Source organism: Chryseobacterium sp. FR048, from assembly GCF_056844665.1.
The window spans coordinates 1-57671 of record NZ_JBXDSE010000002.1 but is presented as its reverse complement, the minus strand read 5'-3'; the positions used below and the strand labels follow the sequence as shown (position 1 = coordinate 57671).

Annotated in this window: 52 protein-coding genes (1 of these 52 running past the window's edge); 28 read left to right on the top strand and 24 right to left on the bottom strand. The window is 37.8% G+C overall.

Going from position 1 to position 57671, the window contains the following annotated elements:
- From atpA to atpB, 5 genes are all read right to left on the bottom strand, one after another.
- On the bottom strand, positions 1 to 1113 hold the 5' portion of the coding sequence (gene atpA, locus AC106K_RS05175; protein WP_482443580.1) for a F0F1 ATP synthase subunit alpha. Its footprint begins 465 nt before the window's first position; the window shows 1113 of its 1578 coding nt (coding positions 1-1113); it begins with the start codon at positions 1111 to 1113; its stop codon lies beyond the left edge, outside the window.
- A gap of 16 nt (positions 1114 to 1129) precedes the next feature.
- Entirely contained in the window at positions 1130 to 1669 is a 540-nt protein-coding gene (atpH, locus tag AC106K_RS05170; protein ID WP_482443579.1) for an ATP synthase F1 subunit delta, read from the bottom strand.
- A 2-nt stretch (positions 1670 to 1671) separates the two neighbouring features.
- Positions 1672 to 2166: a F0F1 ATP synthase subunit B gene (locus AC106K_RS05165; protein ID WP_045497327.1), complete on the bottom strand. Its 495-nt coding sequence runs from the start codon at positions 2164 to 2166 to the stop codon at positions 1672 to 1674.
- A gap of 104 nt (positions 2167 to 2270) precedes the next feature.
- Positions 2271 to 2489 carry an ATP synthase F0 subunit C gene (locus AC106K_RS05160; protein ID WP_034681712.1) on the bottom strand — a complete coding sequence of 73 codons (219 nt, stop codon included), beginning with the start codon at positions 2487 to 2489 and terminating at the stop codon, positions 2271 to 2273.
- 47 nt (positions 2490 to 2536) lie between these two features.
- A complete protein-coding gene (gene atpB / locus AC106K_RS05155) occupies positions 2537 to 3664 on the bottom strand; it encodes a F0F1 ATP synthase subunit A (RefSeq protein WP_052769152.1) in 1128 nt (375 codons plus the stop codon).
- A gap of 898 nt (positions 3665 to 4562) precedes the next feature.
- On the opposite strand from atpB, the gene ffh reads away from it, so the two are divergent.
- On the top strand, positions 4563 to 5924 hold the full coding sequence (gene ffh / locus AC106K_RS05150) for a signal recognition particle protein (protein WP_482443578.1): 1362 nt from the start codon (positions 4563 to 4565) through the stop codon (positions 5922 to 5924).
- Positions 5925 to 6006: 82 nt separating this feature from the next.
- Here the strand turns inward: ffh and AC106K_RS05145 are convergent, their stop codons facing one another.
- The 6 genes from AC106K_RS05145 to AC106K_RS05120 form a co-directional block, all read right to left on the bottom strand.
- Positions 6007 to 6669, bottom strand: coding sequence for an outer membrane protein (locus AC106K_RS05145; RefSeq protein WP_482443577.1), 663 nt, complete (start codon positions 6667 to 6669; stop codon positions 6007 to 6009).
- An 87-nt stretch (positions 6670 to 6756) separates the two neighbouring features.
- Positions 6757 to 7440, bottom strand: coding sequence for an outer membrane beta-barrel protein (locus tag AC106K_RS05140; protein WP_482443576.1), 684 nt, complete (start codon positions 7438 to 7440; stop codon positions 6757 to 6759).
- A gap of 76 nt (positions 7441 to 7516) precedes the next feature.
- Positions 7517 to 8173 carry an outer membrane protein gene (locus tag AC106K_RS05135; RefSeq protein ID WP_185288617.1) on the bottom strand — a complete coding sequence of 219 codons (657 nt, stop codon included), beginning with the start codon at positions 8171 to 8173 and terminating at the stop codon, positions 7517 to 7519.
- 616 nt (positions 8174 to 8789) lie between these two features.
- Positions 8790 to 9287, bottom strand: coding sequence for a hypothetical protein (locus AC106K_RS05130; RefSeq protein ID WP_185288616.1), 498 nt, complete (start codon positions 9285 to 9287; stop codon positions 8790 to 8792).
- A 145-nt stretch (positions 9288 to 9432) separates the two neighbouring features.
- Positions 9433 to 10098, bottom strand: coding sequence for a porin family protein (locus tag AC106K_RS05125; protein ID WP_482443575.1), 666 nt, complete (start codon positions 10096 to 10098; stop codon positions 9433 to 9435).
- A 117-nt stretch (positions 10099 to 10215) separates the two neighbouring features.
- On the bottom strand, positions 10216 to 11175 hold the full coding sequence (locus tag AC106K_RS05120) for a PhoH family protein (RefSeq protein ID WP_047095714.1): 960 nt from the start codon (positions 11173 to 11175) through the stop codon (positions 10216 to 10218).
- A gap of 133 nt (positions 11176 to 11308) precedes the next feature.
- Here AC106K_RS05120 and AC106K_RS05115 point away from each other — a divergent pair, with 133 nt between their 5' ends.
- From AC106K_RS05115 to AC106K_RS05085, 7 genes are all read left to right on the top strand, one after another.
- On the top strand, positions 11309 to 12136 hold the full coding sequence (locus tag AC106K_RS05115; RefSeq protein WP_047095715.1) for an SAM-dependent chlorinase/fluorinase: 828 nt from the start codon (positions 11309 to 11311) through the stop codon (positions 12134 to 12136).
- A 63-nt stretch (positions 12137 to 12199) separates the two neighbouring features.
- The gene (locus AC106K_RS05110; protein ID WP_482443574.1) at positions 12200 to 13507 is read left to right on the top strand and encodes a dihydrolipoamide acetyltransferase family protein; all 1308 of its coding nucleotides are present in this window, start codon (positions 12200 to 12202) and stop codon (positions 13505 to 13507) included.
- Between the two features lie 51 nt (positions 13508 to 13558).
- On the top strand, positions 13559 to 13750 hold the full coding sequence (locus AC106K_RS05105) for a hypothetical protein (protein ID WP_047095717.1): 192 nt from the start codon (positions 13559 to 13561) through the stop codon (positions 13748 to 13750).
- Positions 13747 to 14082: a hypothetical protein gene (locus tag AC106K_RS05100; protein WP_482443573.1), complete on the top strand. Its 336-nt coding sequence runs from the start codon at positions 13747 to 13749 to the stop codon at positions 14080 to 14082. The genes AC106K_RS05105 and AC106K_RS05100 overlap by 4 nt, the downstream gene beginning before the upstream one ends.
- A 189-nt stretch (positions 14083 to 14271) precedes the next feature.
- Positions 14272 to 14904, top strand: a complete 633-nt coding sequence (locus AC106K_RS05095; RefSeq protein ID WP_482443572.1) for a hypothetical protein — start codon at positions 14272 to 14274, stop codon at positions 14902 to 14904.
- Between the two features lie 42 nt (positions 14905 to 14946).
- Complete coding sequence (locus AC106K_RS05090) at positions 14947 to 16296, top strand: chloride channel protein (protein ID WP_482443571.1); 1350 nt, start codon at positions 14947 to 14949, stop codon at positions 16294 to 16296.
- A gap of 111 nt (positions 16297 to 16407) precedes the next feature.
- Positions 16408 to 17751, top strand: a complete 1344-nt coding sequence (locus tag AC106K_RS05085) for a choice-of-anchor J domain-containing protein (RefSeq protein ID WP_482443570.1) — start codon at positions 16408 to 16410, stop codon at positions 17749 to 17751.
- Between the two features lie 37 nt (positions 17752 to 17788).
- Here the strand turns inward: AC106K_RS05085 and AC106K_RS05080 are convergent, their stop codons facing one another.
- On the bottom strand, positions 17789 to 18391 hold the full coding sequence (locus AC106K_RS05080; RefSeq protein ID WP_482443569.1) for a hypothetical protein: 603 nt from the start codon (positions 18389 to 18391) through the stop codon (positions 17789 to 17791).
- A 169-nt stretch (positions 18392 to 18560) separates the two neighbouring features.
- Between AC106K_RS05080 and rpsF the strand changes: the two genes are divergently transcribed.
- The 3 genes from rpsF to rplI all read left to right on the top strand — a co-directional run bounded on the left by rpsF (position 18561) and on the right by rplI (position 19922).
- Positions 18561 to 18902 carry a 30S ribosomal protein S6 gene (gene rpsF, locus AC106K_RS05075; RefSeq protein WP_047095723.1) on the top strand — a complete coding sequence of 114 codons (342 nt, stop codon included), beginning with the start codon at positions 18561 to 18563 and terminating at the stop codon, positions 18900 to 18902.
- A 33-nt stretch (positions 18903 to 18935) separates the two neighbouring features.
- Complete coding sequence (gene rpsR / locus AC106K_RS05070) at positions 18936 to 19238, top strand: 30S ribosomal protein S18 (RefSeq protein WP_002979091.1); 303 nt, start codon at positions 18936 to 18938, stop codon at positions 19236 to 19238.
- Positions 19239 to 19418: 180 nt separating this feature from the next.
- Positions 19419 to 19922, top strand: coding sequence for a 50S ribosomal protein L9 (gene rplI, locus AC106K_RS05065; protein ID WP_482443568.1), 504 nt, complete (start codon positions 19419 to 19421; stop codon positions 19920 to 19922).
- A 475-nt stretch (positions 19923 to 20397) separates the two neighbouring features.
- Here the strand turns inward: rplI and AC106K_RS05060 are convergent, their stop codons facing one another.
- Positions 20398 to 21201 (bottom strand): helix-turn-helix domain-containing protein, encoded by an 804-nt coding sequence (locus tag AC106K_RS05060; RefSeq protein WP_482443567.1) that lies wholly within the window; start codon positions 21199 to 21201, stop codon positions 20398 to 20400.
- Between the two features lie 214 nt (positions 21202 to 21415).
- On the opposite strand from AC106K_RS05060, the gene AC106K_RS05055 reads away from it, so the two are divergent.
- The 3 genes from AC106K_RS05055 to AC106K_RS05045 all read left to right on the top strand — a co-directional run bounded on the left by AC106K_RS05055 (position 21416) and on the right by AC106K_RS05045 (position 25609).
- A complete protein-coding gene (locus tag AC106K_RS05055; RefSeq protein ID WP_482443566.1) occupies positions 21416 to 22672 on the top strand; it encodes a TolC family protein in 1257 nt (418 codons plus the stop codon).
- Between the two features lie 5 nt (positions 22673 to 22677).
- A complete protein-coding gene (locus AC106K_RS05050) occupies positions 22678 to 23724 on the top strand; it encodes an HlyD family secretion protein (protein WP_482443565.1) in 1047 nt (348 codons plus the stop codon).
- A gap of 322 nt (positions 23725 to 24046) precedes the next feature.
- Positions 24047 to 25609 carry an MFS transporter gene (locus AC106K_RS05045; RefSeq protein WP_482443564.1) on the top strand — a complete coding sequence of 521 codons (1563 nt, stop codon included), beginning with the start codon at positions 24047 to 24049 and terminating at the stop codon, positions 25607 to 25609.
- A 3-nt stretch (positions 25610 to 25612) separates the two neighbouring features.
- Here the strand turns inward: AC106K_RS05045 and AC106K_RS05040 are convergent, their stop codons facing one another.
- Positions 25613 to 26122 (bottom strand): hypothetical protein, encoded by a 510-nt coding sequence (locus AC106K_RS05040; protein WP_482443563.1) that lies wholly within the window; start codon positions 26120 to 26122, stop codon positions 25613 to 25615.
- A 14-nt stretch (positions 26123 to 26136) separates the two neighbouring features.
- Entirely contained in the window at positions 26137 to 27816 is a 1680-nt protein-coding gene (locus AC106K_RS05035; RefSeq protein ID WP_482443562.1) for an Ig-like domain-containing protein, read from the bottom strand.
- A gap of 188 nt (positions 27817 to 28004) precedes the next feature.
- On the opposite strand from AC106K_RS05035, the gene AC106K_RS05030 reads away from it, so the two are divergent.
- A complete protein-coding gene (locus AC106K_RS05030) occupies positions 28005 to 29366 on the top strand; it encodes an aldehyde dehydrogenase (RefSeq protein ID WP_482443561.1) in 1362 nt (453 codons plus the stop codon).
- Between the two features lie 71 nt (positions 29367 to 29437).
- A complete protein-coding gene (locus tag AC106K_RS05025; RefSeq protein ID WP_156172813.1) occupies positions 29438 to 29632 on the top strand; it encodes a bacteriocin-like protein in 195 nt (64 codons plus the stop codon).
- A 43-nt stretch (positions 29633 to 29675) separates the two neighbouring features.
- Here AC106K_RS05025 and AC106K_RS05020 read toward each other — a convergent pair whose 3' ends face one another.
- Positions 29676 to 30242: a thioredoxin family protein gene (locus AC106K_RS05020; protein ID WP_482443560.1), complete on the bottom strand. Its 567-nt coding sequence runs from the start codon at positions 30240 to 30242 to the stop codon at positions 29676 to 29678.
- Between the two features lie 80 nt (positions 30243 to 30322).
- On the opposite strand from AC106K_RS05020, the gene AC106K_RS05015 reads away from it, so the two are divergent.
- The 3 genes from AC106K_RS05015 to AC106K_RS05005 all read left to right on the top strand — a co-directional run bounded on the left by AC106K_RS05015 (position 30323) and on the right by AC106K_RS05005 (position 32856).
- Entirely contained in the window at positions 30323 to 31207 is an 885-nt protein-coding gene (locus tag AC106K_RS05015; RefSeq protein WP_185288604.1) for a lysophospholipid acyltransferase family protein, read from the top strand.
- A gap of 6 nt (positions 31208 to 31213) precedes the next feature.
- Positions 31214 to 32191 carry a glycosyltransferase family 2 protein gene (locus AC106K_RS05010; RefSeq protein ID WP_482443559.1) on the top strand — a complete coding sequence of 326 codons (978 nt, stop codon included), beginning with the start codon at positions 31214 to 31216 and terminating at the stop codon, positions 32189 to 32191.
- Positions 32192 to 32301: 110 nt separating this feature from the next.
- Complete coding sequence (locus tag AC106K_RS05005; protein WP_482443558.1) at positions 32302 to 32856, top strand: 3'-5' exonuclease; 555 nt, start codon at positions 32302 to 32304, stop codon at positions 32854 to 32856.
- 117 nt (positions 32857 to 32973) lie between these two features.
- Here the strand turns inward: AC106K_RS05005 and apaG are convergent, their stop codons facing one another.
- The 7 genes from apaG to glgB form a co-directional block, all read right to left on the bottom strand.
- Positions 32974 to 33363, bottom strand: coding sequence for a Co2+/Mg2+ efflux protein ApaG (gene apaG / locus AC106K_RS05000; protein ID WP_167025560.1), 390 nt, complete (start codon positions 33361 to 33363; stop codon positions 32974 to 32976).
- Positions 33364 to 33441: 78 nt separating this feature from the next.
- Complete coding sequence (gene odhB, locus AC106K_RS04995; protein ID WP_185288600.1) at positions 33442 to 34695, bottom strand: 2-oxoglutarate dehydrogenase complex dihydrolipoyllysine-residue succinyltransferase; 1254 nt, start codon at positions 34693 to 34695, stop codon at positions 33442 to 33444.
- A 40-nt stretch (positions 34696 to 34735) separates the two neighbouring features.
- Positions 34736 to 37549, bottom strand: a complete 2814-nt coding sequence (locus AC106K_RS04990) for a 2-oxoglutarate dehydrogenase E1 component (RefSeq protein WP_482443557.1) — start codon at positions 37547 to 37549, stop codon at positions 34736 to 34738.
- 125 nt (positions 37550 to 37674) lie between these two features.
- Positions 37675 to 38715, bottom strand: coding sequence for an SRPBCC domain-containing protein (locus AC106K_RS04985; RefSeq protein WP_482443556.1), 1041 nt, complete (start codon positions 38713 to 38715; stop codon positions 37675 to 37677).
- Between the two features lie 371 nt (positions 38716 to 39086).
- Positions 39087 to 40355, bottom strand: a complete 1269-nt coding sequence (locus AC106K_RS04980) for a glucose-1-phosphate adenylyltransferase (RefSeq protein WP_482443555.1) — start codon at positions 40353 to 40355, stop codon at positions 39087 to 39089.
- 104 nt (positions 40356 to 40459) lie between these two features.
- Positions 40460 to 41866, bottom strand: coding sequence for a glycogen synthase (locus AC106K_RS04975; protein WP_482443554.1), 1407 nt, complete (start codon positions 41864 to 41866; stop codon positions 40460 to 40462).
- Between the two features lie 61 nt (positions 41867 to 41927).
- Positions 41928 to 43874: a 1,4-alpha-glucan branching protein GlgB gene (gene glgB / locus AC106K_RS04970; protein ID WP_482443553.1), complete on the bottom strand. Its 1947-nt coding sequence runs from the start codon at positions 43872 to 43874 to the stop codon at positions 41928 to 41930.
- A 199-nt stretch (positions 43875 to 44073) separates the two neighbouring features.
- Between glgB and AC106K_RS04965 the strand changes: the two genes are divergently transcribed.
- From AC106K_RS04965 to AC106K_RS04930, 8 genes are all read left to right on the top strand, one after another.
- Positions 44074 to 45195: an alpha/beta hydrolase-fold protein gene (locus AC106K_RS04965; protein WP_482444740.1), complete on the top strand. Its 1122-nt coding sequence runs from the start codon at positions 44074 to 44076 to the stop codon at positions 45193 to 45195.
- 5 nt (positions 45196 to 45200) lie between these two features.
- Positions 45201 to 46616, top strand: coding sequence for a leucyl aminopeptidase family protein (locus tag AC106K_RS04960; RefSeq protein ID WP_482443552.1), 1416 nt, complete (start codon positions 45201 to 45203; stop codon positions 46614 to 46616).
- Positions 46617 to 46757: 141 nt separating this feature from the next.
- Positions 46758 to 47972: an ATP-grasp domain-containing protein gene (locus AC106K_RS04955; protein WP_482443551.1), complete on the top strand. Its 1215-nt coding sequence runs from the start codon at positions 46758 to 46760 to the stop codon at positions 47970 to 47972.
- Between the two features lie 38 nt (positions 47973 to 48010).
- Positions 48011 to 48724 carry an alpha/beta hydrolase-fold protein gene (locus AC106K_RS04950; protein WP_047095741.1) on the top strand — a complete coding sequence of 238 codons (714 nt, stop codon included), beginning with the start codon at positions 48011 to 48013 and terminating at the stop codon, positions 48722 to 48724.
- 296 nt (positions 48725 to 49020) lie between these two features.
- The gene (locus AC106K_RS04945) at positions 49021 to 49974 is read left to right on the top strand and encodes an ATP-grasp domain-containing protein (RefSeq protein ID WP_482443550.1); all 954 of its coding nucleotides are present in this window, start codon (positions 49021 to 49023) and stop codon (positions 49972 to 49974) included.
- Positions 49975 to 50004: 30 nt separating this feature from the next.
- Positions 50005 to 51123 carry a carboxylate-amine ligase gene (locus AC106K_RS04940; RefSeq protein WP_482443549.1) on the top strand — a complete coding sequence of 373 codons (1119 nt, stop codon included), beginning with the start codon at positions 50005 to 50007 and terminating at the stop codon, positions 51121 to 51123.
- Between the two features lie 33 nt (positions 51124 to 51156).
- Positions 51157 to 51990 (top strand): type 1 glutamine amidotransferase, encoded by an 834-nt coding sequence (locus AC106K_RS04935; RefSeq protein ID WP_482443548.1) that lies wholly within the window; start codon positions 51157 to 51159, stop codon positions 51988 to 51990.
- Between the two features lie 202 nt (positions 51991 to 52192).
- Positions 52193 to 53377, top strand: coding sequence for a hypothetical protein (locus AC106K_RS04930; RefSeq protein ID WP_482443547.1), 1185 nt, complete (start codon positions 52193 to 52195; stop codon positions 53375 to 53377).
- Positions 53378 to 53488: 111 nt separating this feature from the next.
- On the opposite strand, the gene cphA is transcribed toward AC106K_RS04930, so the two are convergent.
- Positions 53489 to 56119 carry a cyanophycin synthetase gene (cphA, locus tag AC106K_RS04925; protein WP_482443546.1) on the bottom strand — a complete coding sequence of 877 codons (2631 nt, stop codon included), beginning with the start codon at positions 56117 to 56119 and terminating at the stop codon, positions 53489 to 53491.
- Between the two features lie 197 nt (positions 56120 to 56316).
- Here cphA and AC106K_RS04920 point away from each other — a divergent pair, with 197 nt between their 5' ends.
- Positions 56317 to 57207 (top strand): cyanophycinase, encoded by an 891-nt coding sequence (locus AC106K_RS04920; protein WP_047095746.1) that lies wholly within the window; start codon positions 56317 to 56319, stop codon positions 57205 to 57207.
- Positions 57208 to 57671: the final 464 nt, after the last annotated feature.

The window sequence follows — 57671 nt, the reverse complement described above, 5'->3', positions numbered from 1 at the left end:
AGACTCCAAGAAGATCTGTCCGTCTGTAATAGAGATTACGTTTGTAGGGATATATGCAGAAACGTCACCCGCCTGAGTTTCGATGATTGGAAGAGCAGTTAATGAACCACCACCTTTCACGATTGGTCTAAGAGACTCTGGCAAATCGTTCATTTGCTTAGCAATTTCGTCATCAGCGATTACTTTTGCAGCTCTTTCCAATAGTCTTGAGTGAAGATAGAAAACGTCTCCAGGGTAAGCTTCACGGCCCGGTGGTCTTCTCAATAGTAGAGAAAGCTCACGGTAAGCAACAGCTTGTTTAGATAAATCATCATAAACGATAAGCGCTGGTCTACCAGTGTCTCTGAAGAACTCACCGATAGAAGCTCCTGCCATTGCAGAATATACCTGCATTGGAACCGGATCTGATGCGTTAGCTGCAACGATTACCGTGTAAGCTAAAGCTCCTTTATCAGAAAGCGTTTTAACGATTTGTGCTACAGTAGAAGCTTTCTGACCGATAGCAACATATATACAATATACTGGTTTACCAGCATCATAGAATTCTTTTTGGTTGATGATCGTATCGATCGCAACAGTAGTTTTACCTGTTTGTCTGTCACCGATGATAAGCTCTCTCTGACCTCTTCCTACAGGAATCATCGCATCAATTGCAACGATACCAGACTGTAAAGGCTCAGTTACCGGTTGTCTGAAGATAACTCCAGGAGCTTTTCTTTCTAATGGCATTTCGTATAAATCTCCTGTGATAGGACCTTTACCATCGATAGGGTTACCAAGAGTATCTACTACTCTACCTAACATACCTTCTCCTACTTTGATAGAAGAGATTCTGTTTGTTCTTCTTACTGTATCCCCTTCTTTTACTAATTTACTTTCTCCAAGTAGAGCAACACCTACGTTGTCTTCTTCAAGGTTAAGTACAATACCTTCTACATCACTAGAAAATTTCACCAACTCTCCGTATTGTACGTTTTCTAACCCGTATACACGAGCAATACCATCACCGATGGTTAAAACTGTACCTACTTCCTCAACGTTTGATTGAGTATCGAAGTTGGCCAATTGCTGTTTTAAGATCGCAGATACTTCTGCCGGATTTATTTCTGCCATTGTATGGTTGTTTTTCTTAATTTAATTGGAAATCTTTTTTAACTTGGTTCAATTTGGTCTTCACAGACGCGTCTACCTGCTGGTCTCCTACTCTTAGGATGTATCCACCTAAAATATCCTGGTTGATGATCAGTTTCAAATCGAAGTTTGAATTGGCATTCACCAAGTTGGTAGATCTTAGGATCTGATCAATATTCTCTTTGGAAAGCTGAGTTGCTGTCGTCAGCGTTACTCTTTGTACTCCGTTGATGTCTTCAACTTTGTTGATGAATTCCTGAGCGATATTTTTCAATTGGTTCTCACGACCGTGCTTAATAACCAATCTGATCAAATTCTGGGAAGATGCTGATAAACCTTTGAAAATTTCGTTTGCTACCTCTATTTTCTTTTTTGCATCAATGTAAGGGGTAAGGAAGAATTTGTTCAAATCCTTAGATTCAATCATAATCTTCACTACATCTTTCATTTCAGAAAATACAGTAGCCGTTTGACCTGCTTCATTTGTGAAGTCAAGCAAACCTTGTGCGTATCTCTTAGCTACTTTAGATGTAAGCATTCTTAGTTAAGGTTAGATTTGTTGATATAATTTTGTACTAATTCGTTTTGAGCCTCCGTGTTATCTAACTTTTGTTTCAAGATAGATTCTGCAATGTTTACAGATAAAGCACCGATTTGAGTTTTGATGTCTGCCATTGCAGCATTTTTCTCAGCGTTGATTGTTTGCTTAGCAGCTTCGATAAGTTTGTCTCCTTCCGCTTTAGCAACATCTTTAGCTTCACCTACGATTCTGTCTTTAATTTCTCTAGCTTCTTTAAGGATAGCATCTCTTTCAATTTTAGCTTCACGAATGATTCTTTCGTTGTCAGCTTTAAGATCTTCCATCTCTTTTTTAGCCAATTTAGCTTGGTTCAATGCATCAACGATAGAAGTTTCTCTTTCGTTCACAGCATTTACGATTGGTTTCCAAGCGAATTTAGCGAGAAGAAACAATAGGATAACAAAAGTAAGGGTCATCCAAAACAAAAGTCCAATTCCAGGTTCAATAATTCCCATATCTGTAAATTCTTTTTTTAAATGTTATTTTATGGATCGTTTTTTTAAAAAACTCTTAGCAGCAGCCAACCGCTTTACTGCTAAGAATGTTTTTTGAGGATAGATTACTTGATGAAAGCACCAAAGATGATCGCGATAAGACCAGCACCTTCGATAAGACCAGCAGCGATAAGCATTGCTCCTTGAATCTTACCAGCTTGCTCTGGCTGTCTAGCGATAGCGTCCATTGCATGACCACCGATTTTACCGATACCTAGACCTACACCTAGTACTGCTAAACCGATACCTACGTAAACTAAACCTGTTCCTGTTGATAAATCCATAATAAATTATATTAGTTAAAAAATTATTTTTAAATTCTTTCTATTAATTAGTGAGCGTGCTCTTCGTGACCGTGCTCATGTTCGTGTTCTGCAACTGCGATACCAATAAATAAGGCAGATAATACAGTAAAGATGTAAGCCTGTAGCGCTGCAACCAATAGTTCCAATACTGAAACGAATAATGCTAATGGTACAGATGCAAATCCTAACAATGGAGACTTGAAGATGAAGATCAATGAGATGATCGCCAGGATCATAATGTGTCCCGCAGTGATGTTAGCAAAAAGTCGCATCATTAAAGCGAAAGGCTTTGTAAAGATTCCGATGATCTCAATTGGAACCATAATTGGGTACAATAAGATTGGAACCGGCGGCATAAAGATGTGTTTCCAGTAATCTTTATTCGCACTGAATAATGTAATTAATAAAGTAATGATAGCCAAAACTGCTGTAATTGCAATATTACCTGTAAGGTTCGCCCCGAAAGGAAAGAAAGGAATCAATCCAAAAAGGTTGTTAACCCAGATAAAGAAAAATGCTGTTAATAAATAAGGCATATATCTTTTATACTTTACAGATCCGATATTCGGGATAGCCACTTCGTCTCTGATAAATACAATTACCGGCTCCAACACTTTCCCAAGTCCTTTTGGAAGTTGTGATGTTTTATAGTTTCTTGCCATTCCTATGAACACTACTGCCATAAAAATTACTGACAAGAACATTGAAGCTGCGTTTTTTGTAATTGAAAGATCAAAAAACACTTCGTTTGATTTTTGTTTTCCACTGATGATTGAGAACAATGTAGCTTTTTCAACACCTTTAGTAGAAACTACCTGCCCCTCTTCCAAAGTATATCCATCGTGTTCATGTCCGTGAGCAATACTGCTTGAAAGGAAAGTGTGCCACCCTTGGTTATCCTTAATAATAACAGGCAAAGGGATAGAAACGTGATGCTCTTCACCACTGTCATCTTTTGAAGTCCATAAATGCCATTCATTAGAATCACCGATGTGCTCCATGATCACTTTAGTCGCATTGAAGCCTTTTTCTGCTTCTTTATGCTCTACTTTTTCAGCTACTTTTTCCCCTTCAGTTTCGTGCTGTGCAGCAGCTAAACTGCTAATAAACACAAACAAAAACGCGAAAAATAACGAAGAAATTTTTCTGTTCATATCTCTTTTTTAATCGTGTGCAAATATATCGATTTTATTAAACTTTACCAATATTAAAAATTGATTTTTATCATCAAAAAAATCAAGATTTATTAATGAGTTTTATTATGAGTAAATAGATAAGGAATGACGCTATCACAAAGCATGCGAGCAAAAACAGAAAATTTTCTTTTGTTTTTTCAATAATCAATAATGAAATCAACATCCAGATAATGTCTTTGGGGATATTCACCGTGAGAAACTTAAGAGCCGCATCCTCTCTTTTATACAAAAACTTTTTAAATATTATATAAACTGCCGTATTGAGAACCACGGCCAGCATTATAATAATAAAAACATCAAAAAAATTCATGCTGCAAAAATAGGATTATAATTTTTGAAACAAAAGAATTCTTGTATATGTATATTATATAAGGAAGGAAGTGGGAAGCTGGGGGATGGAAGTTACTATTCTATAAAACCACAATTCAACTTATTTTATTTAAATGGACTGAAATTTTTTAGATTAAAAATAATGTGATTGAAGGAAGTTGGGAGCTTGAGGATGGAAGTTGCTATTCTATGAAACCGCAATTCAACTCATTTTATTTAAATGGATCGAAATTTTTTAGGTTAAAAATAATGTGATTGAAGGAAGTTGGGAGCTTGAGGATGGAGGTTGCTATTCTATGAAACCGCAATTCAACTCATTTTATTTAAATGGACTGAAATTTCTTAGATAAAAAAAATGTTATTCAAGAATCTCATTTTTGTTTTATTGACTCCAAAAACATCCTTCCCCCCTCTTCCTGCTTCCCGCTTTAGCCAAATATCAACCTAATCCTTATAATATTAATACGATAATTCCCATGTTTCTCAAAAATTCCTTATTTTTGCAAACCTATAATTTACAATAAATATGTTTAATAGTTTACAGGATAAATTAGACAAGGCATTACATAATATTTCCGGACGTGGAAAAATTACCGAAATCAATGTAGCGGAAACCATAAAGGAAATCCGTAGAGCATTGGTGGATGCCGACGTTAACTATAAAGTTGCAAAAGATCTTACCAAAAGAGTTCAGGATAAAGCATTAGGCGAAAACGTTCTTACCTCCCTTACTCCAGGGCAGTTGATGACGAAAATCGTTCATGATGAATTGGTGGATCTGATGGGAGGTTCTCAGGAGGGAATCAATCTTTCAGGAAAGCCTTCTGTAATTCTTATCGCTGGTCTTCAGGGTTCGGGTAAAACCACTTTCTCAGGAAAGCTTGCTAATTATTTACAGACAAAAAGAAATAAAAAACCTTTATTGGTAGCATGTGACGTTTATCGTCCGGCTGCAATCGACCAGCTGAAAGTATTGGGAGGACAGATCAAAGTTCCTGTTTATACTGAAGAAGGTTCTACCAACCCATCTACCATTGCTGAAAATGCTATCAATTTTGCAAAAGCGAACGGTCATGATGTTGTCATCGTGGATACCGCAGGTCGTTTGGCGATTGACGAACAGATGATGAACGAGATCAAATCCGTACATTATTTCATCAAGCCGCAGGAAACTCTTTTCGTTGTAGACTCCATGACAGGTCAGGATGCCGTGAATACTGCTAAAGCATTCAACGACGCGCTGAACTTTGACGGGGTTGTTTTAACGAAATTAGACGGTGATACGAGAGGGGGTGCTGCATTAACGATTCGTTCTGTAGTTGAAAAACCAATCAAATTCATCTCTACAGGAGAGAAAATGGAAGCTTTGGATCTTTTCTACCCGGAAAGGATGGCCGACAGAATCCTGGGAATGGGAGACGTTGTTTCCTTAGTAGAAAGAGCTCAGGAGCAGTTTGACGAAGAGGAAGCTAAAAAACTTCACAAGAAAATTGCTAAAAATGAGTTTGGTTTTGATGATTTCCTGAAGCAGATCAACCAGATCAAAAAGATGGGTAATATGAAAGACCTTATGGGAATGATCCCTGGGGTTGGTAAAGCCATCAAAGACGTAGAGATCAGTGATGACGCTTTCAAACACATCGAAGCGATTATCTACTCTATGACCCCGGAAGAAAGAAGAAAACCTTCTATCATCAATACTCAGAGAAAGAACAGAATTGCCAGAGGGGCAGGAAGAAAGATTGAAGATGTGAACCAATTGATGAAGCAATTCGATCAGATGGGTAAAATGATGAAGATGATGCAGGGACCTCAAGGAAAGCAAATGATGCAGATGATGAGCAAAATGCCAAACATGCCAGGAATGGGCGGAATGTTTGGAAAATAATTCTGATACAATCTAATCAAAATATAAAATCCGATTCAGTTTTGAATCGGATTTTTTGTTCATTCAGCTTTAAATCAACTGATTATTTATCAGATTTCTGAGATTTACATTTAATAAAGTAAGAGAAACCTACATTAACTCCGAAAGTTTTAACATTCGTTTTAACCTCAGTATTCATAATAGTTTCTTTGTTTGAAAACTGATCATAAGAAATCCCCAAATTGATCCCTAAAGACTGAGTGGCCATATAAGTTACCCCTCCTTTTACTTTCCATGCCAAACCATCTGTAGTATTCTCTGTATCCTGCATTAATAAAGGATCAACCCCTTCAGTATTGATGTTACTATTATAAAAAGAATATTTTGTTTTATTGGATGCATATCCAATCCCCGCCCCTAAAAATGGCACAAGCTTGCTGGAATTAGTAAAATAATACGTAGCTGTAGGCATTACAGAAAACGTAGAACTTGTGTTTTTAGTACCTTGAAATTTAGTGGTAGTATTAACGTATCCTAAGTCGATACCAACTGCCAGTTTATCAATAACAAAGTAACCTACAGAAGGTACAATTGAGAAAGAGTTTTCCTTAGGTCCGTCAACAGAGTTCCCTCCTACTTTTACAGTAGCTGTAGTGTTGTTAAAACCCATTCCGGTATTTCCACTGATCACCCAGTCCCCTTTAGTCATTTGGGCATTAGAAAGCCCACAAAGTGCCACAGCACCTATTAATAGTAATTTTTTCATGGTTATTATTTTAAAAAATGTTTCCAAAAATACGAAAAAGCCCCGAGAAAATCTCAGGGCTCTATTATTTGTTGTATGTTTTGTTTATTATTTTGCGAATACATATTTAACTCCGAAAGTTACAGAAGATAAATTGACCCCAAATTTATAATTATTCAGCCTCTTCGCTCCATCAAGATCTCTTTTGGAAGTATTGTATCCTAACTCCCCTATCGTAGCTTCTATCGACCAGTTTTTATTCAGAAAATAATCTAATCCCGGCTTAATATTAACTCCAATTTTTGTATAGTTATTTTTTGTAGAAAAAGAAGGTGTCATTATAGGATCTCCTCCCACAGCATCATTATTCCAATCCAATTTTTCCTGTCCAAATTCCAAAGGGACCTGCAATTGACCAAAGAAGTATAGTTTTTCAGACAGCGTCCAGTATTTTCTCACGAATGGAGCCACAACAAATGCATTATCAGTCTCCTTCATATCCAACAGATTGCTGAAACCAGGATTCTCTACTTTATATTTGTTAACAGTACTTTTATATCCCAATCCCAGTCCTATTGCAAGGTTGGTATCAACAAAATAACCAGCTGCAGGAATCACTTTTACAACATCTTCTTTGATGTTGTTATTCAATTTATTAAATGTACCATTTACTTCGTTTTTCTCCGTATGGCTATAGTCTATCTGCCCTGAAACATACATCGTTCCTTTAGCAATCTGCGCCTGTGATAGGCCAAAAAGTGCAATTGCACCTGTCAATAAGAGTTTTTTCATGATTTTATATAGTTCTATTTTAGGCAAAAAAAGCCCTGAGAAATTCTCAAGGCTTCGTTGCTATATGCTTTGTTTATTATTTTGCAAATACATATTTAACTCCGAAAGTTACAGAAGATAACTTTAATCCGAAGTTATAGTTGTTTGTAGCATCACCATCTTTTGGCTTGTAGTTGCTGTAACCAAACTCACCGATAGTAGCTTCGATAGTCCAGTTTTTGTTTAAGAAATAATCTAAACCTGGCTTCACAGTTACACCGATTTGAGTGTATTTAGCTTCAGTAGAAGTAGAGTTTGTAACTACTGAGTTACCTGTTGTAGCTACAGAGCTAACTTCAGTTTCAGTTTTACCAAATCTCATTGGAACTGCTAATTGTCCGAAGAAATATAATTTGTCAGATAGAGTCCAGTATTTTCTTACGAAAGGCTCAACAACGAATGCAGGAGTTTTAGTTACATTCTCGTTTACAATTGTTGTGTTACCTAAAGTTGCAGTAGTTGTAGAAGTCTTTTTTCCAGTCTCGTATCCGATACCTAAACCAACTGCTAAGTTAGTGTTAACAAAATATCCAACTGTAGGTAATACGTTGAAGTTTTCTGTTTTAAGATTACCATTGTTAGTTTCTTCTTGAGAATAACCAACAGATCCTGATAAATATGTAGTTCCTTTAGCAATCTGAGCGTTTGATAAACCGAAAAGTGCAACAGCACCCGCTAATAATATTTTTTTCATTTTAAAAAATTTTAATACTTTCTGGAGGCAAATTTACAGTCGTCCCCACTAATATTAAAATTTGTTAATGTGATTAATATCATTGTTAAAATTGTAGGCTTTACAAGAATAATTCATATTAAAGAGAAGTCTTTGAGTTTTTCACAATATTATGAATAAAAAAATTACAAATCAGTAACCAGAGCGCGATATACTTAAGTTTTTAAATTTTTAATTTTTTGCTAAAATCATTCAAATCCGACAACTTTCCTAAAATTGATTAACTTAAAATGTTAATTTTTAAGTTATTAAGTCTTAAAATTTAAACAACCGTTTATAATTCAAGCCTTATTTTATATCGTTTAAAGCCTGTAACTGAAGTAAAACAGGCTTTCTCGCAGTAAAAGATCAATGAAGTATAAGGATTGAAAAGAACATCATAAAACATAGAATCACCTTTTGCTAGTGAAAAAACCGGCCTGTTTTATTCAATAAAAGAGAGTTCAGATTTGAGATTGATCTCAATTTATTACGTTTGATACTAAAAACAGAAGCATCCTTACTTAATATATGGTTAACATATACTCAACAAAAAACTCCGGCCTTCGGCCGGAGTTTAGCATATTTGATAAATTTCTTATTTCAGGAAGAAATTATAACCAATGTTAACAGCTCCTACAGTCCAGTCATGTTTGTACCAACCATAGTCACGTCTGTTGCTGATAGACTGGTATCCTAAATACAACTCTCCTTTAGCCATCTGGTATCCGAATTTAGGCTGTGCATAGAAACCTCCATCAACACCATCTTTAGTAGAAATACCATATCCAAGGTCTAATCCTACGAAGATAGGCGCTCCTTTAAACTTATATTTACCGGAAACTGCTACAGGAATAAATCCGAAATCATCAAAGTGATCTTTTCCGAAGAAGTGAGAATATCCAGTTGTTACCCCAAGGTCAAGACCTTTAGCAATATTCCACATATAAGCAGCATCCACTCCTAATGTAAATGAAGATACATCACTTGCATCAGATACCGGAACCCCGATATGTCCACCAATTTTAAAACCTTCCTGCGCCTGAGCAACACCTCCTAAAAGTGCAAAAGCACCTAGCAATAATAGTTTTTTCATTTTTTTAGTAGCTTTAAATTAAGCGGCAAAGGTACTAATTATTTTTCATCACAAAAGCAAGTATATAGGAGCCTGGTTCTAAACAAAGAAAAACCAGAACAAATAAGTTCTGGTTTTTAAGTATTTACGATAAAATTTTTCAGAATTAGTTTCCTCCGAATTTGAAACCTACTCCAACTTGAGCAAAGCTGTTTTTCACAGTTCCACCACTGTTATCGTTAGACAGGTTTGATACCCCTAAGCTGTATCTTGCATCAAAGAAAAGTCCGTTTTCCAGAGCGTATTCAACACCTAAGAAAGGGGCAAGGTTCAAAGTCTTTATATCTTTTTTAATATCCCCATCTTTGGTATCTTCTCCTTCAACTTCCATTTCAAAAAGATCAGATCCCATCACAGTTTTCTGTTTAGCGGTAAGAATGATTCCTACATTCACACCTCCTGCAACAGAAAGTCCTTCTGTAATAAAATATTTTGCAGAAACCGGAACCAAAAGAGTTCCAAAAGTAATCTTAGTCTGCTCTCCTACAAATAATCCACCGGCGTTGATTCCATCGATTTTTTCCTTTGCTCCAAGTGGTGAATACAAAACCTCTCCCTGAAGAGCAAATTTATCACTCAATTTGTATTCTGCCATACCTCCGATATAGAAAGTATATTTAGGATCCATCTTTCTTGCTCCAAGATCGTCTTGCTTCTCGTCTAATTTAATTGTTGACATCGCGAAACCTACTTTAGGTCCGAATCTAAATTCTTGAGCGTTTGCAGAAATTCCCAACACAGCGACCGCTGCAGTAAGTAAAAGTTTTTTCATTGTTATTAGTTCTAAGTTTAAGGACTGCAAAACTAATTATTTTTTTTAAAACACCAAATTTTGTCTTAAAAATTCAAGGTTAACAAAAGGTTAACGGAAACTTTTACTTGTTATAGCTTAATCATTTCTAAGTCTTTTCTCTTCATCGTTATAAGCAAGGATAATCTTTCTTACCACCGGGTGTCTTACTACATCTTCTTCTGTAAGATGCACAAATCCAATCTCTTTCACGCCACTTAAAATTCTCATTGCTTCTTTCAGCCCCGACTGTTGGTTTTTCGGAAGGTCAATCTGGCTTGGGTCTCCTGTAATAATAAACTTGGCATTCATCCCCATTCTCGTCAGGAACATTTTCATCTGAGCATGGGTGGTATTCTGCGCTTCATCAAGAATTACGAAAGCATCATCCAGGGTACGCCCTCTCATAAAAGCCAAAGGAGCTACCTCAATCACCTTCTTTTCCATGAAGCCTTCCAGCTTTTCATGAGGGATCATATCTCTAAGTGCGTCATATAAAGGCTGCAAATAAGGATCCAGCTTTTCTTTAAGGTCTCCCGGCAAAAATCCAAGACTCTCCCCTGCTTCCACAGCAGGTCTCGTCAGAACGATTCTTTTCACCTCTTTATCTCTTAAAGCTCTTGCCGCCAATGCTACACTCGTATAGGTTTTTCCGGTTCCAGCAGGACCTATGGCAAAAACCATGTCCTTTTTTTCCGTTTCTTTTACCAGTTTTTTAAGATTGGTAGTTTTCGCCTTAATGACTTTTCCGTTTACTCCTTTTACGATAATATCCTGGTCAAAGATCAGTTGTTTCTCGTTTTCATCTTTAATATTCAATATATTTTCAACATCTTTCAGCCCTATTGAATTGTTTTTGGAGATGAATTTTAGAATATCATCCAGTTTTTGCTTCAGTATATCCAGGGCTTCCTGATTTCCCATCGCAAAGATGAAATGATCTCTTCCTGTAATTTTAAGGGTTGGAAAGGTTGATTTTATTAAGTTGAAATATTGGTTATTAACTCCATAGAAGATTTTTGCGTCAATATCTTCCAAATCATATGTTAATTCAAACATGCAGTATTTTTATTTTTAGATTTTAAAATTAAAGCTTTTTTTCAAATTTATATCAAATTCTTTTCAACAATCTTTCGGGCTTTCTTTTTATTTTAAATAACTTTGCAATACTACACTATTCGATACATTGCTCATGTCAATTATTACCCTTACTTCGGATTTCGGAAATTTAGATTACAGAGTTGCCGCTGTGAAAGGCAATATTCTGTCTCTAAATCCTGAGGTTAATATTATTGATATAACCCACGATATCCAGGCATTCAACCTTATACAGACATCGTATATTGTAAGAAATGCTTATAAATATTTCCCGAAAGGGACCATTCACATTCTGTCTGTAGACAGTTTTTATCACAAATCAAGAAAAAATATTCTCTATAAAGCGGACGGATCTTATTTTCTGGCAGCAGATAATGGCCTTTTAAGTCTTATCTTTTTTGATATTAAGCCGGAAGCCATCTATGAGCTTACCCTCAACAACCGTTTTGATGACGTCATTGATTTTACTTCTACTGATATTTTTGTGCCCGCTGCGGTACATTTGGCCAATGGCGGACTTCCTGAAGTAATCGGACGGAAGATAGATACCGCTAAGCAGCTTATGTTCCCAAGAGCGGTTTATAATGAGTCTGAAGGAATGATCATTGGAGAAGTTACCTATATTGATAATTTCGGAAATATAATCTCAAATATCAACAAAGATTTTTTCGAAAATATCAGCAAAGGATACAATGGTTTTACGATAAAATTCAGAAACCTGAGTCTTTCAAGAGTATTTTCGAGCCATACGGAAGTCGTTTCGGACTGGGAAAGGGAGACCGAATTCCATGGTCAGTCTGCAGCCATCTTCAATGACAGTCAGCTATTGGAGCTTACCATCTACAAAGGGAGCAAGAAAAACGGTGCTAAAAGCCTGTTTGGCTTGAATGTAGGCGAGAATATCTATATTGAGTTCAGCTAAAATTATATATTTCATAAAAAAACCGATTTTTTTTATATATTTGTCAAAATCTAAAAATCAAAAATGGCAGAATACAAACTATTGCTTCCTTCCATGGGAGAAGGTGTTATGGAAGCGACTATTATCACTTGGTTATTCAATGAAGGTGATAACGTAAAAGAGGATGACTCCGTAGTAGAAATTGCAACAGATAAAGTAGATTCAGATGTACCGACACCAGTTTCGGGGAAGATCGTAAAAATTTTAAAGCAAAAAGATGAAGTTGCAAAAGTAGGCGAAGCCATTGCGATTTTAGAAATTGAAGGCGAAGGTAGCGCTTCTGAGGAGGTACAGGCTGAAACACCGGCTGCCGCTCCGGATGCTGAAACATTGAAAGCTATTGAGCAGCCTTTACAAACTGTTGCTGCTTCAAACGTAGAATTTTCAGGAGACCTTTATTTATCTCCACTTGTAAAATCGATCGCACAACAGGAAAATATTTCTGAAGCTGAACTGAAATCTATCAAAGGAAGCGGTTTAGAAGGAAGAATCACCAAAGAAGATATACTAGGATATGTGGCTAACAGAGGAAATCAGCCAGCTCAGCAGGCTGCTCCTGTACAGGTAGCTTCTACTCCAAAACCTGCAGTATCTGCTCCGGCAGCTACCGTTCCGGTAAGTGCGGGTGATGAGATCATTCCAATGGACAGAATGAGAAAGATCATCGCTGAAAACATGGTGAAAGCAAAACAAATTGCGCCACACGTAACTTCATTTATTGAAACAGACGTTACCAACGTTGTAAAATGGAGAGCCAAAAATAAAGCAGCCTTCGAAAAACGTGAAGGTGAAAAACTTACTTTCATGCCAATCTTCGTGAAAGCGGTTGTAAAAGCGATCCAGGATTTCCCAATGATCAACGTTTCTGTAAGTGGTGAAAACATCATCAAAAAGAAAAACATCAATATCGGTATGGCTACTGCCCTTCCGGATGGAAACCTTATCGTTCCGGTTATCAAAAATGCGGATCAGCTATCCCTTTCAGGTCTTGCAAAAGCGATCAACGATTTAGCATACAGAGCAAGAAACAAGAAACTGAGACCGGAAGACACTCAGGGAGCAACCTATACGATCTCTAATGTAGGAAGCTTTGGAAACCTTATGGGAACTCCAATCATTCCTCAGCCTCAGGTGGCGATTCTTGCCATCGGAGCCATCGTTAAAAAGCCTGCAGTTCTTGAAACAGCAGACGGAGATGTAATTGCTATCAGAAACTTAATGTTCATGTCTCACTCTTATGATCACAGAGTAGTAGACGGTTCTTTAGGAGGAATGATGCTGAAGCACGTTCATGATTATCTTGAAAACTGGAATCTGAATACCGAAATATAACTGGAAAATCCCTTTAAAAGCAGAAATCCACCATCTTAAACAAACAGAAATATGAAAGGCGCAACATTATTGGCAATAATATCACTAAGTGTTATCATTCTTCTTGATCTTATCCAGTTTATTCTCGGCTTTACTGAAATGTATTCTATCGAGCTGTATCGTGCCTTTGGTATTATCCATCTTCTTTGTTTTGCCGGTATTCTGCAGTTTTTTGTTAAATTGTACAATAAACAAAAGGAATGAGTCCTGAGCTTAGAGAACTTTTTGAGATCAAACAGGATGACAAGAAAAGCAATCGCCCTGTAAACCAGAATGTATTGCTTCATGTCTTCATCCGTCTTGGTATTGTAATTTTGGGAACCATTGGTTTCGCCATTGCAATGAGCCAGGCAAGCGGTTGGGGCGCATATGGTTATTTATTCTACATGTTGATCTTTCATGGTCTGTGGCTTCTTTTCCTCATTATTGAGACGATAGTTCTTCAAAATAACGAAAAGCATAAGCTCAGAAATGTGAATTTTATTCTCATTGGAATTCTTCTCTTAATTTATGGAATAGGATTCTCGCTTATATAGGATACTCACCAGATAAATGATAAAGCTTCCCTTTTGGGAGGCTTTTTTTGTTATCTCATACATTATTTAGCCTCTCATAACGGGTGAGATTTTTATTTTACGGTATAAGGCAATAGATTGAGTCAAAATTTATTTATTTTGGATTTTTCCCTGAATAATTTTATCTTTAAAACAAACTATTGTAAACAAATGGAATTAGATTTCAGAAAATTACTCGTCACCAAATTATTTGGTTTTTCCAAAGAAGATGAAAAATTGATCTTCGAGGTGTATGATCATTTATTTGAGCTTTACAATATTTCGGTAATAGATATTCAGGACTCCCCTTATAAGGAATTCAGTTCTGGCTCTGATCAGGTCAATCTTTTAAAAACACCAAAAATCTGTTACTACATTACCAACAAGGACAAAACCAATACATTCTATCTTTTTATCATAAATATCATCGGAACCTCAATCAGAGGCGCCCGTATGACGGATAAGGAAGACACATTAGAAATCTGGGGATTAAAAAAACTGGATAACGATTATGGGTACATTTCGATCAATAAGAAAAATCTGGCCGATAAAATTGCAGGTATCTTCAGCAGTTTCAACATTAACTATAAAGAAAATAAGGATTTTAAAGACTTTTATGTGCTTGGAAGTGATCCTTACAAAACGATGACATTTTTAAATCCTCATAGAAAAGAGGTCGTCAAAACGATTCCTGATGCAGATTTTAAAATTGAAGTAAAAAATGATCTGTTAAGTTTCGGTTTACCGAAAAAACTAAGCGTAGACAATGCATTGATCATTGCCAATTTTCTGGAGAACATATAAGTCCGGAAATTTTGCCGTAAATTCATCCCACAAAACCTACAAATGCTGAAAATCTTTACTTTCATACGCGAAGCCGTAAAAAAATCTTTTGACAACATCCGAAATGAGCAATTGAAGTACAATCTTCTTCAGGCGATTCCCTTTTGGATCGGATCTGTCATCACAGGATTCTTTGCCGTCATGTATGCCCAGATCTTCGCATGGGGTGAAAATCTTATGAATTTTATTTTTGACTGGCATGCCTGGATGATCTTCATTATTGCTCCTATAGGCTTTGTCCTTTCCTGGTGGCTGGTAAAAGAATTTGCACCCAACGCCAAAGGAAGTGGTATTCCACAGGTCATGGCAGCAGTAGAACTGGCCAATCCGAAAGAACATAAAAAGATCAGAAGTCTTTTAAGCCTTAAAATTATTTTTTTTAAGATTCTTTCTTCGGTAATTTTAGTGATTGGTGGAGGCGCTGTGGGCCGTGAAGGACCTACCATTCAGATCGCAGGTTCTGTATTCAGAAAAGTCAACGAATATCTTCCGGAATGGTGGCCGAAAATCTCCAAGAAGAATATGATCATGACGGGAGCAGCGGCCGGACTTGCTGCAGCTTTCAATACTCCGCTCGGAGGAATTGTGTTTGCTGTAGAAGAACTTTCAAAAACCCATATCAATTACTTTAAAACAGCATTATTTACCGCCGTTATCATTGCAGGACTTACTGCCCAGACCCTGGCGGGCTCTTATTTGTATTTAGGGTATCCCAAAACGAATGATGTTTCCTTGATGGTTATGTTTCCTATTATTCTGGTGGCTGCTACTGCAGGAATTCTCGCAAGCCAGCTTTCCGTGATCATGCTTAAAATCAATGGCTGGAAAAAGAAAACCCTGAAAACAGACAGAGCCAATGTGGTATTTCTGGTTATTTGTGCTCTGATTATTGCCTCAATAGCCTATTTTATCAACAGAGAAATTCTGGGATCCGGAAAAGAAATCATGGAGCGGGTTCTTTTTACTAAAAATAAACATGAAGACTGGTACGTTCCCGTCTTAAGAATGCTCAGCCCTGCCCTTTCTTTTACTTCCGGAGGAGCGGGAGGTATTTTCGCCCCTGCATTGACTGCCGGAGCCAGTATTGGCTCTGTAATATCAGGAGCCATTCATCTTACGGCCAATGAAACCAATGTGGTTATTCTTGCCGGAATGGTCGCTTTTCTGACAGGGATTACCAGAGCTCCATTTACTTCAGCCATTATTGTTCTGGAAATGACAGACAGGCATTCTCTGATTTTCCATCTGATGCTCGCCGGAATGGTATCCTCTATTGCTTCTATTCTTGTAAGCAGGCATTCTTTGTATGATGTTTTGAAAGTAAATTTTTTAACAGAAATCAGAAAAGATTAAAAAAATATAAACAACAAATACTCAATTTTGTTAAATTTAATTCAATAACAGTTTGGTTTTCAGCATAATTTTAATTATATTTGGAATACAACCAAATAAAATATTACTGTTATGCGAAAAATTTTACTACTGGCAACATTAGTTGCCCTTCCCGTATTGGGCTACAGTCAGATATTCCAGGAAGATTTTGATGGCAACGGACCCGGTATTGCAGCCTGGACAGTTATTGATGCCGACGGATTTACTCCGGCTTCCGGCGTTGATTTTATTACCAACGGATGGAACCGTATCGACCGAGAAGGTGCTGATGGAAGCTTTGGTGGCCCGGCAGGCAATTATGCCGCCATGAGTACTTCATGGTATGATCCGGAAGGAACTTCCAACGACTGGCTGATTTCCCCACAAATAGCAGTCTCAGGTGCTTCTCCTACCTTATACTGGGATGTAAAAGCTCAGGACCCGGATTATCCGGATGGCTACAAAATAATGCTCTCTCCTACCGGCGGAAATACTATTGCAGATTTTACCGTGGAGCTTTATAACACAGCAGGTGAAAATTTCTGGTGGACAAGCCGCGCTCTAAGCCTGACTCCTTATATCGGCCAGAATGTAAGAATTGCTTTTGTAAACAACAGCAATAATATGTTCATGCTGATCGTTGACAATATCAAAGTAGATTATACTTATACACAACCTCCTATCAGCCATTGCGGACCTCTGAGTTTTGTCGGCTTCTTCGGAGATCCTGCCGATGAACCAATTACTTTGGTCAACTTTGCAGGAATCAACAACGTAACCAGTAATGAAGTAGGTATAGGGGTATCTCATGAATATTTCCTCAATCAAATCGCTACTGTTACTCAGGGGCAATCCTACGACATTACACTGAAAGGCAATACAGGCGGAGACTGGGAAGACAGTTTTGTTGTATTTATAGACTGGAACCAGAATGGTACTTTGAATGATCCTGGTGAAGTATATGAAGTGGCACAAACCATACAGAATTCTGATGGTATGGATGCTATTCAGGCAGTACAGTCCATAGCGGTTCCTGCAGATGCGCTCCCTGGAAATGCAAGAATGAGGGTAAAAAAATTATATGGAACAGTTGATGACGATCCTAGTCTGATACAGCCTTGTATAGGAGGCGCTTTTGGCCAGGCTGAAGACTATACTGTCAATGTCATTGCTTCTTCTATGAGTACAAGTGAAGTCGCTAGGAAAAATACTTCTTTCAAAGTATATCCGAATCCTGTAACGAATACTCTTAGTATTGACTCACAATCAAAAGTAAAATCAGTAAGTGTATTTGATGGTACCGGCAGAAATGTATTAACTTCTGAAATTAATCAAGCTAAATTCAATCTGGATTTGTCTAAATTGAGCTCAGGAACCTATATTGTAACCGCACAGACAGAAAATGGACCACAGTCTACAAAAGTGATTAAGAAATAATAGTCAAAAAAATAGCCATTAAAAAAGACCTGTTTGTTTACAGGTCTTTTTTTAGCATAATCTTCAGATCTTTCATTGCTTCCAGTACATTGGCAGCTGCTTCGTAATCTGTCATTTTAATAACAAGTTTGCTTAGTTCTCTTTTGGAACTTGTTATTTTATAGGTTACAATATTCAGATATGCGATATTATCTTTTCGTTTTGAAATATTGTGAAATGTCACTATTTTACTCATATCCCATGAATCACCTTCATGAACAACACGTCCTTTTTTATTCAATGAATTGATCTTGATGTTGTCACCTTCAAATTCAGCATGCAGAGACAAATCATTTCTGTCACGGTCAATTCCGTACTCATTAATATTGGAAGTGATAAAATGCATAGCTTCTTCCAGTGTCTTATATTTCCCTAATACTTCAGTTTTTCCGTTATTGTAAGTAATCTGATATACTTCGGATTTATCTAAAGAATGCATAGGACCTTCAAGATTGTCCAGTTCTTTATACGTAATATTGGAAGGACCTATTTCTATAAGTTTAACTTCCAGATCCGTTCCGTTTTTCCTGGAAATTTTATCCTGTGCATAAGTAAGTGTTCCCATTACTAATAATGGTACCATGTAGATTCGCGCTTTCATGAGTTAAAATTATGTTCTGTGAAAATTTCATTACGAAAATACAAAAATCAACCAATATTGAACAAGTGAACCTTCACAAACTTCAAATATTTCGTATCATACTCTTGCAGAATACAAATATATTTTCTACTTTTGCACCTCGAAATAATTAACAAATTTATTTAACATTATGAACAATTACGAAACTGTTTTCATTTTAACTCCCGTTCTATCTGAGTCACAGGTAGAGGAAGCAGTGAACAAGTATGTAGATCTTATCAAAGAAAAGAACTGCGAAATCGTTGCTAAAGAAAACTGGGGATTGAAAAAATTAGCTTACCCTATCCAATTGAAAAAGAACGGGTTCTATACTCTAATCGAATTCAAAGGAGAAGGGAGTGTAGTAGCTGATTTAGAATTAGCATTTAAGCGTGACGAGAGAGTAATCCGTTACCTTACTACAAAACTTGACAAGCACGCTGTTGAGTATGCTGTAACTAGAAGAGCTAAAGTAAAAGCAGCTAAAGCTTAATTAATTAACCCTATTTTTTAAAAAAGACAAGACATGGCAATAGATGAAATGGCTAAACAAGCCTCAGCTGGAGGAGAATCAGAAGTAAAATTCCTTACTCCGCTTGATATCAATACAAAATCTGAAAAGAAATATTGTAGATTCAAAAAATACGGAATTAAGCACGTTGATTACAAAGACGCTGATTTCTTATTACAATTCGTTAACGAACAAGGTAAAATCTTACCAAGAAGATACACTGGAACTTCTTTAAAATACCAAAGAAAAGTTTCTGCTGCTATCAAAAGAGCAAGACACCTTGCATTACTACCATACGTAGCTGACTTATTAAAGTAAGATATAAAGAAACAAGAAGAAAGAGAAAAGACTTCGGTCATTTTCTCTTTTTTTAAGTTGCTGAATAAATAATTAATTCTAACGATTTTTAGATTAAAGAAAAGAAATAATTTCTAAGACATCAGTCTTTTTTCTTTTTTCTTTGTTCTTTTCTCTAAAACTAAAAAACGGACAACAACAATGGAAATTATCCTAAAAAAAGACGTAGAAAACTTAGGACTTGAGTTTGATACAGTAAACGTAAAGCCAGGTTATGCTAGAAACTTCTTAATTCCTCAAGGAATTGCTCTTTTAGCTACTCCTAAAAACAAAGCTGCTTTAGAAGCTACATTAGAAGCTAGAAAAGAAGAAGAAGCTAAATTAATCGCTGCTGCTAACGCTGTAGTTGAGCAATTGAAGAAAACTTCTATCACTATTCCTGCAAAAGTAGGTGCTGGTGATAAATTATTCGGATCTATCAACAATGCTGATCTATCTGCTGCTTTAGAAAAAGCTGGTGTTTCTGTAGAGAAAAAATATATCAAAATTCCTGGTAACACAATCAAGAGAACTGGTAAATTTACTGCTCTTATCAGACTTCACAGAAATGTTGAGTACAACTACGAATTCGACATCGTTTCTGACGCTCCAGTTGTAGCGGCTCCTGCTGCTAAGAAGGAAGAGGCTAAATCTGAAGAAGCTTAATAAGCGACTGAGAATTTCTCACCATACAAGACCACTTCATTTATTTGAGGTGGTTTTTTTGTGTAGTAAGATTGGGAGAATAAAGAATAAAGAACAAAGAACAAAGAGCCAAGAATCAAGATATATTTGGTTCAACCTAATCAGTTCGGTTCAAAAATTGGGGAAACAGTACAAAACAACACTATTTTGTTGAATGAAACAATGCATTTTAAAAAACGCAAAGAAAGTTCATTTGAAGCTTTTATTTTAGGGAGCAAAGAAGAGCGACTTTGTCGCTGAAGAAGCTTCATGGATATACATTCGCTTAGAAAGAATCAATTTCATTGATTCCATTCTTTGCCTCCTTAAGAATGTGGAATAAGATGCTAAAAATCTTTGCGTCAATTAAATACCATAAACACAAACAATATTATTCCCAGCTTTTACGCTTGATCCCTCATTCTCTCACTCTAAAACCCTCAAACACTCCCACTCACTACCTATCCCCTCTCAGTTTCTGCTGATATTCCGTAGGAGCTACTCCGATGACTTTTTTGAAAATATTGCTGAAAGAAGACAGGCTATTGTACCCCACCATCATAGCAATTTCGTACATATTGTATTTTCCTTCCAGCATCAGCTCAAGAGAACGGGTAATCCTCAAGGCACGCAGGAAGCGGACGTAATTCATGCCCAGAATCTCTTTAAATTTCCTGGAAAGGGTTCTTGTACTCATTCCAAACTCTTTAGCCGTAGATTCAATCGTAAGAGGCTTCTCCAGGTTGGCGTGAATATACCTTGCAATCTTCAGCAGGGTTTCATCCTTTGGAAAAGGATGCTGAACGGGAAACGCCAGTTTTTTGTCTCTTTTCTCCGGTAAAATCCCTTTTAAAGCTTTGAGGAAATCATATTTTGGACCATCCTTTTTTGTGATTTTCCCATCCCAGTCTTTAGTATATAAAATCATTTCCCTGAGCAGCTCATTGACTGAATAAATATTAATTTCATCAAAAAAGCCACTTTCATTTTCTTCTTTTTTAAAATAAAAATTGTACAGATCCACTTTGGGACTGGTGGAAAAAAGATAATGAGGCGTTCCTGCCGGAATCCACATAAAACATCTTGCAGGAAGATACCAGTGTTTGAGATCTGTAAAAACATGTACTATACCGCCTTCTGCATACACCAATTGTGCAGAACTGTGGTAATGAATATCGGTTGTAATATTTCCTGTGAGAACATGATATACATAAAATTCTGCATCTTCATCTTCTACTGCTGTAAAATGGCTGTCATTCATCCTATAAAGGTAAGAAGATTTTTTAAAATGGCGTAAATGAGCAAATCTTTTTCTCTTTTCACAAATAGAGTCCCATAGTCCCCGTCGTAACTTTGCTGCATCAAAATCATTTTAGCAAAAATCCTTTAATTAATTTATGAATATGACATCTAACGCATGCAGTTATCTGTGCATTGCGTTGTGCTTATTATTGAGCAGTTTTTTACATTCACAGATGATAGATTACCAACATCTCGGCTTACAACAGGCTGTAGAGATTGGTTTAAAAAACAACAAAAATATACAGATAAGTCATCTGAAACATACAATGTCCGTGACCAAAGAGAAAGATCTCAAAATGGAAAAACTCCCGGATATTGAATTTCATACCAGCTACAATCAGGTTACCAACCTGTTTCAGCATCAGAACGGTGTATTCAATAAAGCCACGAAATATGATGTGATCAATGGAATGTATGATTTTACATTATCAGCTTCCATTCCGGTTTATATGGGTGGAAAAATCAAAAATACCGAGAAAAAAGCGGCCATTGACACTGAAATTTCAACTTTGAGAACACATTTGGACGAGAGACAGCTTAAAATGGAGATCATTACAGCATTCCTGCAAATCCATCATTTAAAAGAACAGCAGAATCTTATCCATGATAAAATGAAGGAAGATTCTGTGAATATCAAACAGGTAAAAACCCTTAAAGCGAATGGTGTAGTCACGGTGAATGAAGTACTGAGAACTTCTTTACAGCTTTCTAATCATACCATGAGCTGGACGGAACTGGATAATGATATTCAGATCGCAGAGCATCAGCTGAAAACCATCCTTTCTCTTCCTGAAAACCAGGAAATGCACGTGGATACGGAAAATCTGATCTCTGACAGCACTTCAGTTCCTTATATTGATCAGCTTATGGAAACTGCTTTAAATAAGAATGAATCTGTAGAAATGACCCATAAGAATCTTTCTTTAAAAGAACTGGATCAGAAGATCACAAAAGCGAATTATTTACCTAAAATTACCGCCGGTGGGGAATATTTTTTAAAGTATCCGAATATGATGTTCTTTCCGCCGGAGCCTTATGCTTACCGTTTAGGAATGATTGGTGTAAACCTTACCTATCCCATCGAAAATCTGTACAAAAACAAATACAGAATGCAGGAAGCCAGAGAAAATATTGATCTTGCCAAACTGCAGATTGAGGAAAACGAGGAAAAGATCAGGCATAGTGTGTATGAAGCTTATAAAAAGTTCGAAGAAACCGATCAGAAAGTAAAAATTGCTGAGGAAGCCATTCACCAGGCACAGGAAAACTATCGTATTGTAAAAACAAAATACGCGAATAAATTAAGCCTGATCACAGAACTTATCGATGCAGACAATACTTATCTGGAAGCTGAGTCTAATCTTATTTCCGTAAAAATTAACCGACAACTTAAATATTATCAACTCCAATATACGATTGGAAACTTATAAAAACTATGGCACAGAAACAACTGACACGAAAGGAAAAAAGAATCAACAGGAGCATTACCGTACTGGCCTGGATCCTGATCATCAGCGGTATTACGGGGATGGTAAGTTTTTATCTTTTTTCCAGAAGAAATGTCACCACTAATGACGCGCAGATTGAGCAATATATTACCCCGGTATCCAGTAAGGTTTCAGGGTTTATCAAGGTCATAAAGTTTAATGAAAATCAACTGGTACATAAAGGAGATACTCTGATCATCATAGACAACAGAGAATTTGTCAATCAGGTACAAATGGCTGAAGCCAATCTTCATACGAATACAGCTACAGTTGCCACCATTGAAAGCGGTGTGAATACCAAAGAAAGTGATACAAAGATCATCGATGCCAAAATCGCATCTGCCCGTATCGACATCTGGCGTACTGAGCAGGATTTTAAAAGATATAAAAACCTTCTGGCAGAGGATGCCGCCACAGAACAGGAATTTGAAAATATAAAAGCTTCTTACGAACAGTCAAAAGCCAACCTTCTGGCTCTGGAGCAACAGAAAAATGCTGTGAGAGCCGGAGCCAGCGAACAACAAACAAAAGTAGCCCCCGTCAAAAGCCAGATCCAGCAAAGTTCCGCCAACCTCAATAATGCCAAGCTTTTCCTTTCTTATACCATCATTACGGCACCTTATGATGGCTGGGTTGGGAAAAAGACCATCCAGGAAGGACAACTGATCAAGGAAGGTCAGGCCTTGGTACAAATCGTAAGCAAAGAAAAATGGATCATCGCCAATTATAAGGAAACACAGCTAGGACAGATCGATCAGAAGCAGGAAGTAACAATCACCGCTGATGCATATCCGGGTATTGAATTTAAAGGAAAAATCCTTTCTGTTTCTCCTGCCTCAGGTTCTCAGTTTTCGTTGGTAAAACCGGACAATGCCACTGGAAATTTTGTCAAGATCGAACAGCGTTTTCCTGTAAAGATCATTCTTGACAATAATAAAGATAATGAAAAACTGCTTTCCGGGATGAATGTTTTGGTGAGCGCGAAGAAGGTTTGAGGGGTTGGAGTATTAGAGTATTAGAGTACAAAATTATTCGGGTTTAATATTATTTTCAAATTCACTCATTATCAAATTTTCAAATTAAAATTATTTTCTGCGAAAAGGCAAAACCGCAAAACAGCGAATCTGCAAATTTTTTCTTTAGCATATTTGTCATGTTACCTTTTTACTCTTTTTTTACATTTTTTGCCCTTTTGTCTTTTCGCAATTTTTAAAATATGCTAAATAGCTAAATCGAGGAATAGCAAAATTGCCAACACCCTTTCAATTTGGCGATTCCTCGATTTTGCCTTTTCGCCTTTTTACCTTAAAAAAAATTATGCAACACAATACAGTTTATCATCAATGGGTACCACAATGGCTGAAACTGCCGCTTCTTATTCTGGCACTGTTTCCCCACCTGATGCTGTTGTCGCTTTTACATTCGAATAGCGCCTTCACCTCTTCTTTTATGGATGTTGATTCAGATGACATCCAGTATTTAATGATTTTGATGTATGGGACATTTGTGGTTACCCTTTTAGTTTTACAAAGGTTTATGGCGTATTTCAGTGTGAAATATTATGTTTTGCTGATGTCTTCTGTTTCCGTCATTATTCTTTATGTTTTATCTGTGACGAATGACTATCATGTCATCCTGGTTATCCGGTTTCTGGAAGGGATTTTCGGATTACTGGAAGGGGCTATTTTTCTGCCTCTGATCATTGCCGAACTGAAAACAAGACATGCCAAAGTACTCGCTTACCTCTTTATGTATGCCATCATGCTTACAGGAGGAACAGTAACCACTTCCTTATTGAAATCAAGTATTGAAGATTATGACTTTCAGCATATGGTTTTGATGATGGTTTACTTCCACGTATTTGTTCTTATTATTGGAATTGCCATTTTTAACAGAAACAGATTTTTCCCTAAAAAACCACTATATCAGCTAGATATTTCAAGCTGGTTTTTGCTTTGGGTATGTCTTCAGGCTGGTGGTTATGCTATCATTTATGGTAAAAGACTGATGTGGTTTGAATCCGATACCATTATCATATGTCTGTTTATATTCCTGCTTTCCGGAGGTTTATTTATGCTTAAACAGAGAAACTCCAAAAGACCTTTGTTCCATTTTGAAGTATTCAGCTCAAAAAATGTCATTGCAGGGATGATTCTTTTCTTTATTTTCTATCTGATCAGATCCGGGCTGAATAATGTGTACAGCATCATGGCAACGGTATGGAAATGGCCGTGGGATTACATCGTCAATATTCAATACTGGAATGTTGCTGGGACACTTCTCGGAGTTTTCTTATCAGGAATCTGTCTGGTAAAAGGGGTTTCTTCAAGAATTGTTTTCTTCACAGGGTTTCTGCTGCTTGCGGTAGATTGTGCATGGTTTACCTATACTTTTTATCCTGACACTACCCTTTCTACCATATGCCCACCCTTATTTCTGCAGGGAGTGGCACAGGGATTATTGTTTACTCCACTTGTTTTCTTTTTAATTTCAGGAATGCCGGAGGAATATGTCTCCAATGCTACTGCTTTAGGAACCACTACCCGTTTCTGGACCACTGCGATCGGCTATGCCTTAATGCAGAATCTGATGTTGTTTTTAACTTTAAAACATTCGGATACACTCAGTTCTAACTTTACAGATACCAATCCGGTTTTCTACAGTCAATGGAGCCAGCTTTTTGGAGCTAATCTTTCAAAACTACCGGTGAATGAATCATTGTCAATGACTGCCGGAGCTTTTAAAGCTAAAATAGCATCACAGTCGATCCTGCTTTCCAATATGGAGATTTTCACAGGACTATTCTGGCTTGCTTTTATAACGGCGCTTCTGTTGTTACTTTATCATCCGGTAAAAATAGCTGTGAGGAATATTATGTAAAGATTATTTACTCCAAAACGTCCAGACTGATCCGTTAAAAATGGCAAGCTGTTTTTTATCGGTATCATAAACAATCATTCCCGCTGCCGGAGAGATGATGTTAAGGTGCGGAGAAGCTACCTTGGGAAGAATCATGGCCTTGTTATTATCTTCCAGAACCAGTATTCCTGTAACGGACGATGGGGTTCCTATAGAAACTTTTGCATTGGGATTATCGCTCAGAGCATCCTGAAGACTGGTATCTGCAGTTCCATTTAGGTCAACGGACAGGTCTTTCCACGCATTGTTTTGGTATATTTTCACTTTTTTATCTGAAGTATCAAAGATCAAAGTTCCGTTCACCACATTCTGAACAGCTGCTGTATCTGTAACCCAGGGAAGTACTAGACCTCTGTTCTCACTTCCGAACTCAAGGGATGATGACGCTGACTCCAAAGTAGTTTTTCCCAGACTAACCTGAGCAAAATGACTTACGGAAATGATATTTGCGATTATTAAAAATACCTTTTTCATATCTTATTTATAAATTAATCCGGACAGGTTTGGGTGTTAAAACATTTCCAGCCAGTTACCGTACCGTCAATATTAACCTGAAGACAATGCTGAGTTGTATTATAGACCATCATTCCTTCTTTAAGATCTGCAGCAGGTATTGCTGCCACCTGAGCATCAGTAAGCCTGTTGAGAACAAAACCCTTATTCTTCGATTCCAGAACACTCCAGGCTCCCTTCCTTACTCCCGGCCAAATGTTTGTTCCTGTATCAGCTCTTCCTAATGAAGTAATCCCAAAATTTGAGGAAAGTGCTGTTCCGGAAGTTACAGCAGGTTTATAGCAAGGAACTGATCCCTGGACAATAACTGTAACCGTAGCAGTGTCACAATTAGAAGGAGAAGCAGTCTGACAGATCTGATACACTAATGTATACGTTCCCGGCAATGTTCCCGGAGCAACCTGTAAATGACCATCTGAGGCATTCAGTGTAATATTGGGGTTTGAAGTAGAAACCTGAGATAAAATAACATTGGTAAGGGTTGCCTGTGGGCCGCCAAAAGTTTCAAAGTCATTATCCAAAACAATTCCTACGGAAGATCCTCCGGCCGTTATTGTATAAGTATCATCAACAGCCATAGGAGGTAAATCACCGTTAATTGCAGGGCAGAATCCCGGATTGATAATTAATGGGGCACTGCAACTGTTTGTCTCCGCACAGTCATAAGTGACATTTACCAGGAAACTTGGATTGCTATTTACGAAAACCGTTCCAGGATCCGATACTCCTGTAGTCTTTTTAAAATCAAGATTGGGTCCGATAGTTACGTTGCCTACCTGAATTGGGTTCTGCAATACTACATATCCTTTCTTTGTAGCCACAGCAGGTCCCTGAATTGCAGCATTCCCTCCCTGAAACTGATTAATAGACAATTGTCCTTCATTATAAATAACCGCATCAGCCGGTGCGTTATTCATATTTCCTGTAGAGGTAAAAAGTCCGTAATTGTAGATTTCACTACTGTTTCCGGAAAGGTTAATATCTCCACCTGCTGTAAAGAAGCCTGTATTAATAATTTTACCTCCATTGATGTTAAATCCACTCCCTGATATGATTGTACCACAGTTTATATATACACTCTGCTCGCTATTGGTATAATTTCCGGTAATGGAAATAAGCCCTCCACCTTCATTTTTAAATAAGGTAACTGCGGAATTGCTCATATTCACGTTTCCGTTAATATTTAGATTTCCATAGTTGTCAATCGTATTATTTGTGTTATCTCCTAACTGCAAAACGCCCACTTCGATCAAACCTTCATTAAGAATTTTGTTCACCTGCCCATCAATGGTCATATTACCCGTTCCTCCTCCTACCGTGATATTTCCCGTGCTGTAAACGTGAACATCGAGATCAGCGATACTTGTGGTACTCTGATTAAAACTAAGCGTTCCGTGAACCTCAAAGAAAACAGGAGCATTCGTAATACCTCCTATATTATTCTGAAATTGCAGAGTCGCTCCCTGTGCAACACAGATTCTGCTGTTAGCACCGAAAGTCGGATTGTTTAATACTGTATCTACGGAAAAACAAACGGTGGTGTTATCAGGGAAATGATAATTGGGATCTGTGGGATTAGTGACGCTGCACCCCGTACATTGGGCATTATTGAAATAATAAAAGAATAAGGGAAATAGATAAAGAATTTTTTTCATCCTCAAATTTTATATTATTAAAATTACAATATTTTTTATCACCATACAATGAATTTTATATTATTTTTTATGTGATCAATGATATTTTAAGAATAGATTGAAAGAAGTGAATAAATTGCACAATTATTGTTAATAAAATTTCAGTCCCTCGCATTTCAGAATTTTAATATCAAATACAAAATCTATTTATGGAAGTTGAGAAAATTATACAGAACCAGAGAGATTTTTTTAAAACCCAGCAGACCAAAAGTCTTGCATTCCGGAAGATGTATCTCGAAAAACTCCGAAGTCTGATCATTTCCAACGAAAGCATGTTGTATGAAGCCATCAGTAAAGATTTTGGAAAGTCAAAATTCGACACCTTCACTACTGAGCTTTCTTTTGTTTTGAAGGATATTGATTATTATTTAAAAAACCTAAAATCTCTTGCAAAGCCTAAAAAAGTAAGTACCAACCTTGCCAATCAGCTGGGAAGCAGTAAAATCTATGCTGATCCATTGGGCTGTATTCTGGTGATTGGAGCATGGAATTATCCCTATCAATTATCCCTATCTCCTATCGTTGCTGCGATGGCTGCCGGAAACTGCTGTATTCTGAAACCCAGTGAAATTGCAGAACATACGATGAAAGCAATGTCTGCAATCATCAATGAAAATTTTCCCTCCGACTATCTGTACGTTTATGAAGGAGGTATTGAGGAAACAACAGCGCTTTTACAATTCAAATTTGATAAAATCTTCTTTACCGGAAGTACAAAGGTTGGAAAGATCGTCTATAAAGCAGCTGCAGAACACCTCACTCCTGTCGTTCTGGAGCTTGGCGGTAAATCTCCGGCCATCGTAACCAAAGATGCCCATATCGATACTGCAGCCAAAAGAATTGTATGGGGAAAATTTCTCAATGCTGGACAAACTTGTGTTGCTCCCGATTATCTATTGGTGGAGGAAAGCATTCAGGAACAGTTTCTGGAAGCGGTGAGAAAGTATATCAAAGCATTTAAATATGATCCGGATTCGGAACAATACACCAGAATTATCAATCTTAGAAATTTTCAGCGGCTTATAAAGCTTATCGACACTGAAAAAATTTATTATGGGGGAAATTACAACGAAGAAAAGCTTTACATAGAACCTACAATCCTGCATCCTATTGATTGGAAAGATGACATTATGCAGGAGGAAATTTTCGGTCCTCTTCTACCTGTCATCAGTTTTAAAAATTACAATATAGCTTTAAACACCATTTCAGAGCAGGAAAAACCACTCGCCGCTTATCTGTTCACCAATAATTCGGAAGAAAAAGAAGCATTTACGCGAAAGCTTTCATTTGGCGGTGGATGCATCAATGATACGGTGATGCATCTCAGTAATGATCATTTGCCGTTCGGAGGAGTTGGAAATTCGGGGATAGGAAATTACCATGGGAAATTTGGTTTTGAAGCATTTTCGCATCAGAAAGCTGTTCTGCAAAGAGCAACATGGGGTGAGCCTGATATTAAATATCCACCCTATTCTGAGAAAAAATTAACCTGGATCAAAAAACTATTATAATTTATCCCCAATAAGTGATTTTATTGAAAAATAATAATATATTTATGACTTAAAATAAAATTTGATAACCTATGAAAAATTTAAAAAAATTATCCAGAGCAAAATTAAGTAATTTAAAAGGAGGGCTATCGTGTGCTTCATCCTGTTCAGACGGAAGCATGGTCTATATAAGCTCTTGTTCATCATGCATTCAATATTCAGGGGGTGCCGCTTGTTATGATGCCAATGGAAGAGGTGCCATACGTGTAGAAAACTGTGCCAGCTAAATACCATAAAAAAACCTTTCTAAAAACTAGAAAGGTTTTTCTTTTAAAGAACTTTCCCTTTTTCTAAAAATTCTTTCACTTTTGTTTTGCTATACCCTTTTCCTTCTTCTAAAACCTCACTTTGCTGAACATGTATTTTTTTACCATTCTTATCCAAAATGATGAAGAAAGGATAAAACTGCTGTTCTTTCACATTGATGTACTGGGAAAAAACCTTTTCATTCTTATTATCCGGAGAATAGTTCAGGTGATAGTAAAGATATTTTTTATCAACAATTTCTTTAAGCTCAGGAGTACCCTGCACAAAATTATTGAAACGCAGACACCAGATACACCAGTTTCCACCAGCCTGGATCATAATATTCTTGCCTTCTTTCTTCGCTTTGGCAATAAGTTTATTAATATCAGCCTGTGCATCTGCCTTTGGATCATAAGGTTTTGGAAGTTTTGCCTTTTCTTCCGCAGCCTTCTTCTTAGCATCCAGTTCTGCATGATCAGTTTTTACCAGAAGCGTATTATCCCGCATTTTTTCTTCTTGCGGTATATTGGTAGTCTGTGAGAATCCAAATATACCTAATCCAAGAAAAGCTATAGTTGCTAATTTTTTCATAACATAAAAGTAAAAAAATATTATTTATCCCCCTGCAAAAATAGAACCATAATTTTATTATCACTAAATTTGCGTGTTTTATGAATTTTCTAATCAAAATATTATATCTGATCTCCAAGCTTCCGCTGAAAATATTATACATTTTTTCGGACGTTATCTTTTTCTTAAACTATTATCTGGTAGGATACAGAAAAGAGGTCATCACTCAAAACCTGAGAAATTCTTTCCCTGATAAATCTGAGGAAGACATTAAAAAGATCCGCAAAAAATTCTACCTCAATTTTTCCGATTATCTGGTAGAAACGATCAAATCTTTCAGTATTTCCGAAACGGAATCCAGAGTGAGAATGCAGCACATCAATCAGCATCTCTTCCACGAAGCGAAAGAGGAAGGGAAAAATATAATATTACTGGCCGGACATGTTTTCAACTGGGAATGGATCAATGCCTTGGCAAGGATCATTCCACAGGCTCACTGTCATCCTGTTTATAGAAAAGTGAATAATGACTTCTGGGAAAATCAGATGAAAAAAGTCCGTAATAAATTCGGAAATGAAGCTCTGGAGGCTAACGAAGTTATTCTGAATATTTTCCGTTCTAAGAACAATGGCGATTCTGCTTATATGTTTGTCGCCGATCAAACGCCTCACCATGCCCATGTTACCTATGGATTAGAGTTCCTGAACCAAAGAACTCCGGCTTTCATAGGATATGATAAACTGGCAACACGAATGGACCTTGTTTTTATTTATTGTGAAATGAAGAAGGTAAAGCGAGGTTATTATCAGGTCAATTATCACAGAATATACCCGGATGGTGAAAAGTTTGTAGAAAATGAAGTAGTAAGAAAGTTCCATAAACTATTAGAGAACACCTTGCACAAGCACCCTGACAATTATCTTTGGTCACACAGAAAATGGAAATACCAGGATTCGATCAAAAATTTTGATTCCGAAAAAAAATAGACTTACATGCAGAAAAAACTGGCCATTGCCATCTTAAACTGGAACGGAAGAAACTGGCTTGAAAAATTTTTACCGGGTGTCGTTCAATTTTCTCAGAATGCAGACATCTATGTTATCGACAACCTTTCTACTGATGATTCAATAGCATTTCTGACTACTCATTTCCCTACCGTAAACGTGATTAAGAATAAGAAAAATCATGGGTTTGCAGGAGGTTATAATGAAGGGTTGAAAGAAATTACCCATGAATATTACTGCCTTCTCAATTCTGATGTGGAAGTGACGGAAAACTGGATTCAACCTGTATTGGAACTGTTTGAAAAAGATCCTGCTATTGCTGCGATTCAGCCCAAAATATTATCTTATAACAATAAAGGTTATTTTGAGTTTGCCGGAGCAGCCGGAGGTCTGATTGACAATCTGGGCTACCCGTATTGCAGAGGAAGAATCTTTGATGACCTGGAAGAAGATAAAGGGCAGTATGATGATGAAACCGAAATATTCTGGGCATCGGGATGTAGTTTCTTTATCCGTTCAAAAGATTTCTGGGAGCAGAAAGGTTTTGATGAAAGATTTTTTGCCCATCAGGAAGAAATTGACCTATGCTGGAGGCTGATCAATACAGGGAAAAAGATTTTTTACACCGGAAAGTCGAAGGTATACCATGTTGGTGGTGGAACTTTGAACAAACAAAGTGCACAAAAAACATTTTTAAATATCAGAAATAACCTTTCGATGATGCTTAAAAACTTACCTTTTCCACAATTGATCTGGCTTATTTTTTTCAGATTATGTCTGGATGGGGTGGCCGGAATATATTTTGGATTAAAGCATGGTTTCCCTCACCTCTGGGCTGTCGTAAGAGCTCACTTCGGTTTCTACGGGCAGCTTCCCGGAACATGGAAACTGAGACAAAGTCATCAGAAAAAGGAATTCTATCAATCGAAATGGTTGATTTTTAAGCACTTTTTGGGAGGAAAATAGGAATTAGAGAAAACTATTACTTATTCATTTACAACATAAACAGTAAACTAAGCAACCAGAAACCAGTAACAAGTAACCAGAGGACAAGCAACAATTTATAATTTAAAACAATGGATTTCTGCGCAATAGATTTTGAAACGGCTACTCACGAGAAAAGTTCAGCTTGTGAAATGGGGATTTGTGTAGTACAGGACTCTAAAATTGTAGAGACTAAAACCTGGCTGATCAAACCTCCAAGTTTTCCCTATTTCAGCAAATTCAATGTGGCAGTACACGGAATTCATCCGGAAGATGTAAAGGATGCCCCTACTTTTGATGAAATATGGCATGAAGCCCAGGATATGATGTATGGAAGCTTAATGATTGCTCACAATGCAGGTTTTGATGCCTCCGTTTTAAGAGGCTGCCTTGAATATTACGGGATGTTTACCCCTAATATCAACTATCTGTGCAGTATTCAGCTGGCCAAAAAGTCATGGAATTACCTTCCCAAATATGGACTGAAACCTCTGGCCGAATACCATCAAATAGATTTCACCCATCACAGGGCCGGTGCAGACGCTGAAGTATGTGCTAAAATTTCTTTGCTGGCTTTTGAGAAACTCTTCCTCACCAGTAATGATGAAGTAAATGAATATATGAAAGCAAAAATCAAAAAGCTTTAATCATACAGTTCAAAGAGCCCGGGCTCATATAAATCTGTATTTTTTATTTTGTCCTGAATTTTCGTTCACCACAAAATACATCATTCATACTTTGTGTTTTTTGCACTGTACAAGGCGTCAATTACTCAAAACTTCAGACAGCAGGTTGAATTTTGGAATATCAATTTCAAAAGTTTCCTGGGTATCCATGTTTTTAACCAGGTATTTTCCACTCATATTTCCTACTCCGGAACGAAGCATTACATTGGAAAAGTAAGCGAAATTTTCGCCTGTTCCTATCTCAGGGGTTAGGCCTATTACGCCGTCACCGATGATCTCTGTGTATCCGAATCCGACGTCAAAGATCAACCATTTTCTTTTTAATACTTTGATAGGAAAGCTTCCGTCATTTTCTATCGTGATATTGTATTTGAAAACATAACGGTTTTCGGAGGGATAACTGTTTTTACTATCATATTCAGGTATTACTGAAACTTTGATATTGGAAGTCATTTTTGAAAACATCATTGTAGTATTTTCTTAATAGATACAAAAATCTCGCCTTTTTTAGGCGAGATTGTATATTATATTATAATTTTAATAAAATTATAATCCTAGGCCTTTTCTTTCGTCACCTCCCATTAAAATTCCAACAGGATTGTCGATAGCTTCTTTTACCGCAACAAGGAATCCTACAGATTCTTTACCGTCGATAATTCTGTGGTCATAAGACATTGCTACGTACATCATTGGTCTGATTACTACCTGCCCGTCAACCGCAACCGGTCTCTGGATGATGTTGTGCATTCCTAAGATTGCAGATTGTGGCGGGTTGATGATTGGGGTAGACATCATAGATCCGAAAGTACCACCGTTGGTAATTGTGAAAGTACCACCAGTCATTTCGTCAACTGTAATTTTACCGTCTCTTACTTTTGTAGCAAGATCTTTGATGTTAGCTTCTACAGCGCTGAAAGACATGTTTTCTGCATTTCTCAATACAGGAACCATTAATCCTTTAGGACCTGAAACCGCAATTGAAATATCGCAGAAGTCATAGTTTACTTTGAAGTCTCCGTCAATAGATGCATTTACATCCGGATACATTTGTAATGCTCTTGTAACCGCTTTTGTAAAGAAAGACATGAAACCAAGTCCTACTCCGTGTTTTTGAGCAAATTCTTCTTTATATTGCTTTCTTAATCTGAAGATTTCAGACATGTCAACTTCGTTGAACGTTGTTAACATCGCTGTTTCGTTCTTCACAGAAACTAATCTCTGAGCGATTTTTCTTCTTAAAACTGAAAGTTTAGTTGTTGTAGTAGATCTTGAACCTGTAGCGGTAAGAGGGCTTCCTCCTAATGCAGGAACAGCAGCTAATTCAGCATCAGTCTTAGTGATTCTACCGTCTCTTCCTGTTCCTGAAACCTGTGCAGCATCCATTCCTTTTTCGTCAAGAATTTTCTTAGCAGCCGGAGATGGAGCTCCTGTAGCGTAAGTTTGTGGAGCAGCAACCGGAGCAGCTGGCTTTGGAGCCTCTTGTTTAGCAGGTTCTGCAGCTTTTGGAGCTTCTTCCTGTTTTGGAGCTTCAGCAGCAGGTGCACCACCTTCTGGTCTTGCAGCATCCATATCAATTAAACAAACTACCTGACCTACTTGTACCACATCACCTTCTTCTGCTTTTAAAGTGATTACACCACTTTGTTCTGCAGGCAATTCCAATGTTGCTTTGTCTGAATCTACTTCAGCGATAGGTTGATCTTTTTCTACATAATCACCATCTTTTACAAGCCAAGTTGCAATTTCAACTTCTGTAATTGATTCGCCCGGTGAAGGAACTTTCATTTCTAAAACTGACATATCGAGTATTTTTTATTTTTTAATTGATTATTATTTTAAATTAAGCTGTAACGGGTCTTTTTGCAGGAGCATCATCTCTGTCGAACACTCTGTTGATCACTGCATTTTGGTTTTTCTCAAACATTTTGTGGCTACCTGGAGCCGGAGCACCACTTGGTACCGGAGCTACTACCTGGATTCCTGTATCTCTGAAGTTTCTCAGGATATAAGACCAAGCGCCCATGTTTTCAGGTTCTTCCTGAGCCCACACCAATTGTTTTCTGTTTTCGTATTTGTTGAAGATCTCCTCAATAGCATCTGTCTGAAGCGGATATAACTGCTCGAATCTTACTAATGCAATGTTTTCACAGTTTAATTCTTCTTTCTTAGCTAATAGTTCGAAGTATAGTTTACCTGAACAAAGAACTAATTTTTCTACTTTTTTAGAATCAGCAGTTGGATCGTCTAAGATTGGCTGGAATCCTTTGTTTGAGAAGTCTTCAAGTGGAGAAACTACTTTAGGATGTCTCAGTAGAGATTTAGGGCTCATTACGATCAATGGCTTTCTGAACGACCATTTCAACTGTCTTCTCAATAAGTGGAAGTAGTTGGCTGGGGAAGTAATATTGGCTACTACCATGTTCTCATTAGCACAAAGTGTAAGGAATCTCTCCAATCTTGCTGAAGAGTGTTCTGCACCCTGACCTTCTGAACCGTGGGGCAATAACATCACCAATCCGTCCTGAATTTTCCATTTTTCTTCTGCAGCTGCCAAGTACTGGTCCACGATGATCTGAGCACCGTTTACGAAGTCTCCGAACTGAGCTTCCCAGATCGTTAATGTATTAGGTGAAGCCATTGCATATCCGTAGTCGAAACCTAGCACCCCATATTCTGAAAGGTGAGAGTTGAATACATCAAATCTGCTTTCTGAAACATGTCTTAACGGGATATATTCTTCTTCTGTATCTTCTGTTTTTACAACAGCGTGTCTGTGAGAGAATGTTCCTCTTTCCACATCTTCTCCTGAAATTCTTACATTGTGACCTTCTACAAGAAGTGTAGCATAGGCTAACCACTCTCCTAACGCCCAATCTAATGAATTGGCTTCAATAGCTTTGATACGGTTATCGAAAAGTCTTGTAATTTTATTGATGAACTTTTTATCAGCCGGAAGTGTTGACATTTTAAGCGCCAATTCCTTCAATTTAGCCAGGTCATATTTTGTATCAACAGGTAACTGAACTGCTCCTCTTTTTCCGATTGGATAGTTCGTCCAATCTTCAGCCATGAACACGTCCATTACGTTTTTCTCAATCTCTTTTGAAGCATCAAAATCTTTATCTAAAAGAGCTTTGAATTCCGTTTCCATTTTAGCAATTACATCATTGGAAGTAACGCTGTCTTTAAGCAATTTATCTTTATAAATTTCTCTTGGATTCGGGTGTTTTGAAATGGTTTTATAAAGGTTAGGCTGAGTAAATCTTGGCTCATCCCCTTCGTTGTGACCATATTTTCTATATCCTAAAAGGTCGATATAAACGTCTTTTCCGAATTTTGCTCTGAAATCAGCAGCAAAGTGGATTGCATGAACAACTGCTTCAGCATCGTCAGCATTTACGTGCATTACAGGAGATTCTGTAACTTTTGCAATGTCTGTACAGTATGTTGAAGATCTCGCATCCATATAGTTGGTTGTAAACGAAACCTGGTTGTTGACAACGATATGAACAGTACCTCCGGTTCTGTATCCTTCAAGAGTCATCATCTGAGCCACTTCGTAAGCAATCCCCTGTCCTGCAATAGCACCGTCACCGTGGATGATGATAGGCAACACTTTAGAATAGTCTTTGTATTTATCGTCTACTTTTGCACGGCAGATTCCTTCTACCAAAGCAGCCACCGTCTCAAGGTGAGATGGGTTTGGAGTAAGGTTGATGCAAACTTCTTCTCCTGAAGCTGTTTTGATTTTTTTGGATGACCCTAAGTGATATTTAACGTCACCAGAGAATACATCTTCTTCAAATTCTTTTCCTTCAAATTCCGAGAAAATCTGCTTATAAGATTTTCCGAAAATATTGGTTAAAACATTTAATCTTCCTCTGTGAGCCATTCCCAGAACAACTTCATCTACTCCTAATTGAGAAGATCTTGAAATCAACTGATCTAAAGCCGGGATTAATGTCTCCCCTCCTTCTAATGAGAATCTTTTCTGCCCTACAAATTTGGTATGAAGATAATTTTCAAAAGCAACTGCCTGGTTTAATTTTAATAAGATTTCTGTTTTCTCATTCGCAGAAAGGCTTGGGTGGTTTTCGTTTACCTGAAGCCATCTTTTGATGAAATCTTTTTCTTCAACGTTATTGATGTGCATATACTCTACCCCGATAGAATCACAGTAGATATTTTCAAGGTGTTTGATAAGGTCTGCCAAAGTAGCAGGCTCCTTCATTCCTGTTTCAACTGCACAGTTGAATTTTGTATTTAAATCCTCTTTAGAAAGACCGAAGTTTTCGATGTCTAAAGTAGGGGTATAATGTCTTCTTTCTCTAACCGGGTTTGTTTTGGTAAACAGGTGCCCTCTCGTTCTGTAAGCCTCAATAAGGTTTACTACCTTAAATTCTTTCTTGATGTGCTCAGGAACCTCTCCGCTTGATACTGCCTGAGAAATCTGCTGTACTGCCGGAGCAGCGCTGGCCGAAGCCTGAATAAATTGAATGTTATCGTCATCTCCATAGTTCTCTAAAGCAAAATCGAAGCCTTGAAAGAAAGCTTTCCATGATGGTTCTAGGGAATCTGGGAATTTTAAGTACTGTTGGTATAAATCCTCAATTAACTGAGAATGAGCTGCGTTTAGGAATGAAAATCTGTCCATTATTACAGTTTATCTATTTATTAAAATTTATTTGTAGAATTAATCTTCAAATTTAATAAAAAAAACCGAGTTAGAACAGTCTGAAACCGTTAAAAAAAATTAAGAAAAATTTTATTAAAAAAAAATTACTTATACACTGATAATGAGAGCTTCATGTTCACAGACTCTCCTTCCATTGGACGTTCAATGAAGGTCTGGCGAATATCTCCGAAGCGCATCTCGTCTTTTTTGGCTTTCTGAATCAGTTGCTGAATCGCCTTAATTCGTCCTTCGTAGCTTCCTTTGTAGTACATCACGTAATTTTGAGACGGATTTACGGACCTAAAATTGAAATTATTGTCGGACACTCCAATTTTCTTGGAAAGCGGAATTCCGAGGAAGTAAGAAACCTCCTTGTCTTTGTAATTATCCGCATCGGTCATCAGGATCGGATACCCGAATTCATCATCTCTTTTTCCAAGATCCATGGTCACGAAATTATAGACTTTGTTATAATTCATCACAATGTTTTTGTAAAGAGCGTCTTTCTTGTTGGAGGTACTTACATTGATCCCCAACAACAACTTGTCTTCTTCATTTTCCACCATCAGACTGTCGTACTTGATAGAGGCCATCTGATGGTCTTTTTCAACCTTATTTCCTAAAGAATTTTTAAGATTGACCATACTTTTGTTGATATTTTCAGCAAAACGGTCTTCTGTCCAGAAATTCTCAACCCTTCTCCAAACCGAAAGTTTAGGAGTATGTACGTACCAGGTTATTTTTGTTTTTTCTGCAGAAATAGGTTTAAATTTAACATCAACCAACGTTGGATTTTCATTTTCGTCCTCAAAAAGCTGATATTTCAAAGTCTTGTTAGGGTTCTCATACCTGATAAACATTTCCCCGTCGGTATCGTTTTTAGGATCAACATAGCTGATGGAGCTTCCCTGCCCTTCATACGGCGTATAATAATCTATATCGATAGACTGTGAACTGGTAAAAAAGTTATTCCATCTTGTAAAATTCTGAAGGTTATTAAACTGGGCAAACACCTTATCCACCGGATAATCGATCTCTTTTTCAATGGTAAAATTTTTGCTTTCGTCTACAAAATAATACATGGAAGCAGCATATGCTCCCCCCAGAAGAATAATAATTACCGTTAATATTTTAAAAATACGCATCGCACAAAAGTAATACAAATAAAAAAAGTGACCAATATGCTGATCACTCTAGTTGTATGTTTAACAATAATTAACCTTGTTAATGGATGGAAGATGGATGCAGGAAGATGGAAGTTACTATTAGTCCGATGATTACTGATCATTTTTTGATTGAATCATTATATACATCAAGTCATCCTTCAATGAAGGAGGAGCAAAATGATTCTCCCAACCTCAATAACTTCCAGCCTCCAGCCTCTAGCTTCCCGCTCTTAGTCCGTTTTTTTGATTGAATCATTATATAAACCAAGTCATTTTTCAATGAAGGAAGAGCAAAATTATTCTCCCAACCTCAATAACTTCCAGCATCCAGCCTCCAGCTTCCTTACTTATTACCCTATATGTGTTCCCGGTGCCAGTACAGCTCCCTTCTTCACAACTACAATTCCATCCTGTACAGAATAGGTTCCGTAGTCACCATCCGGAATATGTTTCCCTCCGATGATTTTTACATTATCTCCAATGTAACAGTTTTTATCAAGAATTGCTTTTTCGATATAGCAGTATTTCCCGATCCCCATATTAGGACGGCCTGCTCTGTCATTTATAACAATTTCTGTCGTATTCTGATAGAAATCCGCCCCCATTACGTAGGAATTGACAATGGTACTTCCTTTATCGATTCTCGTCCTGTTTCCGATCACGGAATTTTCGATTTTATCGGCCATGATGATACATCCGTCTCCGAAAACAGCCTTGCTTACGTAAGAACCGTTGATCTTAGACGGCGGAAGCATCCTTGCTCTTGTATAGATAGGTGACGAAGAAAACAGATTGAATTGCGGAAGATCCAGACAAAGGTCGAGATTCGCTTCGTAGAAAGATTCTATCGTTCCAATATCTGTCCAGTAGCCTTCATACTGATAGCTCAATGTCTTGTATTTTCCAATCGAATTAGGAATAATGTCTTTTCCGAAATCATCACCAGCTCCTTCGTCGAACATCTTCTTAAGAATCGTCTTGGTGAAGATATAGATCCCCATAGAAGCCAGATATTCTTTTCCTTTATGCTTATTTTCATCCGAAACTTCAGACTGTAAGCCTTCCAACAGGTCATAATCCGGTTTTTCATAGAAAGAAGTAATATTTCCTTCATCGTCAGACTTCAAAATTCCAAAACCTGTTGCATCTTTAGCATTAACAGGAATGGTTGCAATGGTAAGATCGCCCCCATTTTCAATGTGAAAATCGAGCATTTCTCTGAAATCCATCTGATAAAGCTGATCTCCTGAAAGAATTAAGATATAGTCATAATCATATTTTTCAAGATGCTTCATCGATTGGCGTACGGCATCTGCTGTCCCCTGATACCAGCTGTCATTCTCCACATTCTGCTCAGCAGCCAGAATATCTACAAATCCTTTGCTGAAAATATCAAAGTGATAAGAATTCTTGATATGTGAATTCAGGGATGCGGAGTTAAACTGAGTCAAAACCAAAATTTTATTCAATCCTGAATTCAGACAATTGGAAATAGGAATATCCACCAGCCTGTATTTCCCTGCGATAGGTACAGCCGGTTTTGATCTTGAATACGTTAACGGGAATAATCTTGTTCCTCTGCCACCTCCCAGTACAATAGAGATTACATTTCTGTTCATAAATATCTTGCGTTTTTTATTAAGTTTACTGTTTTATTCTTTAGTGTTCGCTATTAGTCTGAAACATTTTTACGTTAAAAAGGGATCCACAGTTTTCATCTGGATCAGCTGTTATATAAAGCTATGTATTTTTCTGCAGATTTCTCCCATGCAAAATCAAAATTCATGTTCGCATGGATAAGATCTTCCATCACTCCTTTCTGATTATAGATTTCCAATGCTCTGCTCATTGCATGAACAATATCATCTACTCCCGCATAAGTAAAGTTCAGTCCAGCTCCGCCGGTTGAAATATCTTCTACCGTATCTCTGAGGCCTCCCGTATATCTCACTACCGGAACGGTCCCATATCTCATAGAGTACATTTGATTCAGCCCGCACGGCTCTACTCTGGATGGCATCAGAAGAAAATCTGCCGAAGCATAAATCTTATGCGAAAGATGTTCTTTATATCCCAGATCCAGTGCAAAATTGGTATAGGTATAATCGTACTCTTTCAGTTTATTTTCAATATAGGTATTTCCGGAGCCTAAAATCATCACATTCAGCCCTCCATAGCTCTGTTTGATACTTCGCCACACCACATCCGGAAGCAGATCTGCTCCTTTTTCTGTTGCGAATCTACCGATAAAGGCAAATAATGGTAATTCAGGTTTTAGTCCATATTCTTTACACAGCTTTTCTTTGTTCTTTTTCTTTTTGGCAACGGCATTTTTGATGGTAAAGTTAAAATCCAGCATCGGATCGGTTTCCGGATTCCATACTTCGGTATCAATCCCGTTGATGATTCCGTATGCTTTCCCGAATTCCTGACGTACCAAGCTCTCCAGTCCGCGGAAGCTTACAAAAAGCTCCTCAAGGTAGCCTTCGGAAACGGTGGTAAAGGCATGAGAACATTTAATCATACTGGCCAAAGGATTCATGAAGCCGTTCCAATCCATCAGCCCCCATTTATATGCATCAAAGGAAGGCATATAGTTTGCCATATTCCAGCCCATCATTCCCTGGTATTCCCCGTTGTGAATAGTTCCTATGGTCTTTACTCCCTGCAAAAATTTGAATTCCGGGCAATGCTGTACCATAAAAGGAACTAGTCCGGTGTGGTAATCATGACAATGCAGGACATCCGGGCGAATTTCCATGGCGCACATCCAATGCAGAATCCCCTGCTGAAAAGCAAGAAACTGGAAACTTTCATCCTGATACCCGTAAGGATTATCTCTATCCAGTAATCCGGGAATCTTTACCATATACAATTCGAAGCCCAGAACATCTGATTTTTCTTTTATGACCTGAACCTGAAGCATATTCGGGCCCTGATGGATAAAACCGTCAAAAACCAGGTCAAATTCGTGGTCATAAACAAAGGGTTTATTGTACCATGGCATCACTACCTTAGCCTCTATTCCTTTTATTTTGTTCTGATATTTGGGCAATGCCCCGACCACATCTGCCAGACCCCCAACTTTTGCAATAGGGTAACACTCTGTACTTAAATGATATATCGTCATAATTTTTCTTCTGAGTTCATTAATTTCCGTTCAAAGCATCTAGTTTCTTAATCTCTGTATGCTATGATTTAAATTTTATTCTGTGTAATTTGTACTTTTTATCTTTTTTCTGTCTCAAAATAAGGCCTGCCAGAGGCGGAAGCTTCACGGTCATCGATTTATGATGCCCTCTCCATTCTTCATATTTTTCTTCCAGTATTTCAGAAAGCACCCCGCTACCACCGTATTGCTCATCATCTGAATTAAAAACAACCTCCCAATGGGTTCCCGCAGGAATTCCAATCTTATATTCCAATACTTTTGGAGCCAGATTCAGGGCAACCATCAGAATGTCATCTCTTTTTTTTCCTTTTCTAAGATAGACATAAACTGAATTCTCCAGATCATCTGCTTCTACCCATTCGAAACCGCTTTTGTCAAACTGATTTTCATAAAAGGCAGATTCTGATGTATAAAAGTGGTTTAATTCTTTGACAAGTTCCTGCAAGCCTTTATGAACCGGGTATTTTAGCAGATGCCAATCCAGACTTTGAGTAAAATTCCACTCACTGGTCTGCCCGAATTCATCCCCCATAAAAAGCAGTTTTGCTCCCGGATGGGTATACATATATACATATAAGGTACGAAGGTTGGCAAACTTCTGCCATTCGTCCCCTTTCATTTTATAGATCAGACTTGCCTTTCCGTGTACTACTTCATCATGTGACAAAGGCATCATATAATTCTCATTATACATATACATGGAAGCAAATGTAAGTTTATGATGATGAAATTTCCTGTTCGGAAAATCTTCTTTAAAATAATCTAGGGTATCATGCATCCAGCCCATCATCCATTTCATTCCAAAGCCTACTCCGCCATCATGAACAGGCTTGGTAAGCATAGGAAAATCTGAACTTTCTTCTGCAATGGTCATAATGTGATCGCCATACTCTTTATAGACAGCAGTATTGAATTCCTGCAGAAAAGCTTTAGCTTCAAGGTTTACATTTCCGCCATATATATTAGGCTCCCATTCGCCTTCATTCCTTGAATAATCCAGATGAAGCATTGAAGTTACTGCATCTACACGAAGCCCGTCAGCATGGTAACGATCCAGCCAGAACATCGCATTGGAAATCAGGAAAGACTTTACTTCATTTCTTCCGTAATTGAAAATATATGACTTCCAGTCAGGATGGAACCCTTTTCGTAGGTCTTCGTGTTCATAGAGATAAGATCCGTCAAAACGATGAAGCCCGTTGGCATCTCCCGGAAAGTGAGAGGGTACCCAATCCAGGATCACTCCTATTCCATTTTTATGAAGTTCATCAATCAGGTACATCAGATCCTGCGGTGAGCCAAAGCGTGAGGTGGCAGCATAAAATCCGGTAATCTGATACCCCCAGCTGGGATCGTACGGATATTCCATCACAGGCATGAATTCTACATGGGTAAAGCCCATTTCTTTGATATAAAGAACCAGTTTTTTGGCAATATCACGATAGTTTAAAAAACGGTCTGGATCACTACCTTCCCTTACCCAGGAGCCGAGATGCAATTCATAAACAGATATGGGAGCGTCAAGGCTGTTGTTCTTCCAGCGGTTTTCCATCCATTCCCTGTCATTCCACTCATACCAGGTTGTAGATACCAATGAGGCGGCCTGTTTATTCTGTTCCCAGCTTAATGCATAGGGATCACTTTTTTCAAGAATCTCACCTCTCGGTGTTTCAATCGCATATTTATATAAAGTCCCCCAGGTAAGCCCTTCAATGAATCCTTCCCAGATCCCGGACTCATCCCATCTTGGAAACAGAATATGATCTTTATGATTCCAGTTGTTAAAGTTTCCTATCACAGAAACCTTTTTGGCATTGGGTGCCCAGACTGAAAAATAAATTCCTTTCACCCCATCTTTCTCCGCAGAATGTGCCCCAAATTTCCCATACAGCTTATAATGTCTGCCTTCTTTGAAAAGGTACACATCATGATCGGTAAAAAGCGTATAGGTTTTAACAGAATTCATCAAGATCAGTTTGTATTTATATTTTTCCTGAAACTACGAAAAATACTGACAACAGTGATTAATTATTCATCAAATAATTATCAAGTTAGTTTTCTTCTTTCGTCTCCTATCAAATATATCATTTTTTAGATCATATTTTTATGATTTCAAAACAATCTTTTTTATAAATTTAGCAAAGTAATATTTATGAAACACTATGATGAGGTTTGAACTTTATACGGAAGAAAAAGACGACCGTCCGGTATTTGTCACCGGAAATTTTAACAACTGGAATCCTAAAGACTACCATTACCAACTTCAGCAAGAGGATGCCTGCAACTATTTTATAGAGATTGAGGATCAGATTCTCCCTGAGAATATTGAATACAAATTCACGAAAGGGGGCTGGGAAAATGTAGAGCTGGACCAATACGGAAATATGACTCCCAACCGGAAAATAAAAAAATCCAAGGGAACGACTTCTGATCTTGTAAAAAAATGGAGATTAAACTGGGGGCCCTTCAAGGAAGAGTATTTTCCTGTAGCAGAAGTCATTTCTGAAAAATTTTATATTCCGCAGCTCGATCGCTACCGAAAGGTCTGGGCACTGCTTCCCCACGATTATCACACTACAGACAAAAGCTACCCTGTTCTGTATCTTCAGGATGCTCAGAATCTTTTCAATGAAGGCAGTGGTTTCGGGAATTGGGAAATTGACAAGAAACTATCTATTCTTGCAGAATATGGACGTGGCGACGTCATCATCATTGCTATAGAACACGGAAGTGAAGACAGAATCAAAGAATATATTTTTGATAATGATAATGTAGCCAATGGTTCTGAAGGGAAAAAGTACATCCGTTTTATCACAGATACCCTGAAGCCTTTTGTGGATGAAAACTACCGAACCAAAAAAGACCGTGACAATACAGGAATCGGAGGAAGTTCACTGGGAGCTCTTATTAGTATCTACAGCGGATTTCTTTATCCCGAAGTCTATTCTAAGCTATTGATTTTCTCCCCTTCTCTATGGGTAGAGCCTAACAATAATTTCCCGATGATGAGCTTCAGAGTTCCTTTCAAAACAAAGATCTACCTGTATGGCGGCGGTCAGGAAGGTTCTAAAATGGTCAAAAGAATTCATGTTTTCGAAGAATATCTGAAAAGATGGGAAAAGAAAAACCTTTTTGATTTTGAATTCAGGACAAGCATCAACCCCGAAGGGACCCACAATGAATTTTACTGGTCACAGGAATTCCCGAGAGCAATTGAATGGCTATTCTATGACAATACCGAAAACCCTCTTGAAGTAAAACCCCAACAACAAAGTATTAAGAACTAAACTGTATGAAATTAATCAACAAAAAAAATAAGAACTATACACAAGTCTTCCATTTATTCACAGAAGAGGAATGGATCAAAACAGGTAAGAATTTCAATAAGAATATCGCCACTTTTTTCACAGGAAAAAAACATGAGGTTTTCGTAAACGCCCATGAGGAAGGGATTACTTATTTTATCGGACTGGGGAAATCTACTTTACAGAATTTTGAAATCCAGCAGGTGGCTGTAAAGTTCTCACAGACCCAAAAAGACAAATTACAGGCGGTACCCACTTTAGCACTGGCAGACTTCATGAATGAAAAGCAATTTGAAGAATTTGTCAAAGGTTTGCTTATCGGAACTTACAACTACCCATTTGAAAAAAAACACGCTTTCTGGAACACAAAATTTGAACTTCATTTTGAAAATTTAAGCCAGAAAAAACTGGATCATATCAGCCAGAAAGCTGAAGCATTAAGCAATGGACAAATTGCCTGTCAGGATTGGCTGAATAAACCTGCCAATCTTAAAAGACCGGACACTTTCAGCCTGTACCTTAAAAATTTAGCAAAAAAATACGAATTAAAATACACAGCATTTAACAGAAAGAAATGCGAAGAACTTGGTTTAGGTGCCTACCTTGCCGTTAACCAAGGCAGTGCTTACGATGCTGCTTTTACTATTTTAGAATATAAAACGACCGTTAAAAATGCAAAAACGTATGGTCTGGTGGGAAAATGTGTACTATTTGATACCGGAGGAATCTCATTAAAGAATTCTGCCAATCTGCATTATATGAAATCTGATATGGGTGGTGCTACAGCAGTCTTTGGTACTCTGATCTACGCTGCAGAAATGAAACTTCCGGTGAATATCGTTGCCGTTCTTCCGATTACAGACAATGCTATTTCCGAAAAGGCCCTGCTTCCCAGCGACGTCATTACCGCCTACAATGGAAAAACCATTGAAGTCCTTGATACGGATGCTGAAGGCAGGCTGATTCTTGCTGACGGACTTTCTTATCTTACCAAAAATTATAAAACAGATTTCCTTATTGACCTGGCTACGTTAACGGGAAGTTCGGTTCGTATGTTCGGAGATACCTGTGGGGCAATGTTTTCCAATAATGATGATCTGAAAAACATCCTGATAAAGACCGGAGATCAGACCAACCAAAGACTTTGGAATCTTCCGCTATGGGACATCTGGAAAGATGACATCCAATCGGATGTAGCCGATATGAAAAATATTTCCATGAAGCCTATCGGAGACTGTATCATCGCCGCCAAATTCCTGGAACAATTCATTGAAAACCACCCTAAATGGGCCCATCTCGATATTGCCGGAGTAGCCTTCGGAAACGTTGGATACGCCAAAGAAAAAGCAGCAACCGGATATGGAGTTCAATTGCTCGCCGATTTAATTGAAAATTATCACTAAAAATTAGTTTTTTACAAAAAATCTCTGTATACTTGATTAGTGGATTTTCAAAAACGCATGATATTCCGTTTTTTACCATTAATAAAACAACAAAAAATTGCTTTTATTTTTGAAAATCCACTAAAATACAAAAAACATTATATGGAGAAGAAAACGATCGTATGTATTTCCTGTTACTACAAGGGGTATGATTTTATGGACGAAATGAAGAAACTCGGCAATAATATCATCCTGGTAACATCAGAAAATCTTAAAGAAAAAAACTGGCCCTGGCATGCCATCGATGAGGTATTTTATATGCCTGAACTCAAACCGTCCGTATGGAATCTGGAACACCTGATTCAGGGATTTTCGCATCTGATGAAAAGCAGAAAAGTAGATGCGGTAGTAGCCCTTGATGATTATGATGTGGAAAAAGCAGCATTAATCAGGGAAACGTTTCGTATTCCGGGAATGGGACAAACCACTCACCGTTATTTCAGAGACAAACTGGCCATGCGCCAGAAAGCAAAAGACTCAGGAATCAATGTTCCGGAATTCACTGCTGTTTTCAATGATGACGAAGTGAACAGTTTTGCAGACAGGGTGCCTGCACCATGGGTATTAAAACCAAGATCAGAAGCCTCTGCATCAGGAATTAAGAAAATTACTTCCAAGGACCAACTTCATGAAGCTTTGGAGACTCTTGGGGAAGAACGTCATCTGTTTTTACTGGAAAGCTTTAAACCCGGAGATGTATATCATGTGGACAGTCTTACTTTCAACAAAGAAATTGTATTCACTTCCGCATCCAAATATCTGGCCCCGCCTATGCAGGTTTCTCATGAAGGAGGCGTGTTCCGGTCTAAGACCCTGGGAAGATATTCTGATGAATTCAAAGCACTGGAAGACATCAATGCAAAGGTTCTTTCAAGCTTCGGATTACTCAACGGCGCAACCCATACCGAATTTATCCGTGGAAAAGAAGACGGGAAATGGTATTTCCTTGAGACATCCTCACGGGTTGGCGGAGCCCATATTCCTGATCTGGTGGAAGCCTCCAGCGGGATCAATATCTGGCGGGAATGGGCGAAGATTGAAGATGCTCTTCTGAGAGGTAATGATTACAGCGTTTCACCTCCTACAGGCTATTATTCAGGACTTATTGTTGCCCTTATCAAGGATAAAGAGCCTGATTACAGCAGTTTCGAATGTGAAGAAGTAGTCAAATTTCTCCCGATAGATTATCATGTAGGCATTGTTTACAAATCCAGTGATGCTGTCATTGTACAGGAAAAGCTGGATAGCGCCGCTGAAAAGATACAGATGGAAATGCTGAATATTTTACCACCTAAAAGCAGTAAATTAAGCAGTTAAAAAAAATAAACACAACATTAAAAGTAAAAGAAATTTAAATGCCTCACATCGAACATACCGATTATTATTCGAATATATTGGGAACCAGCCTTAAAGTGGAAGTGACCGGACATTACGGGCATCCTATCATCATGTTTCCAACCTCTCAGGGACAGTATACCCAGAATCATGATTTTCACCTTAATGGAAGCATCAACTGGTTTATAGAACAGGGAAAAGTAAAGCTTTATAATATTCAGACCATTGACGCCTGGAGTTTTTATGATGAAAAGATCTCTCCACAGCAGAGGATCAGAAATTATGAACGCTATGTACAGTTTCTGATTCAGGAATTTGTGCCTTATATCCAGAAACTTCATAAAACCCATCGTGTTGCGGTGGCCGGAGCCAGCTTCGGAGGGTATCATGCCGCTAATTTCGCCTTCAGGTTTCCGGATGTGGTTTCCCATCTGATCTGCCTTTCGGGAGCATTCAGCATCAGGAATTTTATGAACGGATACTCTGATGAACTGGTGTACTTCAACTGCCCTAGAGAGTTTGTAAGAAACGATGATGCCTGGAAATACAAGCATATGCATATTGTACTGAGCACTTCTGATCAGGATATTTGTAAAGATAAAAACATTGAAATGGCAGAAATTTTAAGGATAAAAGGCATCGATTTCTGGTATGATGAGAGAAAATGGATCGGGCACGACTGGCCTTTGTGGAGAATGGTGTTCCCAACGTTTATAGGAGCTTATTTCTCCTGAACCGGATAAAATTTAAACATAAAAAACACATTTTTTTAACACTTAAGTTTTTTAAGGTACTACTAACTGTATGAGAAGTACACTTAAGTTTTTTTTGAAAATCAAAGATTTTCAGTTTTCCCAAATATCACAATTGAATATGTGATATTTTCCTCCTCCGGAGGGATGTCAAATCAAAGGTTTGACGGGGTGGTCAAAGAAAGAATATAAGCTAAAAAAGACTAAAATTCTTTGAACAGACCCATAAAAAAGATAAAATAGAAAAAAAATACACATCAATTTAAAAAACAGAAATTATGGCAAAAAAAGTAGGAATTCTATTCGGTATGGAAGATACATTTCCCTGGGCATTCATAGACAAAGTGAATGAACTGGGTGGTGGAGATATTGTAGCAGAGCCTGTAACCATTGACAAACTGGAACAGGGCGCAGACTATGGATATGCAGTAATCATCGACAGAATTTCCCAGGACGTTCCCTTTTACAGAGCTTATCTGAAAAATGCAGCACTTAACGGTACTTATGTAATCAACAATCCTTTCTGGTGGAGTGCTGATGAAAAATTCTTCAACAATGCGCTCATGTCAAAATTGGGAATACCACTTCCTAAGACCGTTTTGCTTCCGTCTCATGAAAGGCCTGACAACACTTCGGAAACTTCATTCAGAAATCTTAAATTTCCTCATGACTGGGAATATATTTTCAACTATGTCGGTTTCCCTGCTTATATGAAGCCTCATGACGGCGGTGGATGGAAAAGCGTTTACAGAGTGGAAAATCCGGATGATCTTTGGAATAAGCTGAGTGAAACAGAGCAGCTCGTGATGATGGTACAGGAAGAGATCGTCTTTGATGACTATTACAGGGTATACTGTCTGGGCAGAAAATATGTTCATATTATGCCTTATGAGCCAAGAAACCCGCATCATTTAAGATATGCAACGACCCATCAGACTCAGGGTGCAGAACTGGAAAAATTATTGAAGACCATTCATGATTATACGATCAAAATGAACGAGGCATTGGGATATGATTTCAATACGGTGGAATTTGCCGTAAGAGACGGTATTCCTTACGCTATCGATTTCTGTAATCCGGCTCCGGACGCGGACAGAAATTCTGTAGGAGAAGAAAATTTCGCATGGATCATAGAGCATGCTGCAAAGCTGGCTATTGAAAAAGCTAAAGAATATGTTCCGGGGAAACCTAATATTACCTGGGGAACCTTTGTGAAAGATTCAATACAATAAATCATAGATAAAATAAAAAACACAAGAAAAATGCATCAGTTTACTATTGGAATAGAAGAAGAGTACCAGATCATCGATGTTGAAAGCCGGGATCTTGTCTCTCACGTTTCTAAAATCATTGAAGGCGGCAAAGCGGTTTTAAGTGAAAACTTAAAGCACGAAATGCATGAATCTATGATTGAAATGGAAACAGGAATCTGCCAGAATATTCAGGAAGCCAGGGCAGAATTGACGAATTTAAGAAGACACCTGATCAATACTGCTCATGAGCAGGGACTTCGTGTTTCCGGAGGAGGCACTCACCCATTCTCACATTGGTCAGAAAACAATATCACGCAGGGAGAAAGATACATCAAAATTGTAGATGACATGGGTGATGTGGCCCGTGAGAATCTTATTTTCGGACTCCATGTGCATATCGGGATTCCTAATCGGGAAGAGGGAGTGAGAATTCAGAATGTGATGCGCTATTTCCTGCCTCACGTATATGCTCTTTCTACCAACTCACCATTCTGGATCGGAAGGTATACCGGATTCAAGTCTTACCGACAGGAGATTTTTGTAAAATTCCCAAGAACCGGTATCCCAAGTTATTTTACCTCTCTGGCAGAATTTGACAGCTATGTTGATCTTCTTGTAAAAACCGGAACGATTGACAATGCCAAGAAAATCTGGTGGGATCTGCGTGTTCACCCGTTCTACCCTACCATTGAGTTCAGAATCTGTGACATGCCGTTAAGGATTGACGAAACCGTTTGTCTTGCAGCCATTATGCAGAGCTTAGTGGCAAAAATCTATAAGCTTCATCAGCAAAACCTTAGTTTCAGAAGCTACAGAAGGTTACTTCTGAACGAAAATAAATGGCGTGCTTCGAAAAGTGGTATTGAGGCGCATCTTATCGACTTCGGTAAAGAAGAATCTGTTCCATATCCTCATTTATTAAAAGAACTCTTAGAGTTTATTGATGATGTTGTAGATGATTTAGGATGCCGCCACGAGGTTGAATATGCATGGAAAATTCTGGAAAACGGAACCGGCGCAGACCGACAGCTTCAGATCTTTAAGGAAACGGGTGACCTTACCAAAGTGGTTGATTATATGATCTCGGAAACAGAGTATGGCATAACACATGGAGAACATGCTTCATAATATTTTTGGTAACTTTACAAAAAATATGATGTAATGAAAGATATTCGAATTGCTCTGCTGGACATGAACAACAACCATGTCAATCAAGGCTTTAGAAACATTAAAGAGATTTCCGAGGCATTTCAGCAGAACTCTGAAGAAAATGTAATTATTGAGACCTTTGATGTGAGGTTTAAGGACGAAATGCCGGAGATCGGAGACTTTGATATTTTTATTTCTTCAGGCGGACCGGGCAATCCACACAGAGAAGGTTTTGCATGGGAAGACAGGTTTGCCAACTTTTTAGATTCGGTTTTTGAACACAACAAATACAATGAGGATAAAAAATACCTTTTCCTGATCTGCCATTCATTCCAATTGGCAAGTATTCACTGGAAACTGGGAAACATCTGTAAAAGAAAATCTTATTCTTTCGGAGTAATGCCTGTTCACAAGACGAAAGAAGGCAGAGAAGAGTTTTTATTCAAAAATCTTCAGGATCCTTTCTATGCGGTAGACTCAAGAGCTTTTCAGTTTATTGAGCCTGATCACGAACGTTTTGAAGAATTGGGTATGACGGTAATGGCTATTGAAAAATTCCGTCCTCATATCAATCTGGAAAGAGCGATAATGGCGGTCCGTTTCTCTGATGAAATATTCGGGACTCAGTTTCACCCTGAAGCCAGCCCTGAATCTTTGATCGAAAACCTGAAGGATGAAAAGAACAGAGAAGCCATGATCGAAAACTTCGGTATGGAAAAGTATCTTGAAACGATGGACAGAATTGATGATGAAGATAAAATCATCCTGACCAGAAATCAGATCCTTCCGAGATTCCTTCAGTTTGCAAAAAAAAACATTTTGAAAGAAATTGAATCTTTGGCTTAATAAGTCAGGAAGCTGGAAGAGGGAGGCCCGAAGTTATCAGTAGTCATTAAACTTCTGGTGAACTTTTGATTTTGACCAGGTATAAAAACACCTTAATTTAAAATATAGACTTCATATACTCCCCTCTTCCAACATCCAACATCATTCTATAAAATATCGGGCATTATTGCTCGATTTTTTTAACCTCACAAAAGAAAAAAATATGATCCCAAAATACAGAAAACAGTTCAATCAGGAATTTTCACAGGATAAATATCAGCAGCTAAAAGATACTTTAAAGCAAAAAGGAGGGATAGAACCTACTTTCAGGATTTCTGAGAGCCCACTTTTTCTTACCAAAGAATTTGAAGGCAAGCTTCTGGATGCCAGTGAAAGTATTATCAGCCAGATCAAAGCACTTCCGGATGAACTCCTTCAAAAAGCTATTCCTGACAATTGCAGGGTTCCTAACGATACAAACCAGCCTCATTTTTTTACCATAGATTTTGGGATCTGCAAAAGTGAAAACGGAGAAATCGAACCCCAACTGATAGAATTACAGGCTTTCCCTTCACTATACGCTTTTCAGAAAACCTTTGAAGAAACATTTTGCGAGGTATATCCTTTTCTTAATGACATTAAAAACACCATGCCTCATGAAACGTTTAAAAACTATCTGAAAGAACTGATCGTAGGTGATGAACATCCTGAAAATGTAATCCTTCTTGAAATTTTCCCGGAAAAACAGAAAACGGCCATTGATTTTGCTTTAACAGAGCAATTATTAGGGATAAAAACAGTCTGCCTGACAAAAGTAAAAAAGGAAGGTAAAAAACTGTATTATCAAAATGAAGGCAAACGGGTTCAGATCAAAAGAATCTACAACCGGGTGATTTTTGATGAACTGGATAGAATTCCGGATCTTAAAACTGAATTTGATTTCCGTGAAGAAGCAGAGGTAAAATGGATCACACATCCTAACTGGTTTTTTAAAATTTCAAAATTCCTTTTACCATTATTACAACATCAGTTCGTTCCGAAAAGTTATTTTTTACATGAATTTCCGGAAAATGAAAGTCTTGAGAATTTTGTATTGAAACCTTTGTTCTCTTTTGCAGGAAGCGGAGTGAATCTGAACCCAACCAAAGAAATCACAGATGCTATTGAAGATAAAGAAAACTACATCCTGCAGAGAAAAGTAACCTATGAACCGATCTTCGAAGATATTAACGGAGAATTTTCAAAAGCAGAAATCCGTCTGCTATATATTTGGCGGGAAAATGATGAACGTCCTATTCTATTGGAAAATCTGGGAAGAATGACCAAAGCAGCTATGGTAAATGTAGATTTCAACAAGAAAGATGCGATCTGGATCGGAAGCTCAAATGCTTTTTTTGCAGAAGGGTAATTTTTCGAGCAATTAAAATAAGAAAAAAGAATTATTATTACTAAAATAAGAATCGGCTGAACCTTTGGTTCAGCCGATTCTTTAAATATTATAGAATATTACAGGTTGATTTTATAGATTCTTATCATCTTCCAGCAATTCCCTTGCCTGATATTCCTGTACCAGATCAATCGCATTTGAAATCACATCGCTCAAAGCTGTAATGAAAGTCCCTTCTTCTGCCATTCCTATAGCGTGTTTCAGGGCTTCAATTTCTTTTGGAATAATTTCATAGCTCACATCTCTTCCGGCTTCATTGATTCCATCGATAATCAGTCCGTTAATTTCTTCTTCTGTTCTTCCACGAAGGTGCTTTTCATTCCGGATGATAATATAATCGAACATTCTACCGGCAATTTTACCGCATTCTTTAATATCATGATCCCGTCTGTCTCCCACCCCGGAAATAATCCCGATCTTCTTCGTAGATTCCACATTTTTCAGGTAATCTTCAATGGCTTCATACCCTGAAGGGTTGTGGGCAAAGTCGATCAGTACTTTAAAATTCTTAAACTTAAACACATTCAATCTTCCTGGAGTCAGCTGAGCACTAGGAATAAAGGTTCGTAAAGAATTCGAAATATCTTCAATTCCAAATCCATAAAGGTAGCTCGCCAGACTGGCTGCCAATACATTTTCGATCATGAATCTGGCTTTTCCTTCCATGGTGATCGGGAAGTCTTTGGCTTTTCCGATTCTGATCTTCCAGTCACCTTTTTTAATGGTTACAAAACCTTCTTCATATACACAGGTAATCTTTCCTTCTTTTGCAAATTTTACAATATGAGGATTGTTTTCATCCATACTGAAAATCGCCACATTAGAGTCCAGATCATTGACAATTTTCATCGAATACTCATTGTCCGCATTCAGGACACTCCAGCCACTTTTCTTTACACTGTCGAGTACTACTCTTTTCACTTTGGTAAGATCTTTCAAACTGTGAATATCATTCATTCCCAGGTGATCTTCTTCAATATTGGTCAAAACACCAATATCGCACTGTGAAAATCCAAGTCCGGAACGTAAAATCCCCCCTCTTGCCGTCTCCAGAACAGCAAATTCTACGGTAGGGTCTTTCAGGATAAATTCTGCAGACAGCGGTCCTGTGGTATCTCCTTTTGAAAGCATGGTATTCTGGATGTAAATTCCGTCTGACGTAGTGAACCCTACTCTATAGCCATTACTCTTTACAATATGTGAAATAAGCCTTGTAGTGGTGGTTTTTCCGTTAGTTCCTGTTACAGCAATAATAGGAATAGTAAAAGGTTTCCCTTGAGGATAAAGCATATCAACGACCGGTGCCGCAACGTTTCTGGGCAGCCCTTCGCTTGGAGCGAGGTGCATTCTGAAACCAGGTGCGGCGTTCACTTCTATGATAGCTCCGCCACTTTCCTTTAATGGTTGGGTTAAATTTTCAGCCATAACATCAATCCCGCAAACATCCAGACCGATAATCTTAGAAATTCTTTCCGCCATCGTAATATTTTCCGGATGTACCATGTCTGTAACATCAATTGAAGTTCCCCCGGTTGAAAGATTGGCTGTTGATTTCAGATACACCACTTCGCCTCTCTGAGGAATAGTCTCCAGAGTGTACTGAAGCTTTTCAAGCAACTCCAGGGTATCTTTATCCACTTCTATTTCGGTCAGTACATTTTCGTGTCCGTAGCCTCTTCTCGGATCTTTATTTTCTTTATCAATAAGCTGTTGAAGATTAAGTTCCCCATCTCCTACAACATGAGCAGGAACTCTTCTCGCCGCTGCAACCATCTTATTGTTGATCACCAGGATACGGAAGTCATACCCGGTAATGTATTTTTCAACAATTACTTTCCTTGAATATTTCTGTGCATGGTCCAGGCCTATCTTTGCAGACTCCCAATCGTTAACATTAATGGAAGAACCTTTCCCGTGATTCCCGTCCAAAGGTTTTAAAACAATTGGATACCCGATCTTTCTGATCACATTATTTAAGTCTTCTTCATCCACTACCAGATCTCCGATCGGAACCGGAATAGCAGCATCATGAAGCATTCTTTTGGTTAATTCTTTGTTACAGGCAATATCTACAGCAATAGAGCTCGTCTTTCCGGTAATTGTAGCCTGAAACCGCTGTTGATTGACCCCATAACCCAGCTGCACCAGAGAATTGGTTCCTAACCTGATCCAGGGAATTCTTCGAGAAGCGGCTTCTTCTACAATACTTCCTGTAGAAGGACCAAGGCGCACACGCTCTCTGATTTCTTTTAATTTATGAATACATGCATTCAGATTATAATCTGTCCCTTCAATCAATGCTTCTGCAATCTTTACTGCCTCTTCTGCCGCATAGATTCCAGCATTTTCTTCAAGATAATTGAATACGACATTATAGACTCCCGGTGTTTTGGTTTCACGGGTTCTCCCAAACCCCACATCCATCCCCGCCAGGGTCTGAATTTCTAAAGCGATATGCTCAATGACATGCCCCATCCAGGTCCCGGTTTCCACTCTGTGGAAAAAGCCGCCCTCTACTCCTTCTGAGCATCGGTGGGTAACGAGCGAAGGCATTAATTTTTCAATCCTCTCCCTGAATCCGTCGATTTTATTGGTAGGATAATTCTCCATTTCTTCAAGGTCCAATCTCATCTGTATCAGCTTCTTTCTTCTGATGCTCCAGATGTTAGGACCACGTAGTGCCTGAATCTTTTCGATTTTCATATCTATTGGCATTTTAACCGTTAATAATAACTCCTTTTATAACCAAAGATAATGTAAAACCCTAAACAAAACCATACCTTGTTTAAAGATTTATTAAAAAAATATTAATTTTTATTAACATTCTTAAATCACTAAAAATCAACTAAAGATGGCACGAATTTCGCCAAATAATGTTAATTATTTTTTAATTTTGTAGTATGACAAAACCTGTTGGAAAATTAATAGTTATCGGTGGCGCTGTAAACAAAGGTAGTTTTTCAGAAACCGACTATGATCAGAATATAGAAAAGAATCTTAACTTTTTTGAACGTGGAATTTTACGAAAGATCATCAACGAATCTAAGCATAAGGAAGACTCAGTCATTGAGATTGTAACTACCGCTTCCCAGATTCCTCAGATTGTAGGATCCGAATATAAAAAAGCATTTGAATTTTTAGGTGCTAAAAATGTAAACGTTCTTGATATTCACAACCGTGAGGAAGCGAATTCTGACGCTATGGTAGCCAGAGCTAATGCAGCAGATGTGATGATGTTTACCGGCGGTGACCAGCTAAGACTTACCTCAATTCTTGGCGGAACCCGATTTCATGATACCATTCTTTTAAAATACCAGGAACAGGATTTTATTTATTCCGGAACATCGGCAGGGGCAGCAGCAGCTTCTGAGAATATGATCTATCAGGGCAGCAGCTCTGAAGCTCTTTTAAAAGGTGAAATCAAAACCACACAAGGACTAGGACTGATCGATAATGTGATCATCGATACCCATTTTGTACAGCGAGGCAGAATCGGGCGTCTTTTCCAGGCGGTGGTCAATAATCCGAGAACTTTAGGAATCGGCCTTGGAGAAGATACCGGACTTTTTATTCATAATGATGTAATGACTGCCGTAGGTTCGGGACTTGTGATCCTTGTGGACGGAAGATTCATCAAAGATACCAACCTTACAAATATCAATCTTGGAGAACCTATTTCTATTGATAATCTGACGGTACATGTAATGTCTATGAATGATCATTATGATCTTACCACAAAAACGCTGACGATTGAGAATTCTCAGTTTAATCCTATTCCTCAGGATAAATAATCAATAAAATATATTAAAAACGAGATTTTGGTCTCGTTTTTTTATTGGATGAAAATCAATAAGTTTTTTTATTAAGTTTTGGCTAAAGCCAATTATTCTTTTTGGTCTCACAGATTTTTTATTTTATCAAAAAAGGTAAAACATGGTCTTTAATATTCCTGTTTCTATGATAAAAGTTCGATGGAGAATGATGGGGATAAAAATTATGGGATATTACAAAGTTTATTTTTGTAGGTTTCGGCTAAAGCCGATTGGAAATTATTTTTATTGCGAACGGGCTAAAGCCCGTTCCTATTGAATAATGATTGTTCCTGTTCTAAAGATGGTGTTTAACGAGAAAATCTTTAATCTTTAATCTTTAATCTTTAATCTTTAATCTTTAATCTTTAATCTTTAATCTTTAATCTTTAATCTTTAATCTTTAATCTTTAATCTTTAATCTTTAATCTTTAATCTTTAATCTT

What these genes read in the sequence shown, in the direction of transcription:
- AC106K_RS04935 (WP_482443548.1), top strand. Translation starts at nt 51,157, where the DNA reads ATGAAAGATATTCGAATTGCTCTGCTGGACATGAACAACAACCATGTC.
- AC106K_RS05080 (WP_482443569.1), bottom strand. Translation starts at nt 18,391, where the DNA reads ATGAAAGCGCGAATCTACATGGTACCATTATTAGTAATGGGAACACTT.
- AC106K_RS04975 (WP_482443554.1), bottom strand. Translation starts at nt 41,866, where the DNA reads ATGACGATATATCATTTAAGTACAGAGTGTTACCCTATTGCAAAAGTT.
- AC106K_RS04940 (WP_482443549.1), top strand. Translation starts at nt 50,005, where the DNA reads ATGCATCAGTTTACTATTGGAATAGAAGAAGAGTACCAGATCATCGAT.
- AC106K_RS05005 (WP_482443558.1), top strand. Translation starts at nt 32,302, where the DNA reads ATGGATTTCTGCGCAATAGATTTTGAAACGGCTACTCACGAGAAAAGT.
- AC106K_RS05125 (WP_482443575.1), bottom strand. Translation starts at nt 10,098, where the DNA reads ATGAAAAAACTTTTACTTACTGCAGCGGTCGCTGTGTTGGGAATTTCT.
- AC106K_RS05010 (WP_482443559.1), top strand. Translation starts at nt 31,214, where the DNA reads ATGCAGAAAAAACTGGCCATTGCCATCTTAAACTGGAACGGAAGAAAC.
- AC106K_RS05160 (WP_034681712.1), bottom strand. Translation starts at nt 2,489, where the DNA reads ATGGATTTATCAACAGGAACAGGTTTAGTTTACGTAGGTATCGGTTTA.
- AC106K_RS05100 (WP_482443573.1), top strand. Translation starts at nt 13,747, where the DNA reads ATGAGTCCTGAGCTTAGAGAACTTTTTGAGATCAAACAGGATGACAAG.
- AC106K_RS05030 (WP_482443561.1), top strand. Translation starts at nt 28,005, where the DNA reads ATGGAAGTTGAGAAAATTATACAGAACCAGAGAGATTTTTTTAAAACC.
- AC106K_RS04990 (WP_482443557.1), bottom strand. Translation starts at nt 37,549, where the DNA reads ATGGACAGATTTTCATTCCTAAACGCAGCTCATTCTCAGTTAATTGAG.
- AC106K_RS05055 (WP_482443566.1), top strand. Translation starts at nt 21,416, where the DNA reads ATGATAGATTACCAACATCTCGGCTTACAACAGGCTGTAGAGATTGGT.
- AC106K_RS05095 (WP_482443572.1), top strand. Translation starts at nt 14,272, where the DNA reads ATGGAATTAGATTTCAGAAAATTACTCGTCACCAAATTATTTGGTTTT.
- AC106K_RS04930 (WP_482443547.1), top strand. Translation starts at nt 52,193, where the DNA reads ATGATCCCAAAATACAGAAAACAGTTCAATCAGGAATTTTCACAGGAT.
- apaG (WP_167025560.1), bottom strand. Translation starts at nt 33,363, where the DNA reads ATGATGTTTTCAAAAATGACTTCCAATATCAAAGTTTCAGTAATACCT.
- AC106K_RS04960 (WP_482443552.1), top strand. Translation starts at nt 45,201, where the DNA reads ATGAAATTAATCAACAAAAAAAATAAGAACTATACACAAGTCTTCCAT.
- AC106K_RS04980 (WP_482443555.1), bottom strand. Translation starts at nt 40,355, where the DNA reads ATGAACAGAAATGTAATCTCTATTGTACTGGGAGGTGGCAGAGGAACA.
- AC106K_RS05140 (WP_482443576.1), bottom strand. Translation starts at nt 7,440, where the DNA reads ATGAAAAAACTCTTATTGACAGGTGCAATTGCACTTTTTGGCCTATCA.
- rpsR (WP_002979091.1), top strand. Translation starts at nt 18,936, where the DNA reads ATGGCAATAGATGAAATGGCTAAACAAGCCTCAGCTGGAGGAGAATCA.
- AC106K_RS05020 (WP_482443560.1), bottom strand. Translation starts at nt 30,242, where the DNA reads ATGAAAAAATTAGCAACTATAGCTTTTCTTGGATTAGGTATATTTGGA.
- AC106K_RS05145 (WP_482443577.1), bottom strand. Translation starts at nt 6,669, where the DNA reads ATGAAAAAATTACTATTAATAGGTGCTGTGGCACTTTGTGGGCTTTCT.
- AC106K_RS05165 (WP_045497327.1), bottom strand. Translation starts at nt 2,166, where the DNA reads ATGGGAATTATTGAACCTGGAATTGGACTTTTGTTTTGGATGACCCTT.
- AC106K_RS05060 (WP_482443567.1), bottom strand. Translation starts at nt 21,201, where the DNA reads ATGAATGACAGCCATTTTACAGCAGTAGAAGATGAAGATGCAGAATTT.
- rplI (WP_482443568.1), top strand. Translation starts at nt 19,419, where the DNA reads ATGGAAATTATCCTAAAAAAAGACGTAGAAAACTTAGGACTTGAGTTT.
- AC106K_RS05115 (WP_047095715.1), top strand. Translation starts at nt 11,309, where the DNA reads ATGTCAATTATTACCCTTACTTCGGATTTCGGAAATTTAGATTACAGA.
- AC106K_RS05025 (WP_156172813.1), top strand. Translation starts at nt 29,438, where the DNA reads ATGAAAAATTTAAAAAAATTATCCAGAGCAAAATTAAGTAATTTAAAA.
- AC106K_RS04920 (WP_047095746.1), top strand. Translation starts at nt 56,317, where the DNA reads ATGACAAAACCTGTTGGAAAATTAATAGTTATCGGTGGCGCTGTAAAC.
- AC106K_RS05090 (WP_482443571.1), top strand. Translation starts at nt 14,947, where the DNA reads ATGCTGAAAATCTTTACTTTCATACGCGAAGCCGTAAAAAAATCTTTT.
- atpB (WP_052769152.1), bottom strand. Translation starts at nt 3,664, where the DNA reads ATGAACAGAAAAATTTCTTCGTTATTTTTCGCGTTTTTGTTTGTGTTT.
- AC106K_RS05050 (WP_482443565.1), top strand. Translation starts at nt 22,678, where the DNA reads ATGGCACAGAAACAACTGACACGAAAGGAAAAAAGAATCAACAGGAGC.
- AC106K_RS04965 (WP_482444740.1), top strand. Translation starts at nt 44,074, where the DNA reads ATGAGGTTTGAACTTTATACGGAAGAAAAAGACGACCGTCCGGTATTT.
- rpsF (WP_047095723.1), top strand. Translation starts at nt 18,561, where the DNA reads ATGAACAATTACGAAACTGTTTTCATTTTAACTCCCGTTCTATCTGAG.
- AC106K_RS05135 (WP_185288617.1), bottom strand. Translation starts at nt 8,173, where the DNA reads ATGAAAAAAATATTATTAGCGGGTGCTGTTGCACTTTTCGGTTTATCA.
- AC106K_RS05130 (WP_185288616.1), bottom strand. Translation starts at nt 9,287, where the DNA reads ATGAAAAAACTATTATTGCTAGGTGCTTTTGCACTTTTAGGAGGTGTT.
- AC106K_RS05015 (WP_185288604.1), top strand. Translation starts at nt 30,323, where the DNA reads ATGAATTTTCTAATCAAAATATTATATCTGATCTCCAAGCTTCCGCTG.
- AC106K_RS05040 (WP_482443563.1), bottom strand. Translation starts at nt 26,122, where the DNA reads ATGAAAAAGGTATTTTTAATAATCGCAAATATCATTTCCGTAAGTCAT.
- AC106K_RS05105 (WP_047095717.1), top strand. Translation starts at nt 13,559, where the DNA reads ATGAAAGGCGCAACATTATTGGCAATAATATCACTAAGTGTTATCATT.
- odhB (WP_185288600.1), bottom strand. Translation starts at nt 34,695, where the DNA reads ATGTCAGTTTTAGAAATGAAAGTTCCTTCACCGGGCGAATCAATTACA.
- ffh (WP_482443578.1), top strand. Translation starts at nt 4,563, where the DNA reads ATGTTTAATAGTTTACAGGATAAATTAGACAAGGCATTACATAATATT.
- AC106K_RS04955 (WP_482443551.1), top strand. Translation starts at nt 46,758, where the DNA reads ATGGAGAAGAAAACGATCGTATGTATTTCCTGTTACTACAAGGGGTAT.
- AC106K_RS05110 (WP_482443574.1), top strand. Translation starts at nt 12,200, where the DNA reads ATGGCAGAATACAAACTATTGCTTCCTTCCATGGGAGAAGGTGTTATG.
- AC106K_RS05085 (WP_482443570.1), top strand. Translation starts at nt 16,408, where the DNA reads ATGCGAAAAATTTTACTACTGGCAACATTAGTTGCCCTTCCCGTATTG.
- AC106K_RS05035 (WP_482443562.1), bottom strand. Translation starts at nt 27,816, where the DNA reads ATGAAAAAAATTCTTTATCTATTTCCCTTATTCTTTTATTATTTCAAT.
- AC106K_RS04985 (WP_482443556.1), bottom strand. Translation starts at nt 38,715, where the DNA reads ATGCGTATTTTTAAAATATTAACGGTAATTATTATTCTTCTGGGGGGA.
- glgB (WP_482443553.1), bottom strand. Translation starts at nt 43,874, where the DNA reads ATGAATTCTGTTAAAACCTATACGCTTTTTACCGATCATGATGTGTAC.
- AC106K_RS05045 (WP_482443564.1), top strand. Translation starts at nt 24,047, where the DNA reads ATGCAACACAATACAGTTTATCATCAATGGGTACCACAATGGCTGAAA.
- AC106K_RS04945 (WP_482443550.1), top strand. Translation starts at nt 49,021, where the DNA reads ATGGCAAAAAAAGTAGGAATTCTATTCGGTATGGAAGATACATTTCCC.
- AC106K_RS05120 (WP_047095714.1), bottom strand. Translation starts at nt 11,175, where the DNA reads ATGTTTGAATTAACATATGATTTGGAAGATATTGACGCAAAAATCTTC.
- cphA (WP_482443546.1), bottom strand. Translation starts at nt 56,119, where the DNA reads ATGAAAATCGAAAAGATTCAGGCACTACGTGGTCCTAACATCTGGAGC.
- atpH (WP_482443579.1), bottom strand. Translation starts at nt 1,669, where the DNA reads ATGCTTACATCTAAAGTAGCTAAGAGATACGCACAAGGTTTGCTTGAC.
- AC106K_RS04950 (WP_047095741.1), top strand. Translation starts at nt 48,011, where the DNA reads ATGCCTCACATCGAACATACCGATTATTATTCGAATATATTGGGAACC.